General features: G+C 58.1%; 56 protein-coding genes and 4 pseudogenes (1 of these 60 cut by a window edge). 24 read left to right on the plus strand and 36 right to left on the minus strand.

The annotated features are described in order from the left end of the window. Together FFS64_RS25005 and FFS64_RS25010 are read left to right on the plus strand one after the other, a co-directional pair. Nucleotides 1-113: pseudogene (locus tag FFS64_RS25005) on the plus strand (phosphatidylcholine/phosphatidylserine synthase); the annotation flags it as partial. Then, a pseudogene (locus FFS64_RS25010) lies at nucleotides 107-703 on the plus strand (tellurite resistance TerB family protein); the annotation flags it as partial. The pseudogenes FFS64_RS25005 and FFS64_RS25010, both read left to right, overlap by 7 nt. A 55-nt stretch (nucleotides 704-758) precedes the next feature. On the opposite strand, the gene FFS64_RS25015 reads toward FFS64_RS25010, so the two are convergent. The 11 genes from FFS64_RS25015 to FFS64_RS25075 all read right to left on the minus strand — a co-directional run bounded on the left by FFS64_RS25015 (nucleotide 759) and on the right by FFS64_RS25075 (nucleotide 10879). Further along, a complete protein-coding gene (locus tag FFS64_RS25015; protein ID WP_137807554.1) occupies nucleotides 759-1199 on the minus strand; it encodes a cupin domain-containing protein in 441 nt (146 codons plus the stop codon). 211 nt (nucleotides 1200-1410) lie between these two features. After that, nucleotides 1411-1740: a DUF2933 domain-containing protein gene (locus FFS64_RS25020; protein ID WP_137807555.1), complete on the minus strand. Its 330-nt coding sequence runs from the start codon at nucleotides 1738-1740 to the stop codon at nucleotides 1411-1413. 154 nt (nucleotides 1741-1894) lie between these two features. Beyond that, the gene (locus FFS64_RS25025) at nucleotides 1895-2113 is read right to left on the minus strand and encodes a hypothetical protein (protein ID WP_137807556.1); all 219 of its coding nucleotides are present in this window, start codon (nucleotides 2111-2113) and stop codon (nucleotides 1895-1897) included. After that, entirely contained in the window at nucleotides 2110-4293 is a 2184-nt protein-coding gene (locus FFS64_RS25030) for a heavy metal translocating P-type ATPase (RefSeq protein WP_137807557.1), read from the minus strand. The genes FFS64_RS25025 and FFS64_RS25030 overlap by 4 nt, the downstream gene beginning before the upstream one ends. Before the next feature lie 25 nt (nucleotides 4294-4318). Further along, nucleotides 4319-4588, minus strand: a complete 270-nt coding sequence (locus FFS64_RS25035) for a DUF5676 family membrane protein (protein ID WP_137807558.1) — start codon at nucleotides 4586-4588, stop codon at nucleotides 4319-4321. Continuing rightward, nucleotides 4585-5271 (minus strand): isoprenylcysteine carboxylmethyltransferase family protein, encoded by a 687-nt coding sequence (locus FFS64_RS25040; protein ID WP_137807559.1) that lies wholly within the window; start codon nucleotides 5269-5271, stop codon nucleotides 4585-4587. The genes FFS64_RS25035 and FFS64_RS25040 overlap by 4 nt, the downstream gene beginning before the upstream one ends. A 140-nt stretch (nucleotides 5272-5411) precedes the next feature. Next, nucleotides 5412-5819 (minus strand): hypothetical protein, encoded by a 408-nt coding sequence (locus FFS64_RS25045; protein ID WP_137807560.1) that lies wholly within the window; start codon nucleotides 5817-5819, stop codon nucleotides 5412-5414. A gap of 669 nt (nucleotides 5820-6488) precedes the next feature. Continuing rightward, on the minus strand, nucleotides 6489-6956 hold the full coding sequence (locus FFS64_RS25055; protein ID WP_137807562.1) for a DUF411 domain-containing protein: 468 nt from the start codon (nucleotides 6954-6956) through the stop codon (nucleotides 6489-6491). Beyond that, nucleotides 6946-7761, minus strand: coding sequence for a cytochrome c (locus FFS64_RS25060; protein ID WP_137807563.1), 816 nt, complete (start codon nucleotides 7759-7761; stop codon nucleotides 6946-6948). The genes FFS64_RS25055 and FFS64_RS25060 overlap by 11 nt, the downstream gene beginning before the upstream one ends. A 9-nt stretch (nucleotides 7762-7770) precedes the next feature. Continuing rightward, entirely contained in the window at nucleotides 7771-8745 is a 975-nt protein-coding gene (locus tag FFS64_RS25065) for a copper resistance protein B (protein ID WP_137807564.1), read from the minus strand. A 232-nt stretch (nucleotides 8746-8977) separates the two neighbouring features. After that, complete coding sequence (locus FFS64_RS25075; protein WP_137807565.1) at nucleotides 8978-10879, minus strand: copper resistance system multicopper oxidase; 1902 nt, start codon at nucleotides 10877-10879, stop codon at nucleotides 8978-8980. Between the two features lie 577 nt (nucleotides 10880-11456). On the opposite strand from FFS64_RS25075, the gene FFS64_RS25080 reads away from it, so the two are divergent. The 4 genes from FFS64_RS25080 (at nucleotide 11457) to FFS64_RS25095 (ending at nucleotide 13612) form a co-directional block, all read left to right on the plus strand. After that, on the plus strand, nucleotides 11457-11660 hold the full coding sequence (locus FFS64_RS25080; RefSeq protein ID WP_137807566.1) for a co-regulatory protein PtrA N-terminal domain-containing protein: 204 nt from the start codon (nucleotides 11457-11459) through the stop codon (nucleotides 11658-11660). 249 nt (nucleotides 11661-11909) lie between these two features. Further along, on the plus strand, nucleotides 11910-12203 hold the full coding sequence (locus FFS64_RS25085) for a metal-sensing transcriptional repressor (RefSeq protein ID WP_137807567.1): 294 nt from the start codon (nucleotides 11910-11912) through the stop codon (nucleotides 12201-12203). A 7-nt stretch (nucleotides 12204-12210) separates the two neighbouring features. Then, the gene (locus FFS64_RS25090; RefSeq protein WP_137807568.1) at nucleotides 12211-13347 is read left to right on the plus strand and encodes a nickel/cobalt efflux protein RcnA; all 1137 of its coding nucleotides are present in this window, start codon (nucleotides 12211-12213) and stop codon (nucleotides 13345-13347) included. A gap of 133 nt (nucleotides 13348-13480) precedes the next feature. Beyond that, on the plus strand, nucleotides 13481-13612 hold the full coding sequence (locus FFS64_RS25095) for a YHYH domain-containing protein (RefSeq protein WP_137807569.1): 132 nt from the start codon (nucleotides 13481-13483) through the stop codon (nucleotides 13610-13612). Between the two features lie 48 nt (nucleotides 13613-13660). Here the strand turns inward: FFS64_RS25095 and FFS64_RS25100 are convergent, their stop codons facing one another. The 3 genes from FFS64_RS25100 to FFS64_RS25110 form a co-directional block, all read right to left on the minus strand. Continuing rightward, complete coding sequence (locus FFS64_RS25100; protein WP_137807570.1) at nucleotides 13661-14113, minus strand: chromate resistance protein ChrB domain-containing protein; 453 nt, start codon at nucleotides 14111-14113, stop codon at nucleotides 13661-13663. A gap of 83 nt (nucleotides 14114-14196) precedes the next feature. Next, the gene (gene chrA, locus FFS64_RS25105) at nucleotides 14197-15555 is read right to left on the minus strand and encodes a chromate efflux transporter (RefSeq protein WP_137807571.1); all 1359 of its coding nucleotides are present in this window, start codon (nucleotides 15553-15555) and stop codon (nucleotides 14197-14199) included. Beyond that, nucleotides 15548-16492 (minus strand): chromate resistance protein ChrB domain-containing protein, encoded by a 945-nt coding sequence (locus FFS64_RS25110; RefSeq protein ID WP_137807572.1) that lies wholly within the window; start codon nucleotides 16490-16492, stop codon nucleotides 15548-15550. The genes chrA and FFS64_RS25110 overlap by 8 nt, the downstream gene beginning before the upstream one ends. A 555-nt stretch (nucleotides 16493-17047) precedes the next feature. On the opposite strand from FFS64_RS25110, the gene FFS64_RS25115 reads away from it, so the two are divergent. The 5 genes and pseudogenes from FFS64_RS25115 to ligD all read left to right on the plus strand — a co-directional run. After that, the gene (locus tag FFS64_RS25115) at nucleotides 17048-17737 is read left to right on the plus strand and encodes a heavy metal response regulator transcription factor (protein WP_137807573.1); all 690 of its coding nucleotides are present in this window, start codon (nucleotides 17048-17050) and stop codon (nucleotides 17735-17737) included. Next, nucleotides 17734-19122, plus strand: coding sequence for a heavy metal sensor histidine kinase (locus FFS64_RS25120; RefSeq protein ID WP_137807574.1), 1389 nt, complete (start codon nucleotides 17734-17736; stop codon nucleotides 19120-19122). The genes FFS64_RS25115 and FFS64_RS25120 overlap by 4 nt, the downstream gene beginning before the upstream one ends. Nucleotides 19123-19381: 259 nt before the next feature. Then, nucleotides 19382-19765, plus strand: a complete 384-nt coding sequence (copC, locus tag FFS64_RS25125; RefSeq protein ID WP_137807575.1) for a copper homeostasis periplasmic binding protein CopC — start codon at nucleotides 19382-19384, stop codon at nucleotides 19763-19765. A 3-nt stretch (nucleotides 19766-19768) separates the two neighbouring features. Next, nucleotides 19769-20707, plus strand: a complete 939-nt coding sequence (gene copD, locus FFS64_RS25130) for a copper homeostasis membrane protein CopD (RefSeq protein WP_137807576.1) — start codon at nucleotides 19769-19771, stop codon at nucleotides 20705-20707. Between the two features lie 49 nt (nucleotides 20708-20756). Further along, nucleotides 20757-21797 (plus strand): annotated as a pseudogene (ligD, locus tag FFS64_RS25135) (DNA ligase D); the annotation flags it as partial. A 98-nt stretch (nucleotides 21798-21895) separates the two neighbouring features. On the opposite strand, the gene FFS64_RS25140 reads toward ligD, so the two are convergent. From FFS64_RS25140 to potE, 10 genes are all read right to left on the minus strand, one after another. After that, the gene (locus FFS64_RS25140; protein ID WP_137807577.1) at nucleotides 21896-22570 is read right to left on the minus strand and encodes a DUF3313 domain-containing protein; all 675 of its coding nucleotides are present in this window, start codon (nucleotides 22568-22570) and stop codon (nucleotides 21896-21898) included. Between the two features lie 44 nt (nucleotides 22571-22614). Then, the gene (locus tag FFS64_RS25145; RefSeq protein ID WP_137807578.1) at nucleotides 22615-23883 is read right to left on the minus strand and encodes an OmpP1/FadL family transporter; all 1269 of its coding nucleotides are present in this window, start codon (nucleotides 23881-23883) and stop codon (nucleotides 22615-22617) included. 232 nt (nucleotides 23884-24115) lie between these two features. Continuing rightward, nucleotides 24116-26458: a TonB-dependent receptor gene (locus FFS64_RS25150; protein WP_256660531.1), complete on the minus strand. Its 2343-nt coding sequence runs from the start codon at nucleotides 26456-26458 to the stop codon at nucleotides 24116-24118. Nucleotides 26459-26641: 183 nt separating this feature from the next. Further along, complete coding sequence (locus FFS64_RS25155; RefSeq protein ID WP_372242188.1) at nucleotides 26642-27478, minus strand: FecR family protein; 837 nt, start codon at nucleotides 27476-27478, stop codon at nucleotides 26642-26644. Continuing rightward, entirely contained in the window at nucleotides 27475-28014 is a 540-nt protein-coding gene (locus tag FFS64_RS25160) for an RNA polymerase sigma factor (protein WP_137807579.1), read from the minus strand. Before FFS64_RS25160 ends, FFS64_RS25155 begins: the two co-directional genes overlap by 4 nt. 131 nt (nucleotides 28015-28145) lie before the next feature. Continuing rightward, complete coding sequence (locus FFS64_RS25165) at nucleotides 28146-28424, minus strand: DUF3303 domain-containing protein (protein ID WP_137807580.1); 279 nt, start codon at nucleotides 28422-28424, stop codon at nucleotides 28146-28148. A 205-nt stretch (nucleotides 28425-28629) separates the two neighbouring features. Next, nucleotides 28630-29169: a phosphohydrolase gene (locus FFS64_RS25170; protein WP_137807581.1), complete on the minus strand. Its 540-nt coding sequence runs from the start codon at nucleotides 29167-29169 to the stop codon at nucleotides 28630-28632. Then, a complete protein-coding gene (locus FFS64_RS25175) occupies nucleotides 29169-29570 on the minus strand; it encodes a hypothetical protein (protein ID WP_137807582.1) in 402 nt (133 codons plus the stop codon). The genes FFS64_RS25170 and FFS64_RS25175 overlap by 1 nt, the downstream gene beginning before the upstream one ends. Nucleotides 29571-29747: 177 nt before the next feature. After that, the gene (locus FFS64_RS25180; protein WP_137807583.1) at nucleotides 29748-32033 is read right to left on the minus strand and encodes an Orn/Lys/Arg decarboxylase N-terminal domain-containing protein; all 2286 of its coding nucleotides are present in this window, start codon (nucleotides 32031-32033) and stop codon (nucleotides 29748-29750) included. Further along, nucleotides 32030-33439: a putrescine-ornithine antiporter gene (potE, locus tag FFS64_RS25185; protein ID WP_137807584.1), complete on the minus strand. Its 1410-nt coding sequence runs from the start codon at nucleotides 33437-33439 to the stop codon at nucleotides 32030-32032. Before potE ends, FFS64_RS25180 begins: the two co-directional genes overlap by 4 nt. 185 nt (nucleotides 33440-33624) lie before the next feature. On the opposite strand from potE, the gene FFS64_RS25190 reads away from it, so the two are divergent. The 3 genes from FFS64_RS25190 (at nucleotide 33625) to FFS64_RS25205 (ending at nucleotide 36258) form a co-directional block, all read left to right on the plus strand. Further along, nucleotides 33625-33954, plus strand: a complete 330-nt coding sequence (locus FFS64_RS25190; RefSeq protein WP_095193530.1) for a hypothetical protein — start codon at nucleotides 33625-33627, stop codon at nucleotides 33952-33954. Nucleotides 33955-34465: 511 nt separating this feature from the next. After that, nucleotides 34466-34882, plus strand: coding sequence for an organic hydroperoxide resistance protein (locus FFS64_RS25200; protein ID WP_095193531.1), 417 nt, complete (start codon nucleotides 34466-34468; stop codon nucleotides 34880-34882). A gap of 728 nt (nucleotides 34883-35610) precedes the next feature. Then, on the plus strand, nucleotides 35611-36258 hold the full coding sequence (locus FFS64_RS25205; protein ID WP_137807618.1) for a hypothetical protein: 648 nt from the start codon (nucleotides 35611-35613) through the stop codon (nucleotides 36256-36258). 100 nt (nucleotides 36259-36358) lie between these two features. On the opposite strand, the gene FFS64_RS25210 is transcribed toward FFS64_RS25205, so the two are convergent. The 3 genes from FFS64_RS25210 to FFS64_RS25220 all read right to left on the minus strand — a co-directional run bounded on the left by FFS64_RS25210 (nucleotide 36359) and on the right by FFS64_RS25220 (nucleotide 39151). Continuing rightward, nucleotides 36359-36958, minus strand: a complete 600-nt coding sequence (locus FFS64_RS25210; RefSeq protein WP_137807585.1) for a TIGR00730 family Rossman fold protein — start codon at nucleotides 36956-36958, stop codon at nucleotides 36359-36361. A 25-nt stretch (nucleotides 36959-36983) separates the two neighbouring features. Further along, entirely contained in the window at nucleotides 36984-37616 is a 633-nt protein-coding gene (locus FFS64_RS25215; RefSeq protein WP_137807586.1) for an FMN-dependent NADH-azoreductase, read from the minus strand. 113 nt (nucleotides 37617-37729) lie between these two features. Further along, entirely contained in the window at nucleotides 37730-39151 is a 1422-nt protein-coding gene (locus tag FFS64_RS25220) for a PLP-dependent aminotransferase family protein (RefSeq protein WP_137807587.1), read from the minus strand. 119 nt (nucleotides 39152-39270) lie between these two features. On the opposite strand from FFS64_RS25220, the gene FFS64_RS25225 reads away from it, so the two are divergent. Then, nucleotides 39271-39726 (plus strand): carboxymuconolactone decarboxylase family protein, encoded by a 456-nt coding sequence (locus FFS64_RS25225; protein ID WP_137807588.1) that lies wholly within the window; start codon nucleotides 39271-39273, stop codon nucleotides 39724-39726. A 60-nt stretch (nucleotides 39727-39786) separates the two neighbouring features. Beyond that, a complete protein-coding gene (locus FFS64_RS25230; protein ID WP_137807589.1) occupies nucleotides 39787-40107 on the plus strand; it encodes a multidrug efflux SMR transporter in 321 nt (106 codons plus the stop codon). Here the strand turns inward: FFS64_RS25230 and FFS64_RS25235 are convergent. Continuing rightward, a complete protein-coding gene (locus tag FFS64_RS25235; protein ID WP_137807590.1) occupies nucleotides 40104-41012 on the minus strand; it encodes a LysR family transcriptional regulator in 909 nt (302 codons plus the stop codon). The two genes, FFS64_RS25230 and FFS64_RS25235, sit on opposite strands and share 4 nt — an antisense overlap. Nucleotides 41013-41149: 137 nt before the next feature. Between FFS64_RS25235 and FFS64_RS25240 the strand changes: the two genes are divergently transcribed. From FFS64_RS25240 to mug, 4 genes and pseudogenes are all read left to right on the plus strand, one after another. Further along, nucleotides 41150-42205: a tartrate dehydrogenase gene (locus FFS64_RS25240; RefSeq protein WP_137807591.1), complete on the plus strand. Its 1056-nt coding sequence runs from the start codon at nucleotides 41150-41152 to the stop codon at nucleotides 42203-42205. Between the two features lie 107 nt (nucleotides 42206-42312). Continuing rightward, nucleotides 42313-43668 (plus strand): dicarboxylate/amino acid:cation symporter, encoded by a 1356-nt coding sequence (locus tag FFS64_RS25245; protein ID WP_137807592.1) that lies wholly within the window; start codon nucleotides 42313-42315, stop codon nucleotides 43666-43668. Between the two features lie 423 nt (nucleotides 43669-44091). After that, nucleotides 44092-44586 (plus strand): annotated as a pseudogene (locus tag FFS64_RS25250) (TetR/AcrR family transcriptional regulator); the annotation flags it as partial. A gap of 7 nt (nucleotides 44587-44593) precedes the next feature. Then, nucleotides 44594-45103, plus strand: coding sequence for a G/U mismatch-specific DNA glycosylase (mug, locus tag FFS64_RS25255; protein ID WP_137807593.1), 510 nt, complete (start codon nucleotides 44594-44596; stop codon nucleotides 45101-45103). On the opposite strand, the gene FFS64_RS25260 is transcribed toward mug, so the two are convergent. From FFS64_RS25260 to FFS64_RS25285, 6 genes are all read right to left on the minus strand, one after another. Next, nucleotides 45097-45618: a cytochrome C gene (locus tag FFS64_RS25260; RefSeq protein ID WP_137807594.1), complete on the minus strand. Its 522-nt coding sequence runs from the start codon at nucleotides 45616-45618 to the stop codon at nucleotides 45097-45099. The genes mug and FFS64_RS25260 overlap by 7 nt on opposite strands. Nucleotides 45619-45786: 168 nt before the next feature. Then, a complete protein-coding gene (locus FFS64_RS25265; RefSeq protein WP_008062110.1) occupies nucleotides 45787-46308 on the minus strand; it encodes a methylamine dehydrogenase light chain in 522 nt (173 codons plus the stop codon). An 18-nt stretch (nucleotides 46309-46326) separates the two neighbouring features. Next, entirely contained in the window at nucleotides 46327-46965 is a 639-nt protein-coding gene (gene mauD / locus FFS64_RS25270) for a methylamine dehydrogenase accessory protein MauD (protein ID WP_137807595.1), read from the minus strand. Nucleotides 46966-46970: 5 nt separating this feature from the next. Continuing rightward, on the minus strand, nucleotides 46971-47510 hold the full coding sequence (locus FFS64_RS25275) for a MauE/DoxX family redox-associated membrane protein (protein WP_137807596.1): 540 nt from the start codon (nucleotides 47508-47510) through the stop codon (nucleotides 46971-46973). Nucleotides 47511-47523: 13 nt separating this feature from the next. Then, complete coding sequence (locus FFS64_RS25280; RefSeq protein WP_137807597.1) at nucleotides 47524-48675, minus strand: amine dehydrogenase large subunit; 1152 nt, start codon at nucleotides 48673-48675, stop codon at nucleotides 47524-47526. Nucleotides 48676-48942: 267 nt separating this feature from the next. Continuing rightward, on the minus strand, nucleotides 48943-49182 hold the full coding sequence (locus FFS64_RS25285; RefSeq protein WP_137807598.1) for a hypothetical protein: 240 nt from the start codon (nucleotides 49180-49182) through the stop codon (nucleotides 48943-48945). Between FFS64_RS25285 and FFS64_RS25290 the strand changes: the two genes are divergently transcribed. The 3 genes from FFS64_RS25290 to FFS64_RS25300 are packed head-to-tail and all read left to right on the plus strand — an operon-like array spanning nucleotide 49181 to nucleotide 52341. Further along, nucleotides 49181-51049 carry a PAAR domain-containing protein gene (locus tag FFS64_RS25290; protein ID WP_171017132.1) on the plus strand — a complete coding sequence of 623 codons (1869 nt, stop codon included), beginning with the start codon at nucleotides 49181-49183 and terminating at the stop codon, nucleotides 51047-51049. The genes FFS64_RS25285 and FFS64_RS25290 overlap by 2 nt on opposite strands. Then, nucleotides 51042-51689 (plus strand): DUF2931 family protein, encoded by a 648-nt coding sequence (locus FFS64_RS25295; protein ID WP_137807599.1) that lies wholly within the window; start codon nucleotides 51042-51044, stop codon nucleotides 51687-51689. Before FFS64_RS25290 ends, FFS64_RS25295 begins: the two co-directional genes overlap by 8 nt. Continuing rightward, nucleotides 51676-52341 (plus strand): DUF2931 family protein, encoded by a 666-nt coding sequence (locus FFS64_RS25300; RefSeq protein WP_137807600.1) that lies wholly within the window; start codon nucleotides 51676-51678, stop codon nucleotides 52339-52341. The genes FFS64_RS25295 and FFS64_RS25300 overlap by 14 nt, the downstream gene beginning before the upstream one ends. A gap of 123 nt (nucleotides 52342-52464) precedes the next feature. Here the strand turns inward: FFS64_RS25300 and FFS64_RS25305 are convergent, their stop codons facing one another. Both FFS64_RS25305 and FFS64_RS25310 read right to left on the minus strand, forming a co-directional pair. Then, entirely contained in the window at nucleotides 52465-52782 is a 318-nt protein-coding gene (locus FFS64_RS25305; protein WP_137807601.1) for a DUF6124 family protein, read from the minus strand. 631 nt (nucleotides 52783-53413) lie between these two features. Beyond that, nucleotides 53414-54895 (minus strand): sensor histidine kinase, encoded by a 1482-nt coding sequence (locus FFS64_RS25310; RefSeq protein ID WP_137807602.1) that lies wholly within the window; start codon nucleotides 54893-54895, stop codon nucleotides 53414-53416. Nucleotides 54896-55250: 355 nt separating this feature from the next. Between FFS64_RS25310 and FFS64_RS25315 the strand changes: the two genes are divergently transcribed. Continuing rightward, nucleotides 55251-55423, plus strand: partial view of an acyl-CoA dehydrogenase family protein gene (locus tag FFS64_RS25315; protein ID WP_137807603.1) — the beginning only. It continues 991 nt past the right edge of the window; only the first 173 of its 1164 coding nucleotides appear in the window; its start codon is at nucleotides 55251-55253; its stop codon lies beyond the right edge, outside the window.

The following is a 55423-nucleotide window of genomic DNA, read 5'->3' on the forward strand; positions in this document are numbered from 1 at the left end:
TGGACGGCGCACTGGCGCGCAAGGTCAATGTGCAGTCGGTGCTGCCGAGTTTCGACGGTTCGATCCTCGATCTGGTCATCGATTACCTGACGTATGTGTTCATCCCGGCGCTGGCTCGGGTGGAATGGGCGGGCTGGGCGGACTGCTCGGTGGCTTGCTGGGCGGCTCGCCGATGGGCGGTTCCCCTCAGGGCCGTTCCGGCGGTGGCACCAACTATGCCGCGCTGGCTTCGCTAGGGATGATGGCGTTCCAGGCATATCAGGCTTGGCAGCGCAGCCAGGCCGCACAGCAGCAACAGGCACCGCAACAGGCGCTGCGCACGGTGGATCTGTTGGCCGGCCCGGAAGTCGAGGAGCATAGCCATGCGATCCTGCGGGCACTGATCGCGGCAGCCAAGGCCGATGGCCGGATCGACCCGGCCGAGAAGCAGATGATCAGCACCGAAATCGGCCGTCATACCGATGATCCGCAATTGCAGCAGTGGCTCGACGATGAAGTCGCCAAACCGCTGGACCCTGCCGAGGTGGCGCAATCGGCCACCGACCCAGGCATGGCCGCCGAGATGTACCTGGCCAGCGTGATGCTGGTGGACGATCAGCAGGATGCCGAGCGCAACTATCTGGATCAATTGGCGGCGGCGTTGCAGATTGATCCGGATTTGCAGGTGCATCTGGAACAGCAGGCCAGAGGCGGTACTGTCTGAATTTCAGGTCGGCCGTCAGTCCGCTATCGCGGGCAAGCCCGCTCCCACAACGCGGTCAACCTGCGGGTTTCGATACCAGGAAGGTAACGCCATAGCGCTCGGCGACCTCGAATATCCTAGGCAGATCCTCAGGCACCTTGAACCGGTCCATCGCCGCAAAAAACTGCCCGCCACGCGGATCGGAGACCACGCCGATCATCTTCGCGGTGGTACTGATGTTCTTGTAGGCATGAATCGCCCCGGCAGGGATATGCACATACCCCCCGGCCGAGACGGTGGTGGATTTGCCCTCGACGGTCACTTCGACCTGGCCGTCCACCACATAAAACGCTTCGTCCCACGGATGAAAGTGCGGTGGCGGGCCGCCACCTTGCACGCCCTCCTGAATATGCATTTCAAAGGGTTTGCTCAGATCCCCGCCAGCCAGGACCGTGATTGCCTCGCCGACGACGTTGAAGGGTTCCGGGGGGACTTCGATGACGTGAGTTGTGCGCATGATTGCTCTCCGGGGATGAAGCGGCACCTGCTGATTGTATGCCCTTGAAGGTCCGTCGGAAGCCGCACCCCGGGGCCGTCTGTCCGGGCAGTTTCACCGTCGATGGGATTTTTCGGGCGTCGCTCGACCTGAAGACAACTACGACGTGGTCGCCGCCGAGCCAACCGAAGATCGATTATCTTCACGGTATTATGCCTGTAGGACTAATCCATCACGCAGGGCGATCAGGATGTTTCGTCTTGTTATCGGATAGACCATCGTGCTCTTGCTCCTGGCTATTGCCGGCGCGGATGTGTTGCTGGCCACAGCAAACGTTACGTTCGCCACTCTCACTGTGTTCATGTCCGCCATGCCCATGCCCATGCCCACGGTGCATGAAAAAATGCATCAGTGGACAGGCCAGTAGTAGCAGGAATGGCAGATAGGGAAGGACGTGAGCCCTGTGCTCGGTGAACAGGAAATAACCGGCGATGGCTAGGAAGCCTAAAAAGTACCAATTGGTGCCCCTTACGCGGTGCCGGGGTAGGTTATGTTGATTCATGATGGCACTCCTTGGAGGGAACGGGAGGGACGGCCATAGCGCAAGGCCACTTCCCATTTTGCTGAAGCGCTATCGGATGTGTGAGCATAGCGAGCCAGAACCTCGGTTTACGTGTCCAATGCGTCGGCAATTCAGGGGGGAGCCGCATAAAGTATCAAGGCAGATTCTTCCTTTTCAGTTGTCGATTAGCCTCGGCCATGTCCTTATCAAATTGGCGGACGCCGCGAAAAAGTTGCACCCCGACCAAGACCGGGCACAGCAGGAAAATCGCTGCAATGGCCAACGATTTCCCGGTCAGCCCCAACAGGTAAACCACCGTTGCGATAGCCAGAGCACTGACCAGGAGGCAGATAATCAGAACTTCGCGTTTCATGATTTGGCCTCCTGACTAAAGCCAATACGGGCACGTTTGAGCAGCGCGGAGTTGGCGATTACCGACAGGGAGCTCAGTGCCATAGCGGCGGCAGCAATGATGGGATTAAGGAGGCCAAAGGCCGCGATTGGAATGCCGATACTGTTGTAGATGAATGCCCAGAACAGGTTTTGTTTAATCTTGACCATGGTTGCGCGCGACAGCTTGATTGCGGTTACCACGTCGCGTACATCGTTCTTGAGCAGGATGATGCCGCCAGTTTCCTTGGCTACATCGGAACCCGAGCCGATGGCAATGCCGATGTCAGCGGTGGCCAGGGCAGGTGCATCGTTGACACCATCGCCAACCATGGCCACGACCTGCCCTTCGCTTTGCAATTGACGGATCACTGCGGCCTTGTCGTCCGGCAAGACCTCGGCAATCACTTGCTCAATGCCGACCTGGCGCGCGACTGCCTGCGCAGTACGATGGTTGTCGCCGCTCAGTAGCACGACCTTGATGCCGCTTGCCTGCAATGCCGCAACGGCTTCAGCCGCTTCAGGTTTGATGGTATCGGCCACAGCAATCACCCCGAGCAAGCGGTCGCCGACACCGACCAGCATCGCGGTCTTGCCATCGGCTTCCAGGCCGATGAGGTGCTCCTCGGCAGCCTCGGTCGAAATGCCTTGGCGGGCGAATAAACGCCGGTTGCCCAGCCAGATTTTGCGACTGTCTACACTGCCTTCGATGCCGTGACCGGCGATCCCATGGATGCCGGTCGCTTTCGGCAGGCTGATGCCGCGATGCTGAGCGGCGCGCACTATCGCTGCGCCGAGCGGATGTTCTGAACCGGACTCCACGGCGGCGGCGAGCATCAAGACTTCGTTTTCCAACGCGGTACCAAGCGGGATCACATCGGTTACGTTGGGTTCGCCTCGGGTAATAGTGCCGGTTTTGTCGAACACCGCTGTACTCAGTTTTTCTGCCCGCTCCAATACTTCACCGCCGCGGATAAGAATGCCGTTATCGGCGCCCTTGCCAACACCGACCATTAACGCGGCGGGAGTCGCTACGCCCAGTGCGCAGGGGCAGGATATGATCAGAACCGCGATAAAGGCCAATAGGCCCTGCGGAAAGTTCCCCACGAGAGTCCAGCCGATCAGGGCCATCAGCGCGACCGTCACCACGGCCGGCACAAAGTAGCCAGTGACTTGATCGGCCAACCGCTGGATCTGTGCCGTGCTGGTCTGCGCCTCCTCGACCATCTTGATGATCTGCGCCAGTGCCGTGTCGGCACCGATCCTGCTCGCCTTGAAGGTGAGTACGCCGCTACCATTGAGCGTGCCTCCGATCACCGGACTGCCTGGATGCTTGTCAACCGGCATAGACTCGCCGGTCAACATGGACTCATCTACCGTTGACTGACCTTCACTGACATCGCCATCGGTGGGAATTTTTTCGCCAGGTTTGACTATCAGGAACTCGCCAGCCATGACACTTTCAGCGGGTAGGTCGACTTCTTGCCCATCGCGAATCACGTGCGCGATCGCAGGCTTGAGATCCAGCAAGCGCCGTACTGCGGCTGAGGATTTTTTCTTGATGATCTCCTCCATGTACCTGCCAAGCAGTACGAAGGCGATGATGACCGCTGACACCTCGAAATAGACATCGCGCTCGTCCACCTTGATCGGTAGGACGTCCGGGAAGAACAACACCGCGACACTGTAGAAATAGGCGACCGACGTGCCGAGGGCGATCAGAAAATCCATGTTGATGTTTCGGGTGCGAATGGCGTTCCACGCCCCCTTATAGAAACTCCAGCCACCGATGAACTGCACCGGTGTTACCAGCAGAAATAGCCATATACCCCATGTGAACCAAGGGAGCGCCGGGATCGGCACCCAAGTCAGCAGTGTTGCACCAGCAGCCAGTGCAATGAAGGCGCCAGCACGCAGCAGCGCCAAAGCCAGTACTCCGGTCAGGGCGATAGTGACGCGGGTCTTCATCGCCTTCAGTTCTTTTTCTGGCGACTCGAAGGTACGCAAACAGGTATCGCTGCAAAAGTAATAGCTGCGCCCGCCACGTTCTCGTGACAACGCTGTGGTCTTATCCACCATCATCCCGCAGATCGGGTCTTTCGCCATTCTCCCTGATGCAAGCGCCTGCTGATGTTGGCTGTGTTGCATGTGTGATTCGTTCATCGCTGTCTCCTGCTCGAAGCGGCTATCAAGGCCTGCCATGGAGCTTGGCGGACAGCCACGCGAACAAGGTGCCGACCAACGCGCCCCATACACTCAAGACCAGCAGTGGCCCGACGAAAGTCGCCACACTGTAGTCTCGTGGAGCTTGAAGGCGACCGAAGTCGAGTCCATGGAACAAAGCGCTGAGAAAGGCGATACCCTGCGCCGGCCATAGCGCATAGAGCAGTGCACATATGGTGTAGGAAATGGCCATGGTCAGGGCCAGAGAAATGCCGGTTTTCCAGGGAGCGTTCAAGACTGTTCTCCTGAGCCTGGAGGGGCGCCAGTAGGGGTGTTGGGACTGTGGGGGGCTGACCAGGGCAGGAATGCCGGCGTCTGTTGACAGTAAGTGCGGTAGGTATCGCCGAAGTGCGTAAGCATCTCCCGTTCTTCTCGCTTCGCCAGCTTGGCGTAGACCACCAGGAGGATTGGGAACATCACCAGGGTGATCAACGTCGGCCACTGCAACAAAAAGCCAAACATGATCAGCACGAAACCGGCGTACTGCGGGTGACGGATCCGCGCATAAGGCCCGTCGAGCGCCAGTTGCCCAGTCCCTTGGGCCTTGTAGAGCACACGCCAGGCGGCCGCTAATAACCAGAAGCCGCCAGCGATCAACAGGTTGCTGATAATGTGGAATGGACCCCAGTGCGGATTGACCTTCCAGCCCATCACTGTTTCGAGCAAATGCCCAGCGTCGTGCGAGAGGAAGTCGATGCCAGGGAAGTTGCGAGTGAGCCAGGGCATCAACAGGTAGATAGTCAGCGGAAAACCGTACATTTCGGTAAACAGCGCTACCAGGAATGCCGAGAACATGCCGAAGGAGCGCCAATCGCGGCTCGTTTTAGGCCGGGTGAAGCTGAAGGCGAACAAGAGAAACACTAATGAGTTGATAATGACCAGCGACCAAAGACCGTAGGCCGATCCAGTGTGGTTCATGGCGGGTACTCCTCATTTGCCTGGCGTGTTTGCTGTTCGTGCCTATGCCGATGATCGCCGTGGCCGTGGGGCATAAACAGATTCTGCGTTAACCCAGGCAGTACTCGTGCTTTGTAATGGGCAGCAGCTCTTCTGCACATTTACTTTTTCATTGGCATTTCCATCATGGACGACTGTTGCTCCATCATCTGCATCATCATGTCCATCATCCCTTTACCTCCGCCATCCTTGGCTCCAGACATGCCCATACAACCCATTGCGTTCTGCTCCTTGCTCATCATGGCCATGCTGTCCTTCATCGCTTTCATGCCTTCTTGCATGGCGGCCTGGCGCTCAGCGGGAGTTTTAGCCGCTGCCGCTTTGTCATGCGCCGCCTGCATTTTCTCCATTTGTTCGGTCATGGCTTTGTTCATGGCCGATGGCGCTGATGTTGCGCTCGCAGCTGCGTCGCCTGGGAGGCCGGCCGGGTGGTGCGCGTCCTCGGCGGAGGCTATGAATGCACTGCTAGCCAAAATGGCGGCTAGAACCAATTTAGAATGCGCTTGCATGATGAACTCCAGAGATTATTGGGGATAAGCAGGTACAACTGAGTCGCAAAAAAGCGGCGCAGCTAGACAGAGCGACCGGTGCCCGGCCACTCAGGAGTAGGGATTAATCGTTAGAGCGAACGAACGTCAGGCGGACTGGCGGCCTCGGCGGTGCGGGGCGCTTCAGTGCAAGAGCAGCGAAGGAGGATTTTTCCTCGGGATTAAGCACCATAAATACTGCCGCCGTTAACAGCAAAAGGGCGGCCCACTGGATGGGGTCTAATGCTGGAACCTGCGATACAGGTTTTAGCGCCGTGGCAGTGTCCTCACAGTTCTGAAGGCAACCACTGGCGTGGAGAGCATGGTCATCCACCATGTGCTGCTCGGCATGGTGTGGCGCGGCTATAGTGTGATTCGGTTGCACCAAACAGCCCTGGATTGCCATCACGGTCACCGCTAACACCCATACCGCGAGGGAGAGGTGCAATAGCCGTTGGCGGTGACGTCGGAACCAGTACATGGCTTACAACCTCGACTTGTTACGTCGTATTGGTTTTCAGTCTAGTTAGCAAAACAATGGAGAGGTTGATCCAAATCAAACTAATGGATAACTCAATGATAGTTCACGTTGGCGGGCAATCTCCATTCATGACGATCGTAGCCATGCGGGGACAGGATTGAGGGGCCAGATTAGTTTCCGGGGTATTCAGCAATGACCTGGTCTGCGCCTGCTTTGGACAAGCCGATTACCTGGTAAGCATCACGTTTTCCGTTGACTTCCATGCCTGGAGATCCAGCCGGCATGCCAGGAACGGCGATCCCGAGAAGGTCGTCACGTTTGCTCATCGCAATGATTTGCTCGGCGGGCACGTGACCTTCAACAAACTTTCCATTGATCATTGCTGTGTGGCAGGACGAGAGTCGTGGAGCAACACCGAGATTCTGCTTGACCGCGCTCATGTTGGTTTCTACATGATCAACGACGGTGAAGCCGTTAGCTTCAAGGTGCTGGATCCACTTCTTGCAGCATCCACAGTTAGCGTCACGATGGACGTCGATCGTCAGCGACTCTGCGGCATGACCAACTGAACCGATAAACAGAGCCGCCAATGCAGCGAGGCGAAGTGCCCGACCGGGACGAAGAAAGTTATTTCGCATGGGTATGCTCCTTCCCATCAGCGTGGGTATGAGTTTTTGGCAGAACGGCCGGAGTTGCAGGAGCGTCATGTGAGGCCTCCACAACCTGAAGATCGGCGTGTTCGATATCTTCATCCTGAGAAGGCGCTGCGGCCGCCTCATGGTCATGGGCGCTGTTTCTCTCGCCATGATGGTCGCCTGCTTCAGCTATTTCTTCGGTTGTACCCGCATCATGATGCCCGGCGGCGGCCCCTTTTTGGACCTGATGCTGGCCTTCATGGTTATGCATTTTGCTCTCGCCGCCACCGTGTTGATGACCACCGCTGCGGGTTACTAGAGCGTTGTATTGCTCTGCATCCAATGAAGGCAGCTGCTGGAGAAAAGCGACCATTCCCCATATGTAGGGATCGGCCATGCTTTTACCCCAAGCGGGCATGCCTGTGGATTTGATGCCATGCTTGATGATCCAGAAAGCTGCGGCAGGGTTTCCATCAACACCCAGTTTTGAAAGATTTGGAGGGGCAGGGTAAAGGCTGTTACTTAACTCGGTTCCTGCAATGCCCGGGGCTAGATGGCAACCGATGCACATAGAGTTGTAGTTCCCGGCACCCGCGCGGATGAGCGCTTCATCGCTCAAGTCGGGGACTTCAATGTCGCGTGAGCGCACTTCGATCGAGCGATCCCGAGCGGTGGAAAGTAGCGCGTAAACGGGATCGGAATGTGGATCATCCGCCCCAACATTGATCACACCAAAATACACCACGCCGGCGCCTGCTATTGCGGCGACCACCCCGGCAGCAGTCAATGTTTTCAATGTTCTTTTCATGTCAGACCCTCAAAACCACATCCGAATACCGGCGACAAACCGCGCCTCGTTGGCATCCTCTCCTTCATCGCTGGCCAGGTCTGCCGTATTGCCGTAGGAGCGGCTCCAGCTAACCCCAATGTAAGGGGCAAATTGGCGAACAATCTCATAACGCAATCGGAGTCCTACTTCGGTGTTTGCCAATCCAGACCCAATGCCGCGCTGAGGATCATTTTTTCCGTAGAAATTGGCTTCGGCCGTCGGCTGCAAGATCAGGCGATTGGTCAACAGAATGTCGTAGTCGCCTTCCAATCGAGCAGCGGTTTGACCATTCTCACCGATGTAGGCAGTCGCTTCGGCTTCAAAGTTATAGAGGGCCATGCCCTGAATACCAAGCGCTCCCCAAGTTTGTGGTGACCCGGGCTTGAAATCTTGTCGTACGCCGGTGACGACATCCCACCATGGACCGATGGAGTGCCCCCAAAGTGCTGAGAGTTCAGCGTTTTCCGTTACGCCATTGGTACGTTCGCCTTCCGAGCGCAACCACAGTCGGTCAACGTCACCGCCGATCCATCCTTTTGCATCCCAGGCCAATGCACTACCGTTGTCAGCATCCTGGTACTCAAACTTATCCATCAGCATGAAGGAGTTGACCTTCTTGTCGTGAACACCATGACCAGCCACATCAGGGAACGCGGCTGCACGGTCAGCGTCGGTCAGTACAGGGATTGGCGTTCGGCTGGTGGTGGTAGCCCCTCCATCCATACTTTCCATACCGTCCATTGCTCCATTGTCCATGCTCATTTTACTGTGATCCATTGCCCCCATCTTGCTATGGTCCATAGCTCCCATCGAGCCGTGATCCATCTTGGAATGATCCATCTCTTCTGCCGCCTGGGCCATGAAAGAGAAAGCAGGACTGATATAGACTGCCATTGCTAACAACGTTGGGCGTATGAATTGACTGGTCATGATCTCAATCTGCCTTTTTGGTTTTTTGGTCATGATCCATCGGCTCATGGTGCTTCTTGCTGTGATCCATTGACCCGTGATCGGGTTTTGACTCGGTTGTCGTAGTTGCGGGCTGATTTGTTGCTTTCGCAGGAGTCGCCAGCGAATGGTCACTACTACCATCCCCTGCCAGTACTGCGGACGAGAGTCCACTCAACAGGCCAATGGCAAAGAGGCAACCCACTAGCGATTGACTATTCAGGTATGTGCTCACAGATCGTCTCCTTTACTCATCAACCCGTACTTCACGGAACATGCCCATTTCCATATGGAAAAGCAGATGACAGTGATAGGCCCAGCGACCTAAAGCGTCAGCAGTAACTCGATAGCTGCGCTTGGTGCCCGGTGGCATATCGATTGTGTGCTTGCGTACCATGAACTTGCCGTTCTCATCTTCAAGGTCACTCCACATACCGTGAAGGTGGATGGGGTGAGTCATCATCGTGTCGTTCACCAGGGTGATGCGCAGACGTTCCCCATACTTCAGGCGCAGCGGTTCGGCGTCAGAGAATTTGATGCCGTTGAACGACCACGAAAACTTCTCCATGTGACCGGTAAGATGAAGTTCAATGGTGCGATTGGGCTCGCGGCCGTCAGGGTCTTGGAAAGTGCTTTTCAGATCAGAATAGGTAAGTACTCGACGACCGTTGTTCCGCAGCCCGATGCCTGGATCGTTTAGCTTCGGCGTCGCGGTCATGGCTTGCATGTCAACCAATGGGTTGTTGGTTTCGGAAGCTGGATGGGTCTGCATTTCGCCACCCATACTGCCCATGCCAGTCATTCCTGACATATCACCACCGTCCATCCCTGCCATCTTGCTATGGTCCATACCGGCCATCTTGCCGTGGTCCATCCCTGCCATCTTGCTATGGTCCATGCCGGCCATCTTGCTATGGTCCATGCTGGCCATGTTACCGCTGTCCATACCGGTCATCCCGGACATGTCACCGTGTTTCATCTCGCTACCACCCATACCAGCCATGCTGCCATGGTCCATACCCGCCATACCGCCCATTCCCATGTCATCCATGGTCAAAAGAGGTCGAGGATCCAGCGCAGGTACCGGTGCTTTTAATCCTTCGCGAACGGCCAGAGTTCCGCGTGCGTACCCAGTTCTATCCATAGATTGGGCGAAGATGGTGTAAGCCTCTTCGCTGGCAGGTTCTACGATGACGTCATACGTTTCTGCCACGGCAATGCGGAACTCGTCGACGCTGACGGGTTTGACGTGTTGTCCATCGGCGGCCACAACGGTCATTTTCAAGCCAGGAATACGGACATCGAAATAGCTCATAGCCGAGCCATTGATGAAGCGCAGGCGCAGCTTCTCGCCCGGTTTGAAGACCCCGGTCCAGTTACCGTTCGGTGCCTGACCATTCATGAGGTACGTGTAAGTATCCCCACTGACGTCTGCGAGATCAGTGGGGTTCATTTTCATCTCAGCCCACATCTTCCGATCGGCCACGGCAGCAGACCAACCTTCCTTGCTGACATCGTCGATGAAGTCGCCAACGGTCCGTTTGTGGTGGTTGTAATAGTCCGATTGCTTCTTGAGCTTGGCCATGACCCGAGCTGGATCTTCATCGGTCCAGTCAGTCAGCATCACCACGTAGTCGCGGTTGTATTGGAAAGGTTCGGGCTCTTTCGAGTCGATAACGATTGGGCCGTAAACGCCGGCCTGTTCCTGTAAACCAGAGTGGCTGTGGTACCAGTACGTACCGTTCTGATGAACCTTGAATTTGTACTCGTACATGCCATCGGGAGCGATGCCATGGAAACTCAAACCCGGTACACCATCCATGTTGGCGGGCAGAATAATCCCGTGCCAATGAATGGAGGTGTCTTGATCCAAGCGATTTTTTACACGCAGCGTGACTGTTTCCCCTTCACGCCAGCGCAGCAAAGGTCCGGGCAATGAGCCATTGATGGTCATGGCTGTGCGTGGCGAGCCGGTGATGTTTACAGGGGTTTCTCCAATAAACAGATCAAATTCGTTACCGGTGAGCACGCTCGGCAGACCAGGACTGGTCACTGCCCATACAGGCGTGCGCCACAGACCAAGGCCGCCGAGAATGCCACCAGCGGCCAAGCCTTTTACGAATGTCCGCCTAGAGGTTTTGGAATGCATGCCGTTTATATCCAATCAGTCAAAAGGGAAGCCGTGCGAAACAAGCAATGAGCTGCTCAGGTTGAAGGCACTCTCTCCGGGGGAGCGTAATGAACCCGGATGAGTTTCGCCCGCCGTTACTGAAAAAGAGCTTTTACGGCAAGCGAGCTTTGAAATTGCCACATTTGAATCACCACAGTGATTACATTTCTGTCAGCTTGGGAACGCTGCAAGCTCTTCAGCAATTCTTGTGGTCCATCGCTTCGGCTTGGCTTTCTACGATGAGAGGCTGGGTGCTTTACTTTTGGGCTACTTGATACGATTCCATTGAATTATTCCTAAACGCTTCCCCACGATAATCTGTCTATAACAAACATTCATTTGTATGGCCCGATGGGTCACGACGTCCCATCTCAATAGGCTCCAGTGCAGCCGTTGCGAATGTCTCTTTTTTTTGAAGCTTGCCAAACTGTCAAGATTGTAATTCCCGCCTCAGCTGCCTGAAAGGAAGCCTTGCCTAACATCCTCATCAAGCGAACTGCTCAACCTCTCCCATTCATCTGGATGGAGTAGGAGTTCAATACTGAGGACTAGAACAATGAAGTTGACAAACGTTTTGATGCTGAGCTTCACCTTGGCCGTTTCCTCACTCGCTCTCGCAGAAGGCGGTGGCGACCGAACTTTCGAACGTTTGGAGAAAGCTCAGGTTGTCGCAATGGAGGCACACAAAGCCTCAACCGCTGCGACAGTAGACCGAGACGTCGTGTTGCAAAAAGCCAAGCCCGAAAAGCCTCATGGCTAGGCAGCCAAGCTTACTGAATTGTAATCACCATGTTGGCTGGCTTATGTCATCTTTCGCTCAACCACGCATGTGGCAACTGACCCCGGATTTTGATGCCTGGCGCCACTACCGGTGCTTGCTCTGATATCCGACTGACGGCCAGAATTTGACCGCCCAAACCACGGCTCTGTTCAGAGCGTTTCTTAATTGCTCGTATCCCCCTGGGGGGGATACGATTCGCGTAATTCATTAATCGCGAAGACTCAAATTATGAGTGAGCACGAACACATGCACCCACACGTCCACCAAAGTCATGAGGCGATCATCAAACGCCTGAAGCGGGCAGACGGTCATTTACGTGGAATCATCACCATGATCGAAGAGGGGCGTGAGTGCGTAGACATTGCCCAGCAGCTCCATGCTGTCGAAAAAGCCGTATGTCAGGCAAAGCGCGCGCTCATTCAGGATCACATCGATCACTGCCTGGAGGATACCGTCTCGTCGTTGAACAATGGCGAGCGCGCACCACTGGAAGCCTTCAAGCAAATCACCAAGTACCTCTAGGTCTGACATGCCCAATTTCGCTGATCTGCTGCAACAGGGCGGGGCTCACGCCTGGCTGTATTTCCCGAGCGCCATTCTTCTCGGTGCCTTGCATGGCCTGGAACCGGGCCATTCAAAAACCATGATGGCAGCCTTCATCGTGGCCATCCGAGGCTCGGTCAAACAGGCCGTTTTGTTGGGGCTGGCCGCGACACTTTCGCACACCGCAGTGGTGTGGTTGGTCGCCATCGGCGGCATGTACCTGGGCAAAGGCTTGGACGCTGAAACTACTGAGCCGTATTTCCAGCTTGCGTCCTCTGCACTGATCATCGTGATTGCGCTTTGGATGCTGTGGCGTACCTGGCGCGGTGAGCAGATGTTCGAATTCGAGCAAGGTGATGATCACCACCATGGCGAGCATGACCATGGCCACCATGATGAAATCCGCCGAATCGATACCGGCCATGGACGCGTTGAATTGTCGATATTCGAGGAAGGCATGCCGCCGCATTGGCGCCTGAAGACGTTGACCGGACACGCCTGGGCTGCCTCAGATGCTCACCTGATGACGACCCGTCCAGACGGCAGCACTCAACCGTTCGCTTTCGTCGAACGCGAAGGCTTCCTGGAGTCGACAGTCGATATCCCGGAACCTCATGAGTTCAGTGCTCGCTTGAGTTTCGTGCATGCGGGCCACTCTCATGATTACGATCTGCAGTACAAGGAACATGACCACGGGCATGCGCATTCCGAACTGGAAGGTTTGGGGTTGTCGATTGACGGCTATCAGGATGCGCACGAGCGTGCCCATGCCAATGATATTCGTAAACGCTTTACCAGCCGGGAAGTCACCACGGGCCAGATCGTCATGTTCGGTCTGACTGGCGGTCTGATTCCTTGTCCTGCCGCCATTACCGTGCTGTTGCTATGTCTTCAGGTTAAAGAGGTGGCATTAGGCGGCATGCTCGTCCTGTGCTTCAGCATTGGCTTGGCGATTACCTTGGTGGCGGTGGGCGCTGCGGCGGCTATTGGGGCCAAGCAGGCTTCCAACCGTTGGCCTTGGTTGGGCACCGTGGCTCGTCGCGCACCGTACCTGTCCAGCGTGTTGATCATCGGTGTTGGTCTGTACGTAGGTTTTCATGGCTGGATTGGCCTGAACGCATAAGACGACGTCCGAGTGTCTGACCTCACCAGCTACGTTGTAAGGAAGTCGCTTGCCCAGTGAAGGCAATTAGCCATACGCTGCGAAGCGTGAGAGGTCTCACGGATATAAAAACTTGAGCATGGAGCACGCCCTGATGAAACTGTCTGCCATTTTGATCGCCGCTTTACTTTCGATTACTTGCGTTGCTGCCTTCGCGCACAGCGGCGGTACTGATTCAAAAGGTTGCCATCGCAACCATAAAACGAACGACTACCACTGCCACTAAACGGCAAAAGCCCAGCTTGAGGCTGGGCTTTGATGCAAGCTGGCTTTCTCACATTTGTGGAGGCCAGATATGCGATTCACCTTGGCACTCCTTGCACCATGCATAGAGTGCGTCGTACAGGATCAGTCCATGCGAAAGCATTTCATGATCGTCGGAATATCGCTGCGACAGTCCCAGTGAGATGGCGTACAACCCAGCTGATTGCGGAGTCAGATCCAGGCGAGAGGTATCGGCGCCGCGTACGATCTTGGCCAAGTGCTGTAAGGCTGGTTCACTGAGCTGGTACTTTTTCAGAAACGCATCGAAACTGCACAGTTCGCCCTCATGGGTAAGTTCTACGCCGGGAATGTCGTAGGGCGCAGCGTCTTGCTCCGCCGCTAAGCGCAGCACATCACCACTGGGTACATATAAAAACTCGGGTTGGGGATCGATAAAGCGAGCGATCACCCAAGGACAGGCGATACGGTCGATCTTCGGTCGTTCACGGGTAATCCACCTCATGGAACACCTCCTGCCTGGCTCAGTAGGCTGGGTGATCTGGCGGACCCAGTGCCCGCCAGAAATCGTTAATCCAGTCGCGCGGTTTAGCGCATCAAATGTACTGCCAATCCGACGAGCGCACAGGCCGTCAGCACCTGGATGACGCCCCGCTTGAAGCGGAACAAGGCAATTGCCGCTGCGATGGCGATCAGTGCAGAGGGCCAGTCGAGATTGCCGTTGAAGCCTTTCGGCCACAGCACGTGATAACCGAAGAAACACGCTAAATTGAGGATCACTCCAACCACTGCCGCCGTAATGGCAGTTAGCGGTGCAGTGAACTTGAGTTCGTTGTGGGTTGACTCCACCAGCGGGCCACCAGCGAGGATGAACAGGAACGAGGGCAGGAAGGTGAACCATGTCACCAGGGAGGCGGCGACAGCCCCGGCCAGAAACATTTGATCGGCACCGAACACCTGCGAGACATAGGCCCCGACAAAGCCGACGAAGGCCACCACCATGATCAGCGGCCCTGGTGTGGTTTCCCCTAGAGCCAGTCCGTCGATCATCTGTGTCGGAGTTAGCCAGCCATAGTGACCAACCGCGCCTTGATAGACATACGGGAGCACAGCGTAGGCTCCGCCAAAGGTCAGCAACGCGGCCTTGGTAAAGAACCAGCTCATTTGAGTCAGGGTGCCATCCCAACCAAAGAGGACGGTCAAAATCCCCATCGGCAATGCCCACAGCGCCGTGCCGATAAGCGCGAGTGATGCTAATTTCAACCAGCTGAACCGGGCATGCTCCGGGGATGGAGTGTCATCATCGATCACGGCTGGGCCGAAGGACTTTTTGGCGGCGATATGGCCCCCTGCTCGAAACCTCTCGGGCGCCAGACGCCCTCCGAAATACCCGATTATCGCGGCCGCTAAGATGATCAGCGGGAAAGGGACATTGAACGCAAAGATCGCTGCAAATGATGCCGCCGCTATTGCCCACAGCCAATTATTCTTTAACGCCCTTGAGCCGATCCTGTGTGCCGCCTGCACTACGATGGCGGTCACGGCGGGTTTGATCCCATAGAAGAGCCCGGCCACCACGGGCACTTCGCCGAAGGCGATATACATCCATGACAAGGTGATCAAAATGAATAGCGAGGGCAGCACAAACAATGCACCCGCAATGACGCCTCCCCATGTCCGATGCATCAGCCAGCCGATGTAGGTTGCCAGCTGCTGAGCTTCCGGCCCAGGAAGCAACATGCAGTAGTTGAGTGCATGGAGGAATCTACGCTCGGAAATCCAGCGCCGCCGCTCTACTAGCTCCTGGTGCATGATTGAAATCTGTCCCGCTGGCCCGCCGAAGCTAATGAAACCGAGCCTCAGCCAGAACCAAAACGCTTCACGCAAGCCGATTTCTTGCGGTCGCGACAGCTCCTCTTCAACCGCTGGTGTAACAACCTTATTCATGGGGTTGCTCCTCTTTCACAAACCCGGCGAGCAGGCCGTCGAAAATAGCACTCGCAGCAGTTAGCAAATGGTCGTCTTTGGTAATGGTTTCGCGCAGCCCAGCCAGCAAACGCTCTATCCCGGCAGCCTCCACCGGCTGAATGCCCCCGATATCGAGGTAGTGCACCAAGGCCGCGATACGGTTTAGGCCGGGCTCTTGAAGCTCAAAACTGGCTTGCAGGGTTTCGAAGGTCACGCGGTTGCCGACATGACTGAAGGTCGCTTCATCGAAATCGAAACCCAAGGCATCTGCTGGACAGTCTGTTGGGCTGTTAAGCCAGAGGATCTGGGCTTGGGGGTCGATGAAGCGACGAATCAACCAGGCACACGCCAGACGATCAACCCATGGACGCTTACGTGTCGCCCAGACACGACCTTGATAGTCGCCACGATTGAGTGCCGTTATGAGCTGGTCGCGGCTATGGGGTTCATCCGCAGATAACGCTTTGCTGACTGCCGTCTCAAGCTCCTGCAAGGCTGAGTCAATCTGCTGCCTCGGCTTGCCTGGAAAGTAATCGATGCAGGAAAGCTGATCGTAGGTTTTGCGCAGCTTACGAATCTGTTTGGTGGTGGCCAATGCGTTTTCAGGATTGAGTTGCCCACGGCATTCTTCGATCTCTACTCGTAGCTTGCTGTAGTCATCGCTACGGTCGAACAACTCAACAAAACGCTCACCCTGCGGATCGACCACCGGCAGGATGTAAGCAGTGCCATTGATGGAGAGGATGTCGCGTTCGACAGACACCAAAACTTCACGACAGACATTGGTGTCAGGCAACAAATAGGCACCATCACGCAAAACCGCTGCACCTGATGCCTTCAGGGCACGCCAGGCCCGCATGCGTTCAGTGGCATTGGCAGTGGGTAAACCGAGAATCAGAGTCAGCCAATTTTTCATGTAGAGTTAGATAGCTATTGTGTAGTAAGTATTACATTACTCTTGATCCAGGCATTTGGAAAGCTCCCATTCACAGCTAGGGTATTGGCGAGGCCAACGGGAAGAAGGAGAGGGCGAACGCTAAGTCAATGTGCTGTGCGAGGAGGCTTGTCAGTGAGGCTCTCAAGCTTCAGACGTTCGGGATGAGCGTCCGGTTTGGGTTGATTCTGTTGAAAAAAGTCGGATTTTCAGAACGCCTGAACTCAGGCACGACACCACCACAGAACCGACTCACCACATTCAGTGGTTTCTCGGCCCTTGGTTGACCTTTGCTGCTCGGTTATTGGGTTGGTTTGCAGGTTTTATACTAGTGCAGGCGCACCTATCCCGTGACCGGTGGCCCTTGGGATGTCAGTTTGGCCAGTCGACGCAGTGAGCACTAGGAAGTGCTCATGTATGAACCCTGGACACCGCTCGCTGACATCAACCTGAAGCCAACATTACTTTTCTGTCAGTTGCTGGTTAGCTGGTGCGTTTCGTTACAGACTTCGCTTCATCATTATTCGAGAGCTCCCCATGAGACTTCTAGTTGCTGAAGACGAACCCAAAATAGGTATCTATTTGCAGCAAGGACTCACCGAGGCGGGGTTCAATGTTGATCGTTTCACCCATGGCAATGAAGCGCTTCAGCACGCGTTGAGCGAGGCGTATGACCTGCTGATTCTTGATGTCATGATGCCTGGGCTGGATGGCTGGGAAGTCCTCAAGAAGGTGCGTGCATCCGGGAAGGATGTTCCCGTGCTCTTTCTTACGGCGCGAGACCGTGTCGAGGATCGAGTAAAGGGGCTTGAACTCGGAGCTGATGATTACCTGATCAAACCCTTCGCATTTTCTGAACTGCTGGCTCGCGTCAGAACATTGCTGCGTCGCGGTAACGGCGCGCCCTCGCAAACCTATATGAAATTGGCTGACCTGGAGGTCGACCTGCTCAAGCGCCGAGCCATTCGTGGAGGTAAACGCATCGACCTGACAGCCAAAGAGTTTGCCTTGCTTGAGCTGTTGCTGCGTCGTCGAGGGGAGGTGCTACCGAAGTCACTTATCGCCTCTCAGGTTTGGGACATGAACTTCGACAGTGATACCAACGTTATCGAGGTTGCGGTGAGGAGGCTGAGAGCAAAGATCGATGACGATTTTGAGGTCAAACTGATCCATACCTCTCGGGGTATGGGTTACATGCTCGACTCACCTGATTCGGAGTTGGAATGAATAGAATGTCCCTGACGACTCGCATGAGCCTAATGTTCATGCTTGCTGTAACTGCCGTGCTCACGGTCGCCGGACTCAGTTTCAACAATCTCAGCCGGCATCACTTCAAGATGCTGGATCAGCAGGCACTGAACGAAAAGCTCCACTCGACGCAGAGAATTCTGGCCGGGTTGAACGGCATTGATCAATTCAACGATTTTAAGCCTGAACTGGAGGCGTTACTGGGGGCTCACCGTGATTTGACGGCCCTAATAATTGATGGTGACAGCAAGCTACTGTTTGCTGATCCCGGCCCTGTAGATATTCCGGTGGAGTTCCGCACAACCACAAACAACGACGTCTGGGAATGGCGGCAGCAAGAGCAGATGTTCCGAGGTGTAACGGCACAAGCTGTGGTGCCAGGACAAGAAAAACCGTTGACCGTTGTTCTGATCTTTGACGTTACTCAGCATATGTCCTTCTTCGAGACGCTTGAACGATGGTTTTGGATGGGGCTTGTGATTAGCGCCTTGGTCAGCGCTGCCCTCGGCTGGATGGTAGCGAGCAGCGGCATGCGACCTATTCGTCAGGTCACGCGCGTCGCTGCCTCTATGTCAGCTAAATCACTCAAAGAGCGCATCCCCCTAGCTCCCGTTCCCAAAGAACTTCAGCAGATGGTGCTGTCGTTCAACGCAATGTTGTCCAGGCTGGATGATGCGTTTGTACGTTTATCAAATTTTTCTGCAGACATCGCTCACGAATTACGAACACCCGTCAGCAATTTGATGACCCACACGGAAGTAGTGCTTTCAAGAAAAAGAAATATCGAGGACTACGAAGACAATCTCTACTCAAATCTTGATGACTTGAAGCATATGAGTCGGATGATTGATGACATGCTTTTCCTGGCGAAGTCTGACAATGGACTAATAACGCATGAGAACAAACCAATAGACCTGGTAGAAGTCGTAGAAAAATTACTCGAGTACTACCGCCTGTTGGCAGATGAGCGAGGTATTGAACTCACAGTTTCAGGAAGGGGCAGTGTCCGAGGCGATGTTCTGATGCTCCACCGAGCCATTTCGAATCTGCTCTCAAACGCGCTGCGCTACACCTCTGAAGGAAAGTCCATCGCTGTCGATATCCGGCAGAAGGAAATGTCGGTATTGGTCATTGTGGAGAACCAAGGAGAACCAATTGCTCCGAAACACCTTGAAAAGCTGTTCGATCGCTTTTATCGCGCCGATCCAGCTCGGCGAGAAGGCAGCCCAAGCAACGCGGGGTTAGGGCTCTCGATTACCCGATCAATTGTTGAAGCGCATGATGGCAAAATATGGTGTACGTCATCTGATGGGAGAACGGCCTTTCATCTAGAGTTTCCGAGTTTTGACATGAATATGAGCTGAAAGACGCTGTGTTTGCGGTCAAGGGCGCCAAACGTCCGCGCCCAAGCTGACTGAAATGTAATCGAACAGTTTGCGTTCGTGTGGCATCGTGTTCTTGCACTGTGACATTGGGGTTCTAGTGAGTTTCCCGTTCGCACTGCATTAGGGCACGGAGACTACTAGCTATTCATCAGTGGTTTTAACCAGAAACGAAAATCAAAAAAACTAGATATTCCCAAACAAACCTCGAATCAACAGCTCTTGCTGTGAGGAGTCTTGCATGTCATTAATTAAAACCACCACCGTTGCTGTTGCTCTTACTGCGGGTTTGCTTCTGAGTGCACTTGCTCAAGCACATCCAAAGCTTCTTTCTTCCACTCCGGCAGAAGGCTCGGATGTGGCGGCCCCTTCGAAAATTGAGCTGCATTTTTCTGAGAATCTTACGACTCAGTTTTCCGGTGCAAAACTGATCATGACCGATATGCCAGGTATGCCGAACTCTCCAATGGGGGTTAAGGCAGCCGTCGCTGGTGGCGGTGATCCGAAAACGATGGTGATTACACCGGCAGCACCTTTGACCACCGGTACCTACAAAGTCGAATGGCGTGCTGTCTCCTCGGACACTCACCCGATCACCGGCAGCTTCTCATTCAAAGTGAAATGATTTATGAGCGACTCAATAAGTATTGTGGTCCGCTTTGCTCTTTATTTTGACCTGATGCTGTTATTCGGATTAGCAATTTTCGGCTTATATAGCCTCAGGGGAAAGGAAAGAGTATCGGGCACGGTCTTGAATTTTGAGTCGCTTCTCTACGGTGCCTCCGTTGTAGGTGTAGCTCTGTCCCTGACCGCTATGTTGTTGCTTGCGAAGGCAATGAGCGGCGTGTCGGAGTTTATGGAGCTGCATCAACATATTTTTCAGATGGTCCTAATGGGGACCGACGTCGGGTTGACCTGGATGGTCCGAATAGCTGCCTTGGTGATGGCAGTGATAGGCGTCGCTTTAAATAAACGCCTTCCGACACTCAGTCTCTGGATTGTCACCGTATGCGGAGCGATTGCGTTGGCTACGCTGGCATGGACGGGTCACGGTGCAATGGATGAGGGAAGCCGTCGCTACTGGCATTTTACTGCCGATATCTTCCATCTATTGGCTGCAGGTGGCTGGATGGGGGCACTGGCGGCATTTGCCCTGCTGCTGCGTTTGAAATCGCTCAAAGGCGATCAAGAAGCACAAATTCTTGCTCGGGTACTGACTGGTTTTGAATCAGCCGGTGGAGTGATTGTTGTAATCTTAATCGTCACGGGCGTAGTAAATTATCTGTTCATTGTTGGGCCAAACCTCGATGAGGTAATGCTCAGTACTTATGGCCAACTGCTATTTTTGAAGATTTTGCTCTTCGCCGGGATGATCGTGTTAGCCACGCTCAACCGTTTCCACTTAAGTCCGGTACTGGAACGGTCAGTTCGAAACGGAGAGTATTCTGCCGCGGTCATTGCTTTGCGCCGCAGCATGACGCTCGAATTTTCAATGGCAGTCATCATACTTTGCCTCGTCGCGTGGCTAGGTACCTTAAGCCCTGAGATGCAAATGAACGCGGAATAGAGAGGTTGCGACAGCCAACGGAGGAGGCCCAAGAGTGAATTGTAAGGCCTATGCGGTTTTTCATGGCCTGCGCGACGATAAACCTGCCCAAGACATTACCGAGGAGCGTCCGACCGCCGTGAAAGCGACTTCTGCGAAGCCTGCCCCTGCAAAAAAAGTGGCCGCCGTGCAAAAGAAAGCCGAACCTGCTCCGTCGCAACTCGGCTTGGCCGCGGGCAAAGTACGCATCACTCACCCGGACCGCGTCATCGACGCCAGCAGCGGCACCACCAAAGTGCAACTGGCGGAGTATTACGCCAGCGTCGCCAAGTGGATTTTGCCGCAGCTCAAGGATCGCCCGGTGGCATTGGTGCGTGCGCCGGACGGCATTGCCGGCGAGCTGTTTTACCAGAAAAACGCCGAGCGTCTGGCCATCCCCGGCATCACTACCCTGGACCAGGCGCTCACGGGCCAGCCGATGATGGTCATCAATAATGCCGAAGCCCTGGTTGGCGCGGTACAGATGAACACGGTGGAGTTGCACACCTGGAACGCGACCTCGGACAACCTCGACAAACCCGACCGCTTCGTCCTTGACCTCGACCCGGACCCGGCGCTGCCGTGGAAGCGCATGATCGAGGCCACCCAATTGACCTTGTCGGTACTCGATGAACTGGGGCTCAAGGCGTTTCTCAAGACCAGCGGCGGCAAGGGCATTCACCTGGTGGTACCGCTGACCCGCAAACTCGGCTGGGATGAGGTCAAGGACTTCAGCCACGGGATTGTCAGCGATATGGCGAAGATGCTGCCGGAGCGCTTTTCCGCCGTATCTGGGCCGAAGAACCGGGTCGGGCGGATCTTCATCGATTACCTGCGCAACGGGCTGGGCGCCACCACCATCTGCGCCTACGCAGTGCGCACCCGGGAGGGACTGCCGGTGTCGGTGCCGATCTTTCGTGAAGAGGTGGGTGAACTCAAGGGCGGCAACCAGTGGAACGTGCACAACGTGCACGAACGCCTGGCGGAAGTGGGCAACGGGCCCTGGGCGGACATGAAGAAAACGAGGCAGACGATCACCGCCGAGATGCGACGGCGGGTCGGGATGGTGTAGGAGCGAACTCGCACGCGAAAAGCCGGAGGGCGACTCTGGGCATCCGGTTTCACGCGTTATCGTTCACGACCATCGCGAGCGAACTCGCTCCTACAGGGTTACTTGATAAACGCCTGGAAGTCAGTCCCCAGCTTGTCGATGGCCGCCTTGAAGTCCTGCGCAGTAATTTTCTGGCTTTCGTTCGAGAGCTGCTTGCCGAATACCTTGCGTACAACCTTGGCCACGGTCTGGTTGTTTTTCGCGTCGATAAACTCGGCTTCGATGAACAGCTCTGTGTCCTGGTCCCGGTGACCGGTGGCTGCTTGTGTCGCCCCGACTACGGCGGCGATGGGCACCACTTCATACCATTTCATGCCTTCGTTCGAGGCGCTGACGCCGGTGATGGCCGCACGCATGATCAAGATTTTCGAACCGGCCGGTGCGGCGCTTGCGCTGGAGACCACCCGGTATTTCTGCCCCAGCGTGGCTTTGGCCTTGCTGGTCATGTAATTCTGAATATCAGTGAGCGTCTGCCGGTTGACCCGCTCATCGGGCTTGGGCGCCGGATAGAGTTCCAGCCGGTTGAACGCCACGGTGTCATAGGCATTGGGGTTCCACGACGGGCTCACCCAGCGCATCGCCGTTCCGCCGCTGGGGGTCGTGACTTCTTGCAGGTTGTTGTAGTTGGACAGGAAGCCGGAGTACTGCTCCCGTTCGGTGACTTTCGAGGTACAACCACCGAGCAGCAGTCCGGTCAGTGCGGCACCGACGAGCAAATTTCGGGACAGGTTCATGATGCGGTGTACTCCTTGGATCAGTCGTTTTCGTTAGCGGGCAATCAGAAACGCCAGGTCATGTTCCCGGTCACGGCTTGAATCCAGGCATTGTCGAACTGACCGGAAGTTCGATTGCCCGATGGAGACTTGGTCTGGTCCACCGGCATGTCGCCGAGCCAGACCATGGCCCAACTGACGTTGACGTCGGTGACCTTGTTCAATGCATAGGTGGCCCCTGTCGCCAGCCGCCAGGATTCGGCCATGGGCACGGTGAAGGTGCGATCGCCGTCCGACACGGCGCTGCTGTCGTAAGCCACGCCGAAGTTCCACAACAGTTGCGGGGTGGCCTGGAACTGCGCGCCGAGCGACAGGTGCCAGGTGTCTTTGTAGTTGGCGTCGACGGTAGTCGAGCGGGCATCGTTCGCCGAGGTGTCGACCTGCACGGCGATCTCGCCGAATTCTGACCAGTCCTGCCAGTTGACCGAGGCGAGCAAGGCCCACTGCCGGTCCAGTTGCTGGAACAGGCTCAAAGTGACGGTTTGCGGGACCGTCATGTCGAGTTGGGTCTGGGTGCCGTCCAGGCGTTGCAACAACGGGCCGTCGCCTTTGACGTCGAGACCGTCCTCGAACTCCAGATCGAGCTTGCTAGTGTAGGCCAGGCCGATGCGGGTGCCGGGCTGCGGGGCATAGATCACCCCCACGTTCGCGCCGAAGCCCCAATCCTTGTCCTTGTATTTGAACTGGCCGTCGCTGCGGTCGGTGAAGCCGAACGGTGAACGGTCAATGGCGGTCTGGGCTTGCAGCATGCCGTACATGGCCGTGACGCCGACGCCTACCGACCATTGCTCGTTGAAGCGGTAAGCCACACTCGGCACCAACGACAGTCCAAGCAGGCTGGAATTCTGCGCGAAGTAACGCCCGGACCATTCATTATCATAGTTGACCGCCAGGCCGAAGTCGCCGTATTGGCCGAAACCGACGCTCCAGTGGTCATCCAGTTCATGGCTGATGAAAAAACTGCCGCCAGGCATCGGATCGAGGGCATTGCCACTGCCGCTGCCCGCGACGTTGGTGTCATCGTCGCGATCGAATTTGAGGTTGCCGTAGAGTACCTGCAAGCCACCGGTGATCTGCGTGCCCGGCAGGTAACTCATGCCGGCCGGATTGCTGGCAATGGTGGATGGGCCTTGGGCGCGCGCTGCGGCACCGGCGTTGGCCAGGCCGGCGTTATCGGTGCCGATTTCGTAGAGCATGATACCGCCGGCCCAGGCGTGCTGACAGCACAGGGCGAGCAATGTGACGACGGGCAGAGCAGATACTTTTGGTTGCATGGCATCAGTACCCGAGAGCCGTCTCCGACAGCTCTGAAAATGTGTTGTCCTCGCGAAAAGAGCGTAGGTTCAAATCGATAAAAAGCCAGTAAGCACTGTGCATCCTGTGGGAGCGAGCCTGCTCGCGAAGAGGTCATCCCATCCAACATTCATGTTGACTGACCCACCGCTTTCGTCGGAACGCCGCCCGGAGCCGGCTTGCTCCCACATTGGATTTTTGTCAGCCGCGCCATCAGAACCGATAGTTCAGGCCCAGGGTCAACGAGCGTTCCGGCGCCGGTTGGCGGCCCCATGGGCTGGTGTCGATGCCACGGAAGTAATACTCGCGGTTGAACAGGTTGCTGACCCCGGCCGAGGCGGTCAGGATACTGTGGTCCTGCAGCTTGAATTCCCGTTCGATCGCGGTATTCCACACCCAATAGGCCGGGAGCTTGCCCACGGACGCGGTCGCGTCTTCGTCACCCGAGTTGACCGCATCGGTGTAGGCGCTGCTGACGAACAGGCCGTCGAGGCTGTAAGTCCAGTGTTCGGCGAAGCGGTAGCGGCCATCGACGTTGAACTGGTTGCGCGAGGCGTACGGGACTTCGTTGTCCTTGAAATTGCCGTTGCGCTGCTTGGCGTCGAGGTAGGCATAACTGGCATGCAGGTCCAGATCGGGCAGCGCCGACGGGGTCCAGAACACCTCGGTTTCGATGCCCTGGTGACGGGTGCTGCCGAGGTTGACGAAACGGTCGGTGGTGGCGTTGTAAACGATCTGGTCGCTGAAATCGATGCGGTACACACCGAAGTCCACGCGCAAACCTTTCCACGGCGTGTAACGCACACCGGTTTCATAGTTCCAGGCCAGTTCGGCACCGACGTCGCCTTCCTTGACGATCTGCGTGACCTGCGGTGGTCGCAGGGATTTTTGCGCATTGGCATAAACGAACCAGTCATCGCTGGCCTGGAAGCCGACGGTCAGGCCTGGCAGCCACTCCTCGGACTTGTTCTCGTGTTGGAAACCGGTGATGCCGTCGTCGTAGTTCATGGTCGCGTTTTCGTAACGCACGCCCGGGGTGATGGTCAGGCGGTTGTCGAACAGACCGATGGCGTTGCTCAGGTAAAACGCCTTGGCCTCGTCGTCGAAGGTCCAGTCGCGGAATGGCGTGGTCTTGCCCGTGGCCAGGCTTTGCCGGTTGACCTTGTAGTCGATGTCTTCGCGCACGTAACGCGCACCCAGCAACCAGGTCTGGCTGAGTCGGTCACCGTCGATGCTCATGCTCAGACGCGGTTCGCTGCCCCAGACCTTGAAGTCCCGCGGGCCGTCCTGCTTGGTCACAGCCGCGCCGTCCGGGGTGAAGGGCAGGCCGACCACGAAATTGCGGTAGCTGTTGTGGGCGAAATTCGTCCAGCTGAACTCCACCGAATCGAACGGCCCCATGGCGCCGAGCTGTTGCGTGTACGTGCCCCAGACCCGGTCGGTGTCGCCTTCGAAACGGTCCAGTGGCCGGGTCGACTGGCGCGGATCGTCCTTGTAGTCCTTGACGCTCAGCGCACCGGCCAGGTCCATGTCGGCCTGGTAGTGCTGCACGCCGAAGCTCAGGTCGCGGTCATCGTCGATGTTCCATTGGCCGCGCAGGCGATAGTTCTGGATCTCGCCTTCGGAATGTTCGCGGGCGGTATCGCCGTTGATGGTGTTGAGGTCCAGTTGCAGGCCGAAGTTATCGGTCAGGTAGCCGCCGGTGCCCAGGTAGGTGTCCCACAGCTGATGGCCGCCGGCGTTGAAGGTGGTGCGCTCCTGCAGGGTGGTTTCCCACGCCTTGGGAATCGGCTTGCTGATGAAGTTGATCACCCCGCCGACGTTGTTCGGGCCGTATTGCACGGCAGCTCCACCGCGCACGACATCGATGCGGTCGACCGTGGCCAGGGTCACCGGGAACAGCGACAAACCGGTCTGGCCATAAGGCGCCAGGGCCAGGGGAATGCCATCGGACAAGGCTTGCACCCGGCCGCTGCGGCTTTCATACAGGCCGCGCACGGAAATCTGGGGCAGGGCGCCGGTGCCGGTTTCGTCGAAGATCTTTACGCTGGGCACCCGTTGCAGCGCATCGTCCACGCCACGCACGCTGGCTTTATGCAGGTCGGCTTCCTTGACCATCGAACGGCTGCCGGCGTAGGCGAGGACTTCCGGGTCTGTCGCGCCGCCGAGCACGTCGCCACGGATCACCATGGGGGCGATGTACTCGACTTCGGCGGGCTTGATGGCGGCGGCGGGTTCCGACGTTTGAGCCGGGACGATGACGAAGGTGTACTCGTCGCGCACCTGGGTTTTCAGGCCGCTGTGGTCGAGCAATTGCGACAGGGCCTGCTGTGGCGTGTAGCGGCCCTTGAGCGCCTTGGTGGTTTTGCCCGCCGTGATGTCGCTGGCAAAGATGATCTGCACCGACGATTGCCGTGCCAGGGCATTGAGCGCCTTGTCCAGGCTGGTGCCCGGCAGGTCAAGTTCGACCTTTTCCTGCGCGTGGGCCGTTGCCCCGAAGGCGAGCAACAGGCTGGCGGCGAGGGCGGACAATGGCAAATGCCGACGGTGCTTCATGGACGGTGTTCCTTGGAAAGTGAGGGCTGTACTGACTAGCCGTCACGAGCGCGGGAAAACCCTACCTCTGTCGTAAAAAATATTTACTTGGGTTTGGTGCTGTAGGTGCATAGATGGATTGGGTCAGGTGTATATCCCCTATCCCATCCCTTTAAAGCGAACAGCCTTAATTGCTATCAAAAATCATTTTTTCGCCGCCTTGCGCCGCACATGCAGGGTGCCATCGAACTCGGTGCTGAGGCTCAGCGGCAATATGCTCGGCAACAGGTTCAATAGGTCCTCGACGTTGCGGTTATCGAATACGCCGCTGATCGGCAGGCTGGCCAGGCTCGGGTCATCAAGGACAATCGCCGGCTTGCGGTAACGCTGGATCTGCGTCAGGGCTTCGGCCAGCGGTGTGCGCTCGAAGATCAGCCGGCTGTCCTTCCAGGCAATGGCTACGTCGGTGTCGACGGTAACCGGTGGCTGCAGAAGCTTTTGGCGTACTTCGACCTGCTGACCTGGCACAAGCTGTACACTGTGCCCGGTTTCGGTGGTGTCATTGACGCTGACGGCACCGCGCACCAGGGTCACCCGCACCGCGTCGTCAAGATGGCTGACGCTGAACAGCGTGCCCAACACATTGACCTGGGCGACACCGGCATCGACCTGGAAGGGGCGGACAAGCGTTTTGGACACATCGAACAGTGCCTGCCCGGTTTGCAGTTGCACCCGTCGTGAGCGCAGGTGCCAGGCGACCGTGACCCGGCTGTCGCTGTCGAGGGTCATGCGGCTGCCGTCGACCAGTTTCACCACCCGGCGCTCGCCGATCACGGTGTGGTACTGCTCACGCTGATACGCCGGATCGAACCACGCCAACCCCGCGCCGAGCAGCACAAGCAACACCGCTGCGCCGAGTGCCTTGCGTGGCTTGCGCGGGGTGGGCGTTGGCATTGGAAAGCGGTTGCGCAACTCTTCTCGGTGGCGGGCCAGGGCTTCTTCTTCGCGGGACAATGGCGTTGGGGCAGGCGATTGGCTCAATGGGCACGCTCCGTGTCATCGGGTATCGCGCGATCAAGGTGGGCGCGACAGGCGGCCAGGCCCAGGCGCAGGTGTTTTTCCACGGTCTTCAAGGAAATACCCATCCGCGCGGCCACTTCGGCCTGGGGCAATTCGTGGATTTTATGCATGACGAACACCATCTGGCACCGCGACGGCAGCTCGGTTATGGCTTGCGCCAGTCGCTCGAACTCCCGGGCCGCTTCATATTGCTGCGCGGGCAACGGCGCCTGGCAAGTCGCTTCGGGCAACTCGGGCATGGCCACCACCCAGGCTTGGCGGCGCCGCTCGCTGCGATAACGACTCACCGCCTGATCGTGGGAAATCTTGCGCAGCAGCGCCAGGGGCGTGCGGACGTTGTCCCTTTCGCGCTTCTCCAGCAACTGCACGCAAACGTCATGCACCACCTCGCGGGCAAACCCCCGATCACCGAAGCGCCGACGAACATGGTCGACCAGTTCGTCGTAATGACGCACCAGGGTGCTGATCAGCGAGGGTTTGACAGGATCGAAGGGCATGACAGACCTGAGACGAGGCAGAGCGATAGGCAATATAAATGAGAAAGCTTTTCATTCATAGTCCGCGCAATACAGTCTGTCCTGAATATGAACAGGGAGGCGGCGAACGGCGCTCGCCGCCTCCCTGGCGGTTATTTTCCGGAAACGCCTGCCAGCAGCGGCGCCATCTGTTCGTCGGTCAACGCGACGTGGACTTCCATTTTCATGAGGTCGCTCCAGTCCAGTACCCACTTCTGGATCAATGCCGGGTCACTGGCCTCGGCCACGCCAAACCCCGCCGCGCCACCGACGGCGTACCAGCGCCCGATCAACTTGACACCTGTGGGGGGCGCGCCACCGGTCTTGAGGAAACGCTCGATCGCACGGTTGCGATTTTCCGAACTCAGCGTCCAATTGACTATGAATAACATCGGCCACCTCCTGATGCGCATCGGCACCTGATTTCCTTGGCGCACCTGGCTGGCGCCGGGGCCAGGTTTGCACTCGGTTTCCAGTTCCGTCCTGGCTGGTGTGCAGCGAAATCTCCCATGTGAAGGCATAGCAGCGCGCCGTGCCGCGCGTACGACCGCTGATCCTGTTCCAGGTGATTTTTGAGTTTGGAAAAAGCTGTCTGTTTCACCAGCGAAACATGGGCAGTGGACGCAGCGGGGAACGGATGAATTGACGGGCGGACAGCCTGATCAGCATGGCGTGGAAGCCATGATCGGGAAATGTCGATTGCACGGTTTTGATGAATGCCCGTGGCAGGCCGAAGCGCACCAGTCCCAGAGACACATCGATCAGGTCGGCTTGCCTGAAAGGCTCGACGGTTGCCGTGTGGGAGGACCGATAGGCGCGCACCTTGTGGTGTTCCAGAATCAAGGCGCTCACTTCGCTGCCCAGCTCCGTGCGGTGGCGGGTTTCGAGGTAATGCAAGGCCAGGCCAACTGACGGCGGCAGGTAGTCGAGGGTGTCGTCGGTCCAGATGCCCAGGTCGTGGAACGCCGCGGCGATCTGCACCGCGTCACCGGGCGGGCCTACAGTGCCGCTGAGGGCGCAATAGAAATTCAGCACCCGATAGATGTGATTGCGATAGCCCGGCAAGTCAGGGCCGATCGCCAGCGCGAACGAGGTGAGTATCTCGTCGGTGATGGGGAATTCTAGAATGGGGTTCATCACGCATCCCGCAACAGGTCGTTGGCGTTGAGTACGTCGTAGGCGATTTCCGGACGCTTTTCCATGGCGCGGCGGATCGCGGCCGGAATTGAAGCGCGGGTTTTGCGGCACAGTCCCGGCAGGTCGCCGACGTAGATGCCGATGCCGCGCATGGTCCGCACTTCGTTGAAGCTGGGGACGATGTCGACGCGGATGCCCAGCTGCTCGAACATCCGCCGCTGCAGGTGTTCCAGGTCCTGGAAGCTCGAAAGGTTTTCCAGGCGCTCGATCAGGCGTTTTTCTTCCGTGCGGGTCAAAAACAGGATGCGCACGTCCGCCCCCGGTGTTTCCAGCAACGGGTCACGCCCGCAATCGCAGGCACCGGGCGGGCAGGGTTGGCGGATCTGAGCAGAGATGGTCATGGGGTTCAATCATAGAGCGCTGTGATCGAGTTTGCCCATAGGGTTTGGACTGATGGAGATCCCTTGTAGGAGCGAGCCTGCTCGCGATGGTCGTCAACGATAACGCGGGCAGTCTGAATGCCCGCGTTGTCGGGACGTTTTTCGCTAGCAGGCTCGCTCTTACAGTCGGGGGACCCGCTATTTCAAGACCAGCATCCGATAAACCCCGGCCTCGACTTCGATCCCATGGGTGTCATGGGTGAAGCCGGGGAAGGATTTGTCAAAGGCTTCCAGCGCCTTGAGATAGGCCAGCAACGGCCCATCCGCGGCCCCGGCGTTCTCGCCCGGCATCAGCAATGGAATGCCCGGTGGGTACGGCACGATGCCGGTGGCGGCGATGCGGCCGGCGGCTTGCTCCAGGGTGACCAGTTCGATGTCGTTGCGTACCAGTTTCTCGTAGGCCTCCACCGGGCTGAATTCGGCTTTGGGCAGTGTGCCGAAGGCCTGGGCCATGTTGGCGGTGGTCTTGTGTTTCTTCATGGCGGCAAAGATTTCGTCGGCCAGGTCCTTGAGGCCCATGCCGGCGTAACGCGTCTGGTTGCCGGCCAGCAGGTCAGGCAGGCTCAACTCCAGTTCAACGTTGTCGTCATAGTCGCGCTTGAAGTCGAGCAGGGCGTTGAGCAGCGTGCCCCATTTGCCTTTGGTGATGCCGATGGAGAACAGAAACAGGATGGTGAAGTCCGTGGTTTTCTCGACCACGATGCCCTGGCGCCCCAGGTACGCGGTGAGTACGCAGGCCGGTATGCCCCTATCGAGTAGATTACCGTCGTCGCCCATGCCGGGGCTGAGTACCGATACCTTGATCGGGTCGAGCATGCAATAGCCGTCTTCGATGTCGCCAAAACCATGCCACACCTCGTTCGGGTGCAGGGTCCAGCAGTTCGGATCGGTTTTGAGCTGCGCCGGGTCGACCTCATGGAACGGCACGGTGGCTGCGCCCACTTGCACGGTCGGTGGTTGCCAGCAGGTGAAGAACCAGTCGTCCTTGCTCAGCATCTCGTTATGCATGCGCGAAAGGACCTGGCGGAAGCTGATGGCTTCTTCGATGGACTCAGTGGTGAGTATCTGCCCGCTGGGCGCCTCCATCATTGCCGAACTGACGTCACAGGAGGCCATGATCGCGTAGTTGGGAGAAGTCGAGGCGTGCATCATGTACGACTCATTGAAGCGCGCATGCTCAATCGGGTTGCGGCCGTTGCGCACATGAATCATCGAAGCCTGGGAAAGCGCCGCCAGCAACTTGTGGGTCGATTGCGTGGCGAACACGGTCGGCTTGGATGCATCGTGATCGTCCGGGTTGCCGTGCATGGCATGGCGCCCGGTATACAACGGGTTGAAACGCGCATAACCGTACCAGGCTTCGTCGAAATGCAGTCGGTCGACACTCTGGCCCAGCAGCTCTTCGACGCGGGTGACGTTGTAGGTCAGGCCGTCATAGGTGGAGTTGGTGACGATGGCGTGGACCGGTGTCGGGTCGATGCCTTTCTTGACCAACGGGTTATTGGCAATGGCTACCTTCACGCCTTCGGCGCTCAGGGTTTGCGGCAGGATCGGGCCGATGATGCCGTAACGGTTGCGGGTCGGTACCAGGTAAGTCGGAATGGCGCCGGACAGGGTCATCGCATGTTCAGCGGACTTGTGGCAGTTGCGGTCGCACAAGGCGATCTGATCCCGTGTGACGCTGGCCATCAGAATGACGCGGTTGGACATCGACGAGCCGTTGGTCACGTAGTACGTGCGGTGTGCGCCGAAGACCTTGGCGGCGTAACGCTCTCCCTGGCCGATGGGGCCGCTGTGATCGAGCAGCGAGCCGAGTTCGCCGACCGAGATCGACAGGTCGGAACGCAACAGGTTTTCCCCGAAAAACTCGTAGAAAGCCCGTCCCGCCGTGCTTTTCAGGAACGCCGTGCCGCCAGCGTGGCCGGGGGTGTGCCATGAGTATTCATAGGTGCGGGCAAACTTCACCAGCGCCCCGAACATCGGTGGCAGGGCCGCCTGGCGATAGCGTTCGATGGCCGCGAGGATGCGCCCGCTGAGGAAGCGGGAGGTGTCCTCGGGCAGCCAGATGAAGTCGTCGGCGTGCTGCATGACCAACAGCGGAATGCTCGACGCGGTGGTGCGGTCACTGATCAGGAACACCGGTACCCGCGTGTTTCGCTCGCGCAGCTTGACCAACAAATTGATGCAGTTTTCGTGGCCTTCGCTCTTGTCCATTTCCCAACGGATCAGCACGCATTGAATGGCAGGGTCCGAACGCAGGATCGATGCAGCGTCGCTGAGACTTTCCGATGCCAGTACGCTGACGCCTCGTTCCTCTACGTCATGGACCAACTGACCCAGGGCGCGGCCAAATACCGTGTTCTTGTCCGCGGGGCTGCTGACCAGTAGCGCGAGCATTCCGAGCGAATGTTTATATTCCGTCATGCTAGAACCTCCAGAGTGGCTTTATTCAAGCTGTTCACCGGCACGGGCTCGCCAGCGAGGTGCTGCGCGCTGACGGTTTGCGTCGGTACGCTGTTGTTGAGTGCTTCCAGGCGAATCAGGCGGTTGTTGACGAAGCCGAACAGCGTGTAGCCGAAAATGGTTGCCACGCCGCCGAGCATCAGCGCCTGCTCGCCCGAGCTGTACAGCGCGAGGTAGCTGTATGCCGCCGCAATCAAGGCAATGATGTTGGTGGCGAGCGCCTTGCTTTCCGGCACGTTGGAAACCTTCTGCATGGTCATCAAAGCGGCCATCGAGAGGATGTACGGCACCAGGTTGGTGACCACCGCGAGGTTGACCAGGGTGTCGAACTGCTTGCTCAGGTCCGGGCTGATGGTCAGAAGGGCCAGCGCCGTCTGCGCGGCCAGCAGCACCAGCATGCCGACGATGGGCGTGCCGGCCTTGTTGGCCTTGGCGAAAATCGGCAGGAAGTAACCGGTGTCCGCCGAGCTTTTATAGACCTGGGCAATGGTGAACTGCCAACCCAGCAGCGAACCGATGCAGGCGAGTACCATCGCCGCCATCACGATGTTACCGACCATCGGAGTGAACATCTTGGCGAAGACCAGGCCGAACGGCGCGGTGGAGGCGGCCAGTTCCGGGTTATCGACGATACCGGCGATGACGTTGGTCGAGACGATGTAGATCACCGCCGCGCCAAGGGTGCCGCCCAGTACCGCAATCGGTACGTTCTTCTCGGGGTTTTCCACCGCGTCGGTGTTGGCGCACGCCGATTCCAGGCCGAGAAACGCCCACAACGTGATTGCCACCGACGCCCCTGCGGCTTCAAACCAGCTCATATTGTGCGGGTTCCAGCCCGCGGCGTAGACACTGCTGTCAAACCAGAACCAGCCAATGGTCGATACCAGCACCACCGGCGCAATCACTCCCCATACCGTGATTGAACCGATCCGGCCGGTAATGCGTGCGCCACCGAAGTTGGAGAAGGTGGTGACCCACAACAGCGCGATGGTTGCCAGACCCACTTGCAGCGAACCCAACTCGATGTGGAACAGCTCCTGGATATAGCCGACCGCCGTGATGCTGATCGCCACGTTGGCAATCAACAGCGACAGGCCATAGGTGTAGTTGGTGATGTAGTTTCCGCCCTTGCCGAAGGTGTATTCGGCGTAACCGCCCATGCCGCCGGTTTTTCGGCTGAGCATCCCGCAACGGGCAAAGGCATAGGCCAGTGCGAGGGATCCGGTGGCTGTCACCAGCCAGGAAAGGATGGAAATGGCGCCGACTTCCGCAAGTTTCGACGGTAGTAGCACTATGCCTGAGCCCAACATGTTGACGGCAGTCAACATTGTCAGTTGCCCCACACTCATTTTCTTCGCGACTGACATTCCATTGCCCCATTAGTTGGCAGAAGAGACTCATAGCTATAGCAAAGGTTTGAAATGTCGCAAGAAAATGACTTTTGTTTACTGACCCGGATCAGTGTTTTCCCGATAAGGCATTATGCTGGCCCCCAGGTGGCTCGCTTGTCGCCAGAATCGCTGCAATTTCAGGCGGTTAGGGTGGGAAGTGAATGCGCAATATATGGATCGCGCTGATCTCGGTTGGCGTCGCGGGTTTTGCAGTGATTGCCCAGGCCAAAGAACTGAAGCCCAATGATCGTTACATGTGCAGTTGGGGGGCGGGGACGGCGGCTAGAGCACAGGAACTCAAGTTATCCGGGGTTTCCTTGTATGCGGCGCGGCAGAAAATTCAGTCTTACAAGTTTTCCAAATCGTGGATGCGGATGATGGCGATGGGGATTACCGAGCAAACTTACGACAGTCCGACAAGGATCAAGCCGGCGGCGGTTCGGGAGAGTTTTTATGAGGATTGTGTGAGGTATAAGTTGGCGCGTAAGTGATTTTGGCAGGATCTTTTAATCGGGGGCATATCCGTTTCTTTGGTAATGGCCACCTGCGGTTTCGCTCTTACAGCGAGTCACTTGGAAGAGCCCCAAGTAACCAAGGGCTCTTGCCCCACCACTCGGTGCCTCGCCCAGGCTCGGCATGCCCTCACTCCGGCATTGCTCCGTGGGTCGCCGCGCTGGGCCATCCATGGCCCAGCGCGGCTAAACCGGCGTCCTGCCGGTTTACCCACGGATCAATGCCTGCGTTCGGCCATCGTGGTTTAACGGGGCGCCTAAATCAAAAACAAAAGCGAGGCGGCCTGATAGCCGACCTGGCTTTGGCAGATATGCTAATTCCCTTGTGGGAGCGAGCTCCCACAGTGTGATCTCCTACAGGATGATCTTTGTCGGATCGAGCACCCGGTTGAGCAGCGACGTCTATATTGAATGACCGGCATCAGCCCGGAACACCGAATTTCTGATTCACCTGAAAGTGCATAAACCTCATTTCAATCAGGAGATCATCATGACCCAGCTCGACAAAGTACTGTACACCGCCAAAACCCATACCACCGGCGGTCGGGACGGCGCGTCCAGAAGCTCCGACGGCATTCTCGATGTGAAGCTGTCGTCACCGGGCACCAACGGCGGGGGGACCAATCCGGAGCAACTGTTCGCCGCCGGTTGGTCAGCCTGCTTTATCGGCGCGATGGGTGTGGCGGCCAAAGAGTTGAAGGTGGCGCTGCCCAAGGATGTGGCCGTCGATACCGAAGTCGACCTGGGCACCAATGAAGGTGGCTACCTGCTGCAAGCCCGGCTCAATGTCAGCCTGCCGGGACTGGATCGTGAAACCGCGCAGAAACTCGTCGATACCGGGCACAAGTACTGCCCGTATTCGAAAGCCACGCGCAACAACATCAACGTGGTGGTCAAGCTCGTCTGAGTTGAAATAAAAGAGGTCTTGGCGACAGCTTTCGCAATCCGTGTTGCCGAGACCTGAACACTTCCAGGGATGAGTGGTGAGCTTTTGTCGACTCTTATTCAAACTCTCTCGCATACTACCTGGTAACTAATTTGGTTTGCCCGGTTGAAGGCGCTTGCATTTGTTTTTCATCGAGGCCTCTTGGGCGTTCAGCGCGCTCGAAAATAGTATGACTGTTTTAGTTCAAGGGGTGTAAGTGACAGGAGTTCGCTTGTTGCTCGTCTAGTTGGCCTGTGTGGCAACTAGTGGATCCAATGAGCAATGACGGTAGTCATGTAAAACCAAGCAGCTCAGTTGGAATGGGCATCGACGGCAAAGTTGAGGCGTTAGTACCGTTTTCGTTGACCCTCAAGTCAGCGACCGTTTGTCGGTGATAAGCCTGAAAAGTGAACAAACCTGGGCTTAGGCCCTCAGATTCTGCAGCACGTCACTCCCATGACCTGCTCTTGAAGTCGAAATAAGGAAGTGAAACCCGAACCTCATATGCAGTTATGCAAATGGGGGGTTTTTACCTGAAATTTGAGAGGTTCTAACTAAGCTGTCATCGATTCACTTACCGCATCAATAGGATTTGGATAATAAATCTATTGCTTGCTTTCTTGTATGAGCAAGGTCTTGCAGGGTTATTTAAAAGCAATGCTCTGTTGATTGGCCGATCTGTACTATCGAATAAGGTGGAGAACATACCCGTGGCGATAAATACAATTATGAGCCTGATCGAACATAAAGAATTCATGGAGTTATTGCGGCTGGGCGTTGTTTACGTTCATCTGGTCGCCTGCTGCGTGGCAATTGGTTTAGTGCTGACCAGTGATATCGCAATGGTCAGGGACCTGTGGAAACGCAAGGCCTTCACTGAACATGATCTTGCGCACATGGAAAGCCTTCAGCGATCTGTCGTCTGGGCATTGATCGGTCTCTGGGTGACAGGCGCCGCCATCATTGGCATCGATTACCTGGGCAAAGGCACGGAATACTTCATGAATCCGAAGCTTCACGCCAAGGTGATCATTGTCGTGCTGCTGACCTACAACGGCGTCCTGCTGCACAACCTGGTATTGCCCGCACTGCAAAAGGCAGGCTCCTTGCTTGAACTCGGATTGAGTGCACGGATGCTGGCGCTGTTTTGTGGCTCGCTGTCGGCGGTGTCCTGGATGTATGCCGCCATGCTCGGTGTCGGGCGTCCCTTGGCCTGGAAGTATTCACTCTCCGAACTGTTGATGGCGTATCCGGTGCTGATCGTGCTGGGCTTCCTGGCGATGCTGGCACTGACTCAGCGGGCCAAGCGCCAGAACAGTCTCACCACGCCGCAGTGGACAAATGCAGCCGCGCACTAAGCCTGTAAGGCACCCGAGCCTGACTCGTTGGCGCTGATGTAAAAAGGGTCCTGGCGACAGATGTTGGGAGCAGCATCGCCAGGACCTGAAAGCGTCGAGATCAAATGGGGCCCGGGCCAATCCACTTCGTTACGGTCGGCGCCTGCCACCGTTCAAGGGCATCAAGCAGGGCCGAAGGGTCGGTGTCGAACATCAGCATCTCGCTGTGTTCGGCCTTCATGAAGCCTTCCTTCACCGCGTGATCGAGCAGGCTGCGCACCGGATTGAAAAATCCACCGATGTTCAGGCACGCAACAGCTTTTCGGTGTTCACCCAGTTGCGTCAGCGTCGCCGCTTCAAACAACTCCTCAAAGGTTCCCAGCCCGCCCGGCAAGGCAATGAAGGCATCGGCGCATTCGCTCATGCGCGCCTTGCGGCTGCGCATGTCCTGTGTCACTTCAAAGCGGGCCAGCCCTTCGTGCACATGCCCGAGTTCGAACAGCAGGCGCGTGATGATGCCGATGACCTGACCGCCCTCGGCGAGCACGCTATCGGCGATGACACCCATCAAGCCCTTGCGGGTGCCGCCATACACCAGGCGCAAACCGCGCCGGGCGATTTCCCGGCCCAGGGCGCGGGCGCCTTCGACATAATCGGGATTGAAGCCGTCGTTGGAACCGCAGAACACGGCAATGCTGCGCAGGGTAGAAGCGTTGGTCATCGAGTTTTTCCTGGTGGAGGCGGGTTCAGGCCGGTACTGGCGCGAGACTGGAGAAATAACGTGCGGCTTCGCGCTCGGTTTTTTCCCGGGTGGCGTTCAAAATTTCCGGTTTTTGCCCGGTCCCCTCCACGGTGAAAAACCTCAGGTCGCGCAAGCCGATGCTCGCCAGTACGGTCGTCAGCCAGGGCCGCAAGAAGTCCGGTTGCTGGGCATCGACGCCGGTGAAAGTACTGCCTGAGGCGACAGCGATAAACACCGGCCGATCGCGCAGGGCGCCGACCTTGCCTTCTGCGGTGATGCGAAAGGTTCGGTCTGCCTGGATCACATGGTCGAGCCAGGCCTTCAACGCCGAAGGCACCATCAGGTTGTGCATGGGGGTGGCAATCACTACGCAGTCGGCGTTTTCCAGCTCGCGAATCAATTGCTCGGACTGCCACAGGGCGCCGCTGGTGGCCATGGTGCTGGACGGGTCGCGGCGTTTGCTCACCGCTTCGGCATAGTCGGCATCGATATGCGCAAGCCCGGTGACGCCGCGCTCGGTGATGATGAAATCGCTGACGCGATGGCTGTCGATCAGGTGCTTGATGAGGGTTTGCGAGAGCCGATAGCTCTCGGAGGCTGTCCCTCGCGGGCTGCAAATCACGCGCAGTATTTTCATGGGACCCTTCGCTGTTGGTGGAGGCAGGGCCTGCATGATGTGGCCGCTTGGACCAGCGACAAAGAGCCAAGAATTGCCTGCGTGACCAGGCCATGATTTTTGCACGGGCGCGCTCAGATCAACGCCAGAATGCGTTTCCCCAGCTGTTCGGCGGCGGCTTGCGAGTCGATGTTGGCGAAACCCAGCATCAGCCCGCAAAGTGTTGGCGAAGCGATGCTGCATTCACTCAGGGGTTCGGCGTAAATACCCGCCTGCAGCAGGCGTTCGACCAGCTCAAGATCTGACTGAGGTTGCGCAAGCCGCAGATTCAGGTGCATACCGCCGGGTTGGGCATCGATGTGAATGTGGTCGCCCAAGACTTTCTTCAACCCTCTCACCGTCGCTTCGCGGCGTTCGCCGTAGAGTTTGCGCATACGCTGGATGTGCCGGGCGAAATGGCCGTCGGTCATGAACGTCGCGACGATGGCCTGGGTCAGTTCCGGGCAGCCTCCGAAGAGGGTCTGGCTGATCCGTTCGAAGCGTTCGACCTGCCCGGGTGGCACCACCAGATAGGCGAGGCGGATGCCGGGAAACAGCACTTTGCTGAAGGTGCCGGCATAGAGTACGCGGCCATCGCGATCCAGGCTCTTGAGCGCGGGCAGCGGTCGGCTGACATAGCGGTATTCGCCATCGTAGTCGTCCTCGATGATCCACGCTTGCCGGCGGGCCGCCCATTCAAGCAGCTCCAGGCGTCGCGGCAGTGATAGCGACACACACAGCGGGCTCTGATGGGCCGGTGTGACCACGGCGGCGCGTGCGTTCGGTGTTTGGCTCACGCCCTGCACGACCTGCATGCCGTCCTGGTCCACCGGAACCGGGGCAAGCTGGAGGTGCAAATGTTCCAGTAACTGGCGAGTAGGGGGGTAACCCGGATCCTCGACGAGGATCTGGTCGCCCGGATTGAGCAGCGCGTGAACGATCAACCCCAGGGTGTTGCGATAGCCCGTGGTCACGAACACTTGCGAAGGCTGGCAGGTGATGCCGCGCGCCACCTGCAGGTAGGTGGCAATCGCATTGCGCAACGATTCCAGCCCCTTGGCCGACGGGGTAGCCATGTCCGGAATCTGTGTGGCACGCACGCATCGCGCGCCGATCTGCGCCCAGATTTTTCGCGGAAACGCATCCAGCGCGGGCAGCGCCATTTGAAAGGGCAGCACGGGCGCCTTGTGCCGGATCGACGCAGCGGTGGGTGAGTTCGAAGGCTGTTCGGTGCGAACACTACCAGTCCTGACATTCACCCCCGCGGCCACCACCGTGCCGGCCTGGCCACGGGATTGAATGTAACCTTCAGCCGCCAGCAACGAGTACGCGGTATCGATCGTGCCGCGTGCCAGCCCAAGCTCTATGGCCAGTGCCCGGGCCGCAGGAATGCGCTCGCCTGGCACGAGTACACCCTCGGAAATCGCTCTGCGGAACCGCCAGTAGATTTGCCGGTAAATCGGCTCGGTCGACGTGGGATCGAGAGGGGAAAGGTTTGTGAGGGCGGGGTTTGTCATGGGCTGGCTCTGGAAAAAAGCAATCATGGCCCAGGACATTAGCTGGAATATGGATCTTTTCCAATGGGCCAAGCAGGCCCACGATGCAGTCCTCCAAACAGCAAATCCGAGGATTGATCATGACTCAACGTATCGACTACGCCAGCGCTGCCCCTGAAGGTTACAAGGCTTTCGGCAACGTGTACGGCTACCTGCTCAAGACCGGCTTGCCCACCGAGCTGATCGACCTGGTTTACCTGCGGGTTTCGCAAATCAACGGCTGCGCGTTCTGCATCGACATGCATTCGCGGGATTTGATCAAGCTTGGCGTTGCCGTTGAAAAAATGGTGCTGGTGCCGGTATGGCGCGACGCCGGGGATGTATTCACCTACCGCGAACGCGTGGCCCTGGCCTGGGCGGAATGCGTCACGCAAGTCGCTGATACCGGCGTGGCCGATGCCGACTATGCCGCCGTGGCGGCGGTGTTCAGCGAAAAGGAACTGGCGGACCTTACCTATGCCATCGGCTTGATGAACGCCTTCAATCGGTTCGGCGTGGCGTTCCGTTCGAAACCGGCGGCTGCTGAAAAAGCCTGACCCTCAGTCTCGCTCGCCCGGCTTGGATGCCCGGCGAGCCCCAAGAAGGAGTTGTTGAATATGGCCTGGGCAATGCTTGGCATCGCTGGCATTCTGGAAATCGCCTTCGCCTTCTACATGAAGGGCTCTGAAGGTTTCACACGGCTGGTCCCCGGCGTCCTGACGGTCGTCACCGGCCTGTCGAGCGTCTTTCTGCTTTCACTCTCGTTGCGCACCTTGCCGGTGGGGACGGCTTATGCGGTGTGGACCGGCATCGGCGCGGCGGGTACCGCGATTGTCGGTATGGCGTTGCTGGGCGACTCCACGGCGCCGCTGCGGATACTCTGCATCGGCGTGATTCTGGCCGGGGTCATCGGGCTCAAACTGGTGTCAGCCCATTAGCTGTCCTCGACGTTGTCGATGTGCTTGAAGCGTTCGATCAGAAAGTCGATCAGGCTGCGCACCCGCGCCGATAAATGCAGCTGTTGCGGGTACACCGCATACACGTCGGCGCGGGTCGGCGTCTGGTCTTCCAGCACCAGGCGCAAGCGGCCACTGCGCACATAGCGGGCGATGTCCCATTCGGCCCGCAGCAAAATCCCGAACCCCTCCAGCGCCCAGTTCAGGGCCACCTCGCCATCGTTGCAACCCAGGGCGCCATGCACCTTGATGTTGTCGGTGTGCCCGCCGTTGGTGAAGCTCCAGACGCCATAGGGCGACTCGTTCTGCCGGATGAAAATGCAGTTGTGATTTTGTAGGTCGCTGAGCTTCTGCGGAGTGCCGAATTTGTCCAGGTACAGCGGCGAAGCACACAGCAAGCGGCGGTTGGAGGCGATCTTGCGTGCATGGAAAGCCGCGTCGGGCAGGGTGCCGAAGCGAATGCCCAAATCGAAGCCGTGGGTGGCCAGGTCCAGCGGGTGGTCGCTGATCTCCAGCTGAATTTCCACTTCCGGGTATTGCGCGTAGAACGCGGCGAGGGCAGGGCCGATGTGGCGGCGGCCAAAGCCGAGGGAAGCATTGACCCGAATCAGGCCCTTGGGTGTCGCGCGGCTGCTGCTGACCAACTGCTCAAGTTCATTGATCTGGGTGAGGATGCGCGCCGCCTGGGAGAAATACAGCTCGCCTTCGGAGGTCAGGCTCATCGAGCGCGTGGTGCGGTTGACCAGGCGGATGCCCAATCGCGCTTCCAATGCCGTCAGGCGCTTGCTCACCGCCGGAGGCGTGATGCCCAACTCCCGGGCGGTCGCCGCGAGGCTGCCTTTGTTGGCCAACAGGTAGAAAAACGACAAATCCAGGGTTTGGCTCATTCGTAACTCAAAGTTATTTATGTAGTGATTTGGAGTAACTCACACCTATTTGTTCACTACATATACTCCGCTCACACCCCGCCTGAACAGTCCGGTTCGACGGGAACAACAAGAAATCGACGAGAGTGGAGTCAACAATGAACGCATACAAAATCGCTGCAGTGCCAGGTGACGGTATCGGTGTGGAAGTGATCGCCGCAGGCGTCGAGGTGCTGCAGGCCCTGTCGAGAAAATCCGGCTTTGAACTGGATTTCAAACACTTCGACTGGAACTCCGATAACTACCTGAAAAACGGCTACTACATTCCCGAAGGTGGCCTGGAAGAACTGAAAACCTTCGACGCGATTTTCTTCGGTGCGGTCGGTGCGCTCAACGTCCCGGACCACATTTCGCTGTGGGGCCTGCGCCTGCCGATCTGCCAGGGCTTCGACCAATACGCCAATGTGCGTCCAGCCCGTGTCTTGCCGGGGGTGAAGAGCCCGCTGCACAACGGTAACCAGATCGACTGGGTGGTGGTGCGGGAAAACTCCGAAGGCGAGTACTCCGGCAACGGCGGCCGCGTGCACCGTGGCCTGCCGGAAGAAGTCGCCACCGAAGTCTCGGTGTTCACCCGGGCCGGGGTCGAGCGCATTCACCGCTTCGCCTTCGAACTGGCGCAAAGCCGCCCGCGCAAACACCTGACCATGGTCACCAAGTCCAACGCCCAGCGCCATGGCATGGTGCTGTGGGACGAGATTTTCTACGAAGTGGCCAAAGACTTCCCGGACGTGAAGATCGACAAGGAGCTGGTCGACGCCGTGACCACGCGCATGGTGCTCAAGCCGTCGACTCTGGACGTGATCGTCGCCACCAACCTGCACGCCGATATCCTCTCGGATCTGGCCGCCGCGCTGTCCGGCAGCTTGGGCATAGCGCCGACCGCCAACCTCAACCCTTCGCGAAAATTCCCGTCAATGTTCGAGCCGATCCACGGCTCGGCCTTCGACATCACCGGCAAAGGCGTGGCCAACCCGATAGCGACCTTCTGGACTGCGGCCATGATGCTCGAACACCTGGGCGAAGCCGCTGCGGCGAAGCACCTGATGTCGGCCATCGAGGCCGTCACCGAAAGCGGTTTGCACACCCCGGACCTGGGCGGCAACGCCACCACACGGCAGATCACCGACGCGGTGATTGCGTTGATCAACCGCTGATCATTCCCAGCGATTCAAAGTAGTACTGCGGCACAACGCCCGGGGGCGGACATGCGTGTCCGACCCCAGGGCATTTCCTGACAACAATAAAAAATCAGGGCCCTGTCATGAAAAGAATATTCGGCAAACTCTACGTACAAGTACTCCTCGCCGTGATCCTCGGTGCCATCGTCGGGGTCTTCGTACCCGAAACCGGAACCGCGCTCAAACCCTTGGGCGACGCCTTCATCAAACTGATCAAGATGCTCCTCGCACCGGTGATTTTCCTGACGGTGGTCACGGGCATCGCACGCATGGATAACATGAAGGAACTGGGCCGGGTCGGCTTTCGCGCGCTGCTGTATTTCGAAGTGGTGTCGACTCTGGCGCTGGTGGTCGGGCTGGTGGTGGTCGATGTGTTCAAGCCCGGTGCCGGCATGAACATCGATGTCGCCACGCTCGATACCGCCAGCATCGCCACGTACACTACGGCAGGCAAGCATGCCTCGTTCATGGACTTCGTCATGAACATCATCCCCGACACCATTGTCGATGCCTTCGCCAAGGGTAACGTCCTGCAAATCCTGCTGTTTTCCATTCTGCTGGGCATCGCCCTGGCCCATGTCGGACCGCGCGGCAAAGCGTTCGTCGACACTCTGGACAGCCTGATGCAGGGCATGTTCCGCATCGTCAATATGGTCATGCGCCTGGCCCCGATCGGCGCATTCGGTGCCATTGCGTTCACCATCGGCAAGTACGGTTTTGGTTCGCTGTTCTCCCTGGGCAAGCTGATGGCTTGCGTGTACCTGACCTGTGCGGTGTTTGTGATTTTTGTACTCGGTCCGATCTGCCGCTACAGCGGTTTCAGCCTGTGGAAATTCCTCAAGTTCATCAAGGAAGAACTGTTCACCGTGCTGGGCACCAGCTCTTCGGAATCGGTGCTGCCGCAGATGATTTCCAAGATGGAAAAGGCCGGCGTCTCCAAACCCGTCGCCGGGATGATCATTCCCTCCGGCTTGACCTTCAACCCGGACGGGCAGGCGATCTACTACACCATCGCGGCGATTTTCATTGCCCAGGCGACCAACACGCCACTGACCCTGACCGATCAATTGATCGTGCTGGCGGTGCTGATGTTCACCTCCAAGGGCTCGGCGGGCGTCACCGGTTCCGGCTTCATCATTCTGGCGGCCACGCTGTCGTCCCTCGGTACGATTCCGGTGGCGGGCATGGTGTTGCTGCTGGGTGTTGACCGGTTCATGTCGGAGGCTCGGGCGATCACCAATACCATCGGCAATGGTGTTGGCACCATGGCGATTGCCAAGTGGGTGGGGGCGTTGGATACGGTGAAGATGCACAAGGCGTTGAATGGGGAGGTGGTGGAGGAGAAGTCGGAGGTGGTGCAGGGTGAGAGTGTGTTTGTGCCGACGTCGGTGGTGGCGGATCCCTTGCTGTCTAACTTGAAAAACGTTTCTCGGGCATAGAGCGCAAGTACATATCCATTTCTTCGGTTGTGGCCACTATTGGTTCCGCCCTTACGGCGGGTTACTTGGAAAAGCGCCAAGTAACCAAGCGCTTTATCCCCTGACGTACGGTGCCTCGCTAATGCTCGGCATACCCTCGCTCCGGTCCTGCTCCGTGGGCCCGCCGCGATGGGCCATCCCTGGCCCAGCGCGGCTAACCCGGCATCCATGCCGGGTTGCCCACTGCGCAGAACCTCCACTCGGCCTTCCGACGGGGCAGATCAAGATCAAAAGCGCGGCGGCCTGATAGCCGACCTGGTTGCGGGCCTATCTGCGATCCAAATGTCGGAGATTCTATGTTGCCCGGCAACCCTGAACTCTCAGGCTGACAGGTATTTGCTCTGATTTTTCATCAGGGCAAATGCCACCCCACAGAGCTTTCGGGCCACGGCGGCCGGCATGAATCGCCCCAGCCACTATGCGGCCTTCGGCGACAAACATGCGCTGTACATCAAGGCGCTCGAGCAGTACTGGGAAACGGCCGCCGCCGATATGCGGGCCGCGCTGACCGATACCGAGTTATCACTGCATGACGCATTGATGCGTTTTTATGAGGGGCAGTTGGCGATTTACTTTTCGGGCGAAGGCCAGCCGCGCGGCTGTTTTGCCATCGGCACCGCGACCACCGAGGCAGTCGAGGATCCGCAGATACGCGAAGTGCTGTCAGACCGGCTCAGCTGGCTCGATGCCGATCTGGAAGTGCGCCTGCGCACGGCCATCGAAACCGGCGAGTTGAAAGGTGATGTTGACGCGCCGGCGCTGGCGGTACTCGCCTCATCCCTGCTGCACAGCATCTCGATCCGGGCGCGAGCGGGCAAATCCAGGGACGAGTTGACCGGGCTTGCGCGCAACGCGGTCAACGTGATCTGCGGCGGCTGAGGTCGATGTGAGCGAGGGACTCGAAGACATTCTGGCTGAACGGCTTGCGGTGGTTTTTTGCGGGATCAATCCAGGGGTGATGGCCGCCGCCCAAGGGCATCATTTCGGGGGGCGGGGCAATCGTTTCTGGCGCACCTTGCATCTGGCCGGATTCACCCCGGAGGAAATGCGCCCGGAACAGGACCGGACGATCCTGCAATATCAGTGCGGCCTGACCACCGTGGTGGAGCGGCCGACCGCGCGGGCCAACCAACTGTCGCAGCATGAATTCATCGCAGCGGCAGCGGAGTTCGAAGGCAAGATCGCCCGTCATGCGCCACGCTTTGTGGCGTTTCTTGGCAAGGCAGCGTATGCGGCACTGTCGGGGCAGCGAGATGTGGCGTGGGGATTACAGGCCAGGACTTTCGGCCATGCCGCGGTGTGGGTGCTGCCCAACCCGAGCGGACGCAATCGCGCCTTTACCCTTGATCAACTGGTGGATGCGTACCGCCAACTCAGGTTGACGATCGCTCAGTAGTTCATGCCGTCGTCGATGGCGATGCCTTGCGCACGCATGGCCTTGATCAAATCGGCGCGGGTGTCGGGCAGGTTGAGCATGGTTTCGGCGCGCAGCGCCGCGACTTCTTCGGCGCTGTAGGGTTGGTAATGCGCAGGCATGCTTGCGCCCGCCATACCGTCTTCGCGCATCAGCCAGTTAAGCAGGTCCGCAAGCTGCGCATTGTTCAGCGCCGACTGCGACATGCCCGGCACGCGCACCAGGAATTCGCGGCCGCCAGGGACTTTCAGAAAGTTACCGACAAAACCTTTCATCCGCGGCGTGTCGTTGGCCGCTGAACCCGTGCCGTCGCCCAAATGGCAACCGGCGCATTGCAACTGGTAATTCACGCCGACGCTGTAGCCGGCATCGCTGATGGCTTTTTGCGGCGCTTCGTTGCCGGGTGCATGACCTTGGTTGGGATTGGGAATGGCCCGGGCTTGAGCGAGTGGAGTGGTCATGAGGCAGACAAGACCAACAATCAGCAACCTGCGCATAAAAAAACCTCTGCTGGCGATTTTGTGTAGGAGCGAGCTTGCTCGCGAAAAACTCAAGGACGACACGGGCTCCAGGGAGAACGCGTCATCGTTCACGTCCATCGCGAGCAGAGCTCGCTCCTACAAAAGAAAAAAGCCGGTTCCCGAAGCAACCGGCGGTAAAACGCGTTAAACCGCCACGCCACGAATGATCGAAACGGTGCAGTGATAGATGTGGGATTTGGCGGCCAGGCACCAGTTCACATCGTTGTTGTTGAACGGGCGGTAGGCCGGTTCTTCACTGTCGTTTCGAGTGCAGGCGCACTGGGCGCAGCTTTGCTTACCGCAGCAGTCGTTGTACGAAATGATGTAGTCCTTGCCGTCGGCCGGGTTGCGGCAGGTGCCGATCCAGGTAACTTGCGAGGCCTCGGTGCCCGGTGGGCAGGAGGTCACCGAGCCACCGCAGCAGCTGCACAGAAAACCGTCGATGGAGCAGTAGCGCCAGTAGTCGCAGCTGTTCGGATCACCGGGGTCGCCGGCTTTCGGGTCAGTGGCGGCCAGCGCCTTGCTGGTACGGTCCAGCGGCAGCAGCACGGGAAGAGCGGCACCGGCAACGATCAGCGAGCCCATGCGGGCCAGCAGTTTGCGGCGCGAAGTAGTGTCGGCGACACGGCGCGAGGAGCGCTCGAACAACAGATCCAGCAGTTTCATGAAGGTCTCCCTGCCTTATCAGTGGCTATGGCCGTGGCTGTGGTCATGAGCATGATTGTGAGTAAGCTCGTGAGGCTGAGCATTGAGGTACTGCTGCAAAGTGGCGTGCTTCAGATGCTCGACTTCGAACAGGCTGTCCAGGTGCTCGCGGGAGTTCACCAGGCCTTTGGCGCGCAGGGTGCCGGACTGGTCGATCAGCGCGGCGTACGGCAGCTTGCCGATCTGGTAAGTCATGCCCACTTCCGGACCGACCACGTAGGTGGCGTCTTCCAGTTTGTGTTCGCGGATCAGCGCTTGCTGGGCGTCCATGTCGCCGTCGCTGACGAACACCACGTCGAGGGTATTGGCTTGTTCCCTGGCGATGGATTTGATCGCCGGCAGCAGCGACTTGCAGATCGGGCAAGTCGGCGAGAGGAAGAACAGCAGTTGCGATTTCTCGCCGGCATAGCCGAAGTTCACCGGGCGACCCTTACGGTCGGCGGCGGTGATTTGCGGGGCGGCTTCGTTGACGGCCACGCCTTTGTCGACCATCAACGCGCCAGCCGGGGCCAGGCGGCCGTGCAACACACCAATCTGACGGACCAGGCCCATGACGACGAACGCCACGGCCGCCAGCAGTACCCAGAGCAGAACATTGGAAACGATCAAGCCTTCCATTTTGATTACCTACCAATCAATTTGAGCAGAAGAGGGGAGTTCGCCAGCAGGCCATCGGCCGCGGCGTAGATGAGCAGCGCGACGGCGGCCGAAGCCAGGGTCACGAAGCCATCGAACACAGTCATGTCGCGGACCACCGGTGCCACGCTGGCCAGCAGCGCCAGGGCCACCAGCACGCTGTTGCGCAGCAGCAGGACCGGGCGCAGCGGCTGCGTCTGGTCCGGGCCGGCACAGCCGCAGTCGATGTCGCGACGGCCGCGCCACAGGTTGATGCCGATGGCGGCGGCGTACAGCGCCAACAGGCCGGCCGCGCTCAACGCCGCCCAGTGCCGGCTGACCGGCACCAGCAACGCGAACGCGATGGCCAGTTCCAGCAGCGGGATCGAGCGTGCGCTCGGGCGCACCAGCGCCGCGGGCAGCAGTTGATAATCGGCAAGCTGTTTGGCAAAGCGCGCCGGCGCCCGCACCTTGTGGGTCGCGGCGCTGGCCAGCAGCACCGCAATGGCGATGGCGCTGGCAATGATGAAGATCGGATCTGATTGCATGGCCGGATCTCGTTTAGTAGCTCATGACCTGAGTCGCGGTTTTTGCGACCTTGGCCATGCTGCCGGTGTGCTTGTTGGTCTTGAGGTCGAAGATCTGCAAGCCGCCCTCGACGTCGGTGCCCAGCAACAGCGGCTTGTCATCGCCGGTGGCCTGCATGCTCCAGATCGGAGCCGGGGCTTCCAGGGTGGCGATTTTCTTGCCGGTCTTGAGATCAAAAGCCCAGATCAGGGTGCTCGGGTCTTCCCACTTCATCGGTTCGTGGGCGTCGTGCATCAGCACGTACAAGCGGTTGAGCTTCGGCGCGACCGCCATCAGCTGCCAGCCGCCCGGTGCCCACCCGGCCTTCTTCTCTTCGTCGGTGGTCAGCGACCAGTTCGGCAGAATCTTCGGCGCGTCGCCGCTGAAGTCCACGGCGCGCACGGTGCCGGTGGTGGTCGTGAAGTAGTAGGTGTCGCCGACGTTGACCGCACGCTCCACCAGCTTCTCCGCGTTCGGGTCGAAGAACGGCGTGCGGCTGCGTGCGGTTTCCTGGCCCTGGTCGTTGATCGTCACGACCTGCAGGCTGCCATCGCCGCACAGCGAGGCGAAACGGCGCTTGCCCACGGGGTAGTTGAGCACGCAACCGGGAATGGCGATTTCCGTGGCCACCGCTTTGGTCTGGGTATCGACCACGGTTACCGAAGTCGACGGGGTGAAGTTGTAGACGTAGACGAAGCGGTCATCGCCGCTGGTCTTCAGGCCGTAACGCTGGGTCAGCGACTCGGCGCGCTTGTTCGGGATCAACACTTCCCAGGCCGGCGACAGGGTCGAGGTGTCCCAGGCGGTCAGCACGTCGGTGCGGGTGCCACGGGTGCCACGGGAGTACCAGATGTCGGCGGCGTAGAGGGTCTTTTTGTCATGGCTTAGGGCGGAAGGAGCGGCAAAACCGGTCGGTACCATGCCCAGCACGCGTTTCTGGTCGGGATCGACCACGGTGACACGGCCGGCGACGAAGCTTTCGAACTCGACATCGACGACGAACGCGCGGTGCGGTTCAGCGGGGAATGCCAGGGTGGTCTGGCCGATGCCGGTGTCGGCGGGCAGGTCCGCGCGGGCACTGTTCAAGCCGAGTACAAGCAGGCTCAGGCCTAGCGCTGACTGTACGGAGATCCTGTTTGTTCGCATAAGGGGAACTTCCTGAATTGTTGGTAACGCGGATCGCGGGTGAGTGGGCAGATTCTGACCAGTGAATAGTGCCTTGCCCGTCCAACCCGGGAATTGCCCTGCCTGCCAAGTGTTTGTGTATCTGTGCCAGTGTCACCGTGGCGAGGGAGCTTGCTTCTTCTGGGCTGCGAAGCAGCCCAATTTTCGCGACACGTCCTACATGATTTAAGGAAGCGTCCTATTTACCAAAAATGACAAGAATTCCACGGTAACGCCCTCCGGCGATTGTCACGCCTGCGGCTGTTCGTGCAATGCGTCTGCTGCGGTGACAAGGATGCCGGTCAACAACTTCCAAGGATTATGGAAATTGAACACGCCATTCACTCTGTCGTTAATTGACCCAACCACTTCTGCACTTTTCGATTCAAACAAAAGCCACCCTCCCGTGAACAAAGTCCGGATTCTCAGCATGTCGCCAAACATTGCGGTGGCTGAGTATTTCCAGTTTTGCGTGGAGGGCTGAGCCATGGCTCGCATGGACGTTGACGGCCTTGGTCAGGGGCTGGACGGTGACCTGACTACCACGGGTGCGGTATGCATCGCCAGCTTGCCTCAAGCAAGACAAGGGGAGCGTGGGGTACTGAGGCTGGGGGATAAAACCACCCCGTGTAAGAAGTGCGGAAAAGAAGGTGTCATCGTCGAGAGCCTGCCCGCCATGAAGTGGGATGACATTCCAACCGTGCTGGACGGGGCGCGGGTCCACTGTGGCTGCCCAGAAGGCACAAACCGGTTGATTGCGCCACTCGAGGGGCCGTCGCGCTCTGCTCGGTCCGATCACGGTGGCGTTGTTGCTCAGCCCGCAGCGCCCGGCGGGTTTACCAGCAAATTTGCGTCTGCACCTGTTCGGCCTGCTTCGCAGGCGACAGCGGAAATACTCGAAGAAGAGGAGGAAGAAGAGGAACTGACGCCAGGCATTACCCTGCGTTTGGGGCTGTTTTTCGACGGAACGGGCAACAATCTGGCTAATAGCGAGGCGGCAGCAGGGTGTTACGCGGTGAACCTTGGCATGCCGTCACAGGTGGCCGAGGACATTCGCCAGCATTGTGCAGCGTTTGGTTATGACGGTCTGGGTGGTGTGCCGGATAACAGTTATGGCAATGAGTTCACCAATGTGGCGCGGTTGCATGATTTGTATCCGGATCAGGCAGGTGTGCGCCTGTCACCAAAGGCCGAAGAGGTCTACAGCAAGGCTTACCTCGAAGGCATTGGCACCACTAGCGGCCAGGAAGACTCAATTTATAGCCAGGGCACTGGCACAGGAGGTACCGGTGTAATTGCAAGAGTTGAGCAGATGCCGGCGCAGGTGATGAATAAATTGCGATTGCTGCAAAACAACAATCCCGACCTTCAGATCCGTCGAATAGAGATCGACCTCTTCGGTTTCAGTCGAGGGGCGGCAGCCGCGCGGCATTGCGCCAACGACCTGCTCAAGGGTAAAGGCAGTCTATTGGCACAGGCTCTACCAACTGGCTCCCCCATACTCAGTGTTGACTTCAACTGGAACCACCGAACCGACTTCATCCTCAACTTCATCGGCCTGTTCGACACCGTGGCCGGCATCGTTTCGCCCTTCGACGCTGACTTCACCCCCCACAATGCCGCAAACCCCGGGCTCAATCTGCGTCTGGCGCCAGGTATCGCAAACAAGGTGATTCACTTGACCGCGGGCAATGAGTATCGCCACAACTTCTCCCTGAACCAGACCGACCAAGAGATCGAATTGCCCGGCAGTCATTCAGACTTGGGTGGTGGCTACCTGCCGTTGGCCACGGAAAAGCTGTTACTGAGCAAGCCCGATAGCAGCATTGAGTATGCCCACATCGCCAATGAACGCAGTGACGCCTATTGGCGCACCCACCAGCGCATGGCGCGTGAATCGAGCCGCTGGCTGGACTATGTCCCGCCGGAGGGGCTGAGCATTGTCACCTGGTCGGTGGACACCCAACACCGCGGCCGCGACACTGCGGCGGAAAAACGGGTGTATGCGGCCATTGCCAGCCAGCGTCAGGTACGCGGGGAATTGTCACTGGTGTACCTGCGCATCATGCGCGAATTGGCGGTTCGTGCCGGGGTCGCGTTTGATGCCGCGCCCACTACTTCAGCGTTCGCTGTGCCGACCGAACTGCAACCTATCGCCGCCAAGTTACGGGCTTTCGCATTGGGTGAGCCTTATGCGTCTTTGACGTCCGAGGAACACTCGCTTTTGCGCCGTCGTTACATCCATCTTTCGGCCAACTGGAATGCAGCCAAGGGATGGAACAATAGCGATCTGGGGGTGTTGTTCATCAACCGCCCCGCTGACGGAAGTCAGCGACGGGAGCACCCGAATGAATAGGCGCAGAGTGCTGTTAGTCGTCGGGATGATTGTGTCGCTGTCCGGCTGCGTCAACCGACTGCCTTACGACGCCTGGTATCTAGGCTTGTTCGCGCCCAGTTACATGGAGGTCTGGATCGAAACTGCCGACGCGGTAGATGTCCACGACCGCGTCTTCCGTCGCGCCATGAGTGGTGTCGCCTCGATCAATACTTCAAAGAACCTGAAAGGCAATCCTCGTGGTTGGCCTGACAGTCCCGGTGCAGGCGCGGGCAAGCTTGTACTGGGTGCCGACCTGCCACGCCTGATCTATGTACGCTGGCAATCGCTGGTGGAGCCGCAGACCTACGAGGCTTACATCCCGATCCCCGAAGCTACTCGGCAGGCGATGCTCAAGAGCGAGAGGACCTATTGTGCTGCGGATGGAAAATGGATCACCGACTATCGCGACATGGTAATTGTAGGTCTTGCCCCCGGAGGTATCGCACGGGTCTGGGTCAGGGGGGCCTGCTTGAAGCCTTTTGACGTGGCAAGGGTGGAGGGCACTGTCGTGAAATTAGGGCCTGACAGCGGTCGTAGCGGTGGTCAGTACGCATTGCCACTGAAACCTTCATCCAAAGCTTACATCGAAAAGTACGGCATCCCGTATGGTTCCTGGTGATCCCCCAATTAATATTCTTGGAAGACTGGTGCTATTGGGCCTGATTCTGACGCTGTCCGGCTGCGCCAACCGTCTGCCTTACGACGCCTGGTATTTGGGGTTGTTTGCTCCGAACTATATGGAAGTCTGGATCGAAACCGCCGACGCGGTGGATATCCACGACCGTGTGTTCGGCCGCGCGATGAGTGGTGTGGCTGCCATCAATACGCCGAAAAGCCTCAAAGGTAAGCCGCAGGGTTGGCCGAATCACCCAGGGGGTGGCGCGGGCAAGCATGTACTGGGCGCTGACCTCCCACGACTGATCTATGTGCGCTGGCAATCGCTGGTTGAACCTCAGACCTACGAGGCTTTTATCCCGATCCCCGAAGCCACTCGCCAAGCGATGCTCAAAGGTGAAAGGACCTATTGCAGGTTTGACGGCAAATGGATCACCGGTTATCGAGATGTATTGACAGTAGGCCTAGCCCCCGGAGGTATCGCACGCGTTTGGGTTTTAGGGGCCTGCTTAGAGCCGTTTGACGTGGCGCGGGTGGAGGGTACTGTCGTGAAGCTGGGACCTTATGGAGGGGCGTCCAATGGTCGGCATAGGCCTTTGTCGGAAACGTCGAAAGCCTATATCGAGAAGTTCGGGATCCCATACGGTTCCTGGTGACTCCCCCAAACAGTCAGCCAAGTCACCGCAATAATCGTGGGGTATAAAAAAGCCGCGACCCTTGGGAGGGGCGCGGCTTTTATCGTTCTAGCGCTGAGCAATCCCCGCATCACAGCTCAGTGGTCACTCCGTAGGCTCAAGGTTATCCAGCGCCCGATTCACCGCCAGATCCGCCAGCATGATTACTTGTTGAATGCCCAGCATCGTGCTGCGCTGCGGCCCGTCCAGAAAGGTCGCGAAATCGCTGGCCATGACGCTGGCCGAGGCTAGGGATTCGCAGGCGTGGGCGAGCAGGTCTTCGGTGCGAATATCTGCCGTGATAGAGAACATTGTGCTGGGGTTGTGCGGGGCGGTGGATTTCAGGATGGCGGGTTTGAGGTGGAGTTCGCGAGTGGGGTTTTCGGTTGAGGATTCTGGGGGATTGGGAGAAGGCTTGACCATGGAAATGCTCCTTGATTGATGGAGCCGCCACAGTTCGCTGCGAAACGAAGAAGGTGGCAGCTGTACGCAGGTTCGCAGACCGGGAATCAAGGAACCCGGCAGACTCGAAAGTCTCCCGCGCACAGCCGCCATAACGCATTTCAACAGACGAATAAAAGCGCCAACTGAAAGGAAACGGTGGCGCTGAGCGCCTTGATTGACCCAGGCTGCGAAACCCGGTCGCTGAATTGGCAGCGACGCGGAAACGATAAAGACCAGGGCCAAGGCGCACAAGCCGGCGGATTCTGGCGTAGTTGTAGGCAGCGACGCAAGGCGTTGTAGCTTTGCTCCGGTCCTACATCCATCGGATAACCAGCATTTCGTTTTCCTTACCTGCTGACAATTTTCTTAACGCGTCCTACGAGATTTAGGGGCGTTTTCCTACTTCCGAAAATCGACTGCGCGGTTTTTGTGTCACGGTGACGAGCACTCCAGCGATAGATTGTGGCGAGGGGATTCATCCCCGTTGGGTCGCGAAGCGGCCCCCGGCGGTCCTCCAGTTAGACCCTATCGTCTGGATTTACGACTGCTGCGCAGCCGAACGGGACGGTGCGACGATTCGCTAAATCCCCTCGCCACAGGTTTGTGTGCGTCAGGTGGGAATGGCGAGGGGAAGGGAAAAGCTGAAAACAGCGCCACACGGCTCCAGGTTCTGCGCCCAGATATCGCCGCGATGGCGGCCGATGATGTTCTTGCACAGCGCCAGGCCAATACCGTTGCCGCTGACCTTGGACGAAAAGAAGCCATCGAACAGCTTCTCCTGCGCCTCGGCCTGAATCCCGCGTCCACGGTCTTCGATGCGCACCAGCGCTACGTCGTCCTCGGCGCTGGCATGAATGCGCAGCACACGACGTTCGAGGGGCAGGTCGGCCATTTCTTCGATGGCGTTGAAGGCCAGGTTGAGGATCACCTGGCCGATCAACACTTTCTCGCAACTCACCCGCAACGGCTCGGGGGCGGTGACGATTTCGACGCGTATCAGGCTCGGATCGGCCCGCAGACTGATGAAGTAGCGGGTTTCGCGCAGCAGTTCGTTAAGGTCGACCAGCTCTTCGCTCTGCTCCAGCTTGACCACGTAGTCGCGCACGCTCTTGATGATCACGGAGGCATGCTCGATCTGCCGCACGGCGTTCTGCAAGCCCCAGGCGACGCCTTGGTCGGCGTCGGTCGCGTTGCCGAGGCGAATCACTGCGCCTTCGATGAAGTTGCGGGTGGCGGCCAGCGGTTGGCTCAGTTCGTGGGCAATCGCCACGGCCATTTCACCCATGGCGTTGTAGCGCGCCAGGTACTCGAGTTTTTGTTCGCTGACGCGCCGGGCTTCTTCGGCGTGCACTTGTTCTGTGACGTCGCGGAACAGCAATAAATGGCCGACCAGATCGTCTTCGATTTCGATAAAGCGACAGGTCGCGTCGTGCCAGCGCCACTCGCCGTCACGGCGTTGCACTTTGTAATGCACACCGAACGGTAAGTGCTCGGGTGTCTCGTTGGACAGCTGCTGCAACAGGCGCTGGCGCGAGGCGTCGTCGCACCAGTCGAGAAAGTTCTTGCCGATCAACTGATGCTCTTTGCTGTTGAGCAGATGCGCACCGGAGTCGCTGATAAAGCGAATCTCGCCCTCTGGCCCCAGCACCGCCACGCCTTCGGCCAGGTCCTGCATGAACGCCTTGAGCCGGCTTTCGAAGCGCTTGAGGTCGCGCTTGACCTTGTCCTCCCTGGAAATGTCGCGGAACTGCACCATCAACACATCGCGACCTTCCAGGTGCACCAGCGTCGCCACCGCCTCGGACAGTATCTCCACCCCTTGCTTGGAGCGATAGCACCATTCGATGGCGCGCTGGCCCGTGCGCGCAGCGCCTTCCAGCCAACGCAGCCCCACCGAACGCCGGTACTTGGGCGCATCGCGGGTCATGTCCGGGGCTTTGAGCGGTGTCAGTTCTTCGAGGGTAAACCCCAGCGCCGACAGGGCCGCGGCATTGGCCCAGAGAATCTCCTTGCTGTGGGCATCGTGAAGAATGATGCACAGCGGCATGGCTTCGATCAGCGTGAAAAAGTCGTTCTGTTTTGGCAAGTACATCGCGCAGCCCTTGGCGGCAGGAGGTTGTGACCGGTGGAACCGGAAGTATGGCTTTTTATACCGGCTCGCGCCTGGGGATGCGCTCAGAGGTAACCGGGGGCGGTCTAGGGGTTTTCTTTAGCCGGGGGGCTGCACGCACCAATAGTTGCGCCGGGATGTGGTTTTTACACTGGACCGCAATGCAAGGGTAGCCACGCCGATCCCTGTAGGAGCGAGCTCGCTCGCGATGGGCGTCAACGATAACGCGAGCTGCCTGATTGCCCGCGGTGCCTGAACCACCATCGCGAGCAAGCTCGCTCCTACAAGAGTCAGCATCGTGTCGCCCCACTAACAATAAGCAAAACGGAGAAAGCCCATGCTGCGTTCAGCGGTCGCGCAACAAGACGCCCTGATCGGCGTTGACGAGCCTGTCGTCGATAGCCAGGCATTCCAGCAAATGCTGGATGAAGTGCGCCGGCGTCGCGACGAATTCGACAGCGTCTCCCACGTGCCACGGGACATGATCGAGCGCTTCAAGCAGGTGGGCAT

Origin of the sequence: Pseudomonas sp. G(2018), assembly GCF_005502415.1 — a bacterium.
Taxonomy (GTDB): Bacteria; Pseudomonadota; Gammaproteobacteria; order Pseudomonadales; family Pseudomonadaceae; genus Aquipseudomonas.

Bases quoted from the DNA above. Each gene is read 5' to 3' on its own strand.
- FFS64_RS25180 (WP_137807583.1), bottom strand. From the start codon at position 32,033: ATGACGGAATATAAACATTCGCTCGGAATGCTCGCGCTACTGGTCAGC.
- FFS64_RS25090 (WP_137807568.1), top strand. From the start codon at position 12,211: ATGCCCAATTTCGCTGATCTGCTGCAACAGGGCGGGGCTCACGCCTGG.
- copC (WP_137807575.1), top strand. From the start codon at position 19,382: ATGTCATTAATTAAAACCACCACCGTTGCTGTTGCTCTTACTGCGGGT.
- chrA (WP_137807571.1), bottom strand. From the start codon at position 15,555: ATGAATAAGGTTGTTACACCAGCGGTTGAAGAGGAGCTGTCGCGACCG.
- FFS64_RS25290 (WP_171017132.1), top strand. From the start codon at position 49,181: ATGGCTCGCATGGACGTTGACGGCCTTGGTCAGGGGCTGGACGGTGAC.
- mauD (WP_137807595.1), bottom strand. From the start codon at position 46,965: ATGGAAGGCTTGATCGTTTCCAATGTTCTGCTCTGGGTACTGCTGGCG.
- FFS64_RS25140 (WP_137807577.1), bottom strand. From the start codon at position 22,570: ATGAACCTGTCCCGAAATTTGCTCGTCGGTGCCGCACTGACCGGACTG.
- FFS64_RS25210 (WP_137807585.1), bottom strand. From the start codon at position 36,958: ATGACCAACGCTTCTACCCTGCGCAGCATTGCCGTGTTCTGCGGTTCC.
- FFS64_RS25120 (WP_137807574.1), top strand. From the start codon at position 17,734: ATGAATAGAATGTCCCTGACGACTCGCATGAGCCTAATGTTCATGCTT.
- FFS64_RS25295 (WP_137807599.1), top strand. From the start codon at position 51,042: ATGAATAGGCGCAGAGTGCTGTTAGTCGTCGGGATGATTGTGTCGCTG.
- FFS64_RS25225 (WP_137807588.1), top strand. From the start codon at position 39,271: ATGACTCAACGTATCGACTACGCCAGCGCTGCCCCTGAAGGTTACAAG.
- FFS64_RS25310 (WP_137807602.1), bottom strand. From the start codon at position 54,895: ATGTACTTGCCAAAACAGAACGACTTTTTCACGCTGATCGAAGCCATG.
- copD (WP_137807576.1), top strand. From the start codon at position 19,769: ATGAGCGACTCAATAAGTATTGTGGTCCGCTTTGCTCTTTATTTTGAC.
- FFS64_RS25280 (WP_137807597.1), bottom strand. From the start codon at position 48,675: ATGCGAACAAACAGGATCTCCGTACAGTCAGCGCTAGGCCTGAGCCTG.
- FFS64_RS25100 (WP_137807570.1), bottom strand. From the start codon at position 14,113: ATGAGGTGGATTACCCGTGAACGACCGAAGATCGACCGTATCGCCTGT.
- FFS64_RS25055 (WP_137807562.1), bottom strand. From the start codon at position 6,956: ATGCGAAATAACTTTCTTCGTCCCGGTCGGGCACTTCGCCTCGCTGCA.
- FFS64_RS25085 (WP_137807567.1), top strand. From the start codon at position 11,910: ATGAGTGAGCACGAACACATGCACCCACACGTCCACCAAAGTCATGAG.
- FFS64_RS25040 (WP_137807559.1), bottom strand. From the start codon at position 5,271: ATGAACCACACTGGATCGGCCTACGGTCTTTGGTCGCTGGTCATTATC.
- FFS64_RS25080 (WP_137807566.1), top strand. From the start codon at position 11,457: ATGAAGTTGACAAACGTTTTGATGCTGAGCTTCACCTTGGCCGTTTCC.
- FFS64_RS25165 (WP_137807580.1), bottom strand. From the start codon at position 28,424: ATGTTATTCATAGTCAATTGGACGCTGAGTTCGGAAAATCGCAACCGT.
- FFS64_RS25095 (WP_137807569.1), top strand. From the start codon at position 13,481: ATGAAACTGTCTGCCATTTTGATCGCCGCTTTACTTTCGATTACTTGC.
- FFS64_RS25235 (WP_137807590.1), bottom strand. From the start codon at position 41,012: ATGAGCCAAACCCTGGATTTGTCGTTTTTCTACCTGTTGGCCAACAAA.
- FFS64_RS25020 (WP_137807555.1), bottom strand. From the start codon at position 1,740: ATGAATCAACATAACCTACCCCGGCACCGCGTAAGGGGCACCAATTGG.
- FFS64_RS25240 (WP_137807591.1), top strand. From the start codon at position 41,150: ATGAACGCATACAAAATCGCTGCAGTGCCAGGTGACGGTATCGGTGTG.
- FFS64_RS25175 (WP_137807582.1), bottom strand. From the start codon at position 29,570: ATGACCATCTCTGCTCAGATCCGCCAACCCTGCCCGCCCGGTGCCTGC.
- FFS64_RS25200 (WP_095193531.1), top strand. From the start codon at position 34,466: ATGACCCAGCTCGACAAAGTACTGTACACCGCCAAAACCCATACCACC.
- FFS64_RS25045 (WP_137807560.1), bottom strand. From the start codon at position 5,819: ATGCAAGCGCATTCTAAATTGGTTCTAGCCGCCATTTTGGCTAGCAGT.
- FFS64_RS25015 (WP_137807554.1), bottom strand. From the start codon at position 1,199: ATGCGCACAACTCACGTCATCGAAGTCCCCCCGGAACCCTTCAACGTC.
- FFS64_RS25190 (WP_095193530.1), top strand. From the start codon at position 33,625: ATGCGCAATATATGGATCGCGCTGATCTCGGTTGGCGTCGCGGGTTTT.
- FFS64_RS25060 (WP_137807563.1), bottom strand. From the start codon at position 7,761: ATGAAAAGAACATTGAAAACATTGACTGCTGCCGGGGTGGTCGCCGCA.
- FFS64_RS25275 (WP_137807596.1), bottom strand. From the start codon at position 47,510: ATGCAATCAGATCCGATCTTCATCATTGCCAGCGCCATCGCCATTGCG.
- FFS64_RS25150 (WP_256660531.1), bottom strand. From the start codon at position 26,458: ATGAAGCACCGTCGGCATTTGCCATTGTCCGCCCTCGCCGCCAGCCTG.
- FFS64_RS25160 (WP_137807579.1), bottom strand. From the start codon at position 28,014: ATGCCCTTCGATCCTGTCAAACCCTCGCTGATCAGCACCCTGGTGCGT.
- FFS64_RS25115 (WP_137807573.1), top strand. From the start codon at position 17,048: ATGAGACTTCTAGTTGCTGAAGACGAACCCAAAATAGGTATCTATTTG.
- FFS64_RS25025 (WP_137807556.1), bottom strand. From the start codon at position 2,113: ATGAAACGCGAAGTTCTGATTATCTGCCTCCTGGTCAGTGCTCTGGCT.
- FFS64_RS25230 (WP_137807589.1), top strand. From the start codon at position 39,787: ATGGCCTGGGCAATGCTTGGCATCGCTGGCATTCTGGAAATCGCCTTC.
- FFS64_RS25110 (WP_137807572.1), bottom strand. From the start codon at position 16,492: ATGAAAAATTGGCTGACTCTGATTCTCGGTTTACCCACTGCCAATGCC.
- FFS64_RS25220 (WP_137807587.1), bottom strand. From the start codon at position 39,151: ATGACAAACCCCGCCCTCACAAACCTTTCCCCTCTCGATCCCACGTCG.
- FFS64_RS25075 (WP_137807565.1), bottom strand. From the start codon at position 10,879: ATGCATTCCAAAACCTCTAGGCGGACATTCGTAAAAGGCTTGGCCGCT.
- FFS64_RS25305 (WP_137807601.1), bottom strand. From the start codon at position 52,782: ATGGTCAAGCCTTCTCCCAATCCCCCAGAATCCTCAACCGAAAACCCC.
- potE (WP_137807584.1), bottom strand. From the start codon at position 33,439: ATGTCAGTCGCGAAGAAAATGAGTGTGGGGCAACTGACAATGTTGACT.
- FFS64_RS25170 (WP_137807581.1), bottom strand. From the start codon at position 29,169: ATGAACCCCATTCTAGAATTCCCCATCACCGACGAGATACTCACCTCG.
- FFS64_RS25145 (WP_137807578.1), bottom strand. From the start codon at position 23,883: ATGCAACCAAAAGTATCTGCTCTGCCCGTCGTCACATTGCTCGCCCTG.
- FFS64_RS25065 (WP_137807564.1), bottom strand. From the start codon at position 8,745: ATGACCAAAAAACCAAAAAGGCAGATTGAGATCATGACCAGTCAATTC.
- FFS64_RS25260 (WP_137807594.1), bottom strand. From the start codon at position 45,618: ATGCGCAGGTTGCTGATTGTTGGTCTTGTCTGCCTCATGACCACTCCA.
- FFS64_RS25285 (WP_137807598.1), bottom strand. From the start codon at position 49,182: ATGGCTCAGCCCTCCACGCAAAACTGGAAATACTCAGCCACCGCAATG.
- FFS64_RS25300 (WP_137807600.1), top strand. From the start codon at position 51,676: ATGGTTCCTGGTGATCCCCCAATTAATATTCTTGGAAGACTGGTGCTA.
- FFS64_RS25030 (WP_137807557.1), bottom strand. From the start codon at position 4,293: ATGAACGAATCACACATGCAACACAGCCAACATCAGCAGGCGCTTGCA.
- FFS64_RS25265 (WP_008062110.1), bottom strand. From the start codon at position 46,308: ATGAAACTGCTGGATCTGTTGTTCGAGCGCTCCTCGCGCCGTGTCGCC.
- FFS64_RS25245 (WP_137807592.1), top strand. From the start codon at position 42,313: ATGAAAAGAATATTCGGCAAACTCTACGTACAAGTACTCCTCGCCGTG.
- FFS64_RS25215 (WP_137807586.1), bottom strand. From the start codon at position 37,616: ATGAAAATACTGCGCGTGATTTGCAGCCCGCGAGGGACAGCCTCCGAG.